51 protein-coding genes, 1 tRNA gene and 4 pseudogenes (2 of these 56 running past the window's edge) are annotated in these 57,671 nt (G+C 39.5%); 33 read left to right on the plus strand and 23 right to left on the minus strand.

Features of this window, described 5'->3' with window-relative positions; all coding sequences use genetic code 11:
- The 4 genes from FVA72_RS00520 to FVA72_RS00535 form a co-directional block, all read left to right on the plus strand.
- Positions 1-97 carry the 3' end of an Hsp70 family protein gene (locus FVA72_RS00520; RefSeq protein ID WP_036958621.1) on the plus strand. The gene continues 1,610 nt to the left of window position 1, outside the view, so the window shows 97 of its 1,707 coding nt (coding positions 1,611-1,707); its start codon lies beyond the left edge, outside the window; its stop codon occupies positions 95-97.
- Positions 97-1,515 (plus strand): J domain-containing protein, encoded by a 1,419-nt coding sequence (locus tag FVA72_RS00525; RefSeq protein WP_110592750.1) that lies wholly within the window; start codon positions 97-99, stop codon positions 1,513-1,515. The genes FVA72_RS00520 and FVA72_RS00525 overlap by 1 nt, the downstream gene beginning before the upstream one ends.
- A 55-nt stretch (positions 1,516-1,570) precedes the next feature.
- The gene (gene yiiM, locus FVA72_RS00530; RefSeq protein ID WP_110592749.1) at positions 1,571-2,248 is read left to right on the plus strand and encodes a 6-hydroxyaminopurine reductase; all 678 of its coding nucleotides are present in this window, start codon (positions 1,571-1,573) and stop codon (positions 2,246-2,248) included.
- Positions 2,249-2,532: 284 nt separating this feature from the next.
- Positions 2,533-3,438, plus strand: a complete 906-nt coding sequence (locus FVA72_RS00535; RefSeq protein WP_110592748.1) for a LysR substrate-binding domain-containing protein — start codon at positions 2,533-2,535, stop codon at positions 3,436-3,438.
- A 44-nt stretch (positions 3,439-3,482) separates the two neighbouring features.
- Here FVA72_RS00535 and FVA72_RS00540 read toward each other — a convergent pair whose 3' ends face one another.
- Positions 3,483-4,358, minus strand: coding sequence for a pirin family protein (locus FVA72_RS00540; protein WP_004263218.1), 876 nt, complete (start codon positions 4,356-4,358; stop codon positions 3,483-3,485).
- 266 nt (positions 4,359-4,624) lie between these two features.
- Between FVA72_RS00540 and FVA72_RS00545 the strand changes: the two genes are divergently transcribed.
- Entirely contained in the window at positions 4,625-5,302 is a 678-nt protein-coding gene (locus tag FVA72_RS00545) for a hydrolase (RefSeq protein ID WP_004906617.1), read from the plus strand.
- 95 nt (positions 5,303-5,397) lie between these two features.
- On the opposite strand, the gene trpS is transcribed toward FVA72_RS00545, so the two are convergent.
- From trpS to FVA72_RS00600, 11 genes are all read right to left on the minus strand, one after another.
- Complete coding sequence (trpS, locus tag FVA72_RS00550) at positions 5,398-6,438, minus strand: tryptophan--tRNA ligase (protein WP_110592747.1); 1,041 nt, start codon at positions 6,436-6,438, stop codon at positions 5,398-5,400.
- 16 nt (positions 6,439-6,454) lie between these two features.
- Positions 6,455-7,147, minus strand: a complete 693-nt coding sequence (locus tag FVA72_RS00555; RefSeq protein WP_094962889.1) for a phosphoglycolate phosphatase — start codon at positions 7,145-7,147, stop codon at positions 6,455-6,457.
- Entirely contained in the window at positions 7,144-7,818 is a 675-nt protein-coding gene (gene rpe, locus FVA72_RS00560; protein ID WP_004263207.1) for a ribulose-phosphate 3-epimerase, read from the minus strand. Before rpe ends, FVA72_RS00555 begins: the two co-directional genes overlap by 4 nt.
- A 15-nt stretch (positions 7,819-7,833) precedes the next feature.
- On the minus strand, positions 7,834-8,736 hold the full coding sequence (gene dam, locus FVA72_RS00565) for an adenine-specific DNA-methyltransferase (protein ID WP_004263205.1): 903 nt from the start codon (positions 8,734-8,736) through the stop codon (positions 7,834-7,836).
- An 82-nt stretch (positions 8,737-8,818) separates the two neighbouring features.
- The gene (locus tag FVA72_RS00570; RefSeq protein ID WP_096863477.1) at positions 8,819-9,724 is read right to left on the minus strand and encodes an SPOR domain-containing protein; all 906 of its coding nucleotides are present in this window, start codon (positions 9,722-9,724) and stop codon (positions 8,819-8,821) included.
- Between the two features lie 261 nt (positions 9,725-9,985).
- Positions 9,986-11,074, minus strand: coding sequence for a 3-dehydroquinate synthase (gene aroB, locus FVA72_RS00575; RefSeq protein WP_004263201.1), 1,089 nt, complete (start codon positions 11,072-11,074; stop codon positions 9,986-9,988).
- 45 nt (positions 11,075-11,119) lie between these two features.
- Positions 11,120-11,641, minus strand: a complete 522-nt coding sequence (aroK, locus tag FVA72_RS00580; RefSeq protein ID WP_004263200.1) for a shikimate kinase AroK — start codon at positions 11,639-11,641, stop codon at positions 11,120-11,122.
- A 507-nt stretch (positions 11,642-12,148) separates the two neighbouring features.
- Entirely contained in the window at positions 12,149-13,213 is a 1,065-nt protein-coding gene (locus FVA72_RS00585; protein ID WP_405029951.1) for a transporter, read from the minus strand.
- On the minus strand, positions 13,206-13,754 hold the full coding sequence (locus tag FVA72_RS00590) for a hypothetical protein (RefSeq protein WP_110592746.1): 549 nt from the start codon (positions 13,752-13,754) through the stop codon (positions 13,206-13,208). The genes FVA72_RS00585 and FVA72_RS00590 overlap by 8 nt, the downstream gene beginning before the upstream one ends.
- The gene (locus FVA72_RS21905; RefSeq protein WP_164564190.1) at positions 13,747-14,247 is read right to left on the minus strand and encodes a PilN domain-containing protein; all 501 of its coding nucleotides are present in this window, start codon (positions 14,245-14,247) and stop codon (positions 13,747-13,749) included. Before FVA72_RS21905 ends, FVA72_RS00590 begins: the two co-directional genes overlap by 8 nt.
- Before the next feature lie 48 nt (positions 14,248-14,295).
- The gene (locus FVA72_RS00600) at positions 14,296-15,126 is read right to left on the minus strand and encodes a hypothetical protein (protein ID WP_036958620.1); all 831 of its coding nucleotides are present in this window, start codon (positions 15,124-15,126) and stop codon (positions 14,296-14,298) included.
- A gap of 116 nt (positions 15,127-15,242) precedes the next feature.
- Between FVA72_RS00600 and mrcA the strand changes: the two genes are divergently transcribed.
- Positions 15,243-17,759 carry a peptidoglycan glycosyltransferase/peptidoglycan DD-transpeptidase MrcA gene (mrcA, locus tag FVA72_RS00605; RefSeq protein WP_110592744.1) on the plus strand — a complete coding sequence of 839 codons (2,517 nt, stop codon included), beginning with the start codon at positions 15,243-15,245 and terminating at the stop codon, positions 17,757-17,759.
- Positions 17,760-17,915: 156 nt separating this feature from the next.
- Here mrcA and nudE read toward each other — a convergent pair whose 3' ends face one another.
- Positions 17,916-18,467: an ADP compounds hydrolase NudE gene (nudE, locus tag FVA72_RS00610; RefSeq protein WP_094962884.1), complete on the minus strand. Its 552-nt coding sequence runs from the start codon at positions 18,465-18,467 to the stop codon at positions 17,916-17,918.
- Between the two features lie 325 nt (positions 18,468-18,792).
- Between nudE and FVA72_RS00615 the strand changes: the two genes are divergently transcribed.
- The 4 genes from FVA72_RS00615 to pckA all read left to right on the plus strand — a co-directional run bounded on the left by FVA72_RS00615 (position 18,793) and on the right by pckA (position 24,096).
- A complete protein-coding gene (locus FVA72_RS00615) occupies positions 18,793-20,886 on the plus strand; it encodes an IgaA/UmoB family intracellular growth attenuator (RefSeq protein ID WP_110592743.1) in 2,094 nt (697 codons plus the stop codon).
- 64 nt (positions 20,887-20,950) lie between these two features.
- Positions 20,951-21,361, plus strand: a complete 411-nt coding sequence (hslR, locus tag FVA72_RS00620) for a ribosome-associated heat shock protein Hsp15 (protein WP_004263168.1) — start codon at positions 20,951-20,953, stop codon at positions 21,359-21,361.
- Between the two features lie 39 nt (positions 21,362-21,400).
- Positions 21,401-22,273, plus strand: a complete 873-nt coding sequence (gene hslO / locus FVA72_RS00625; RefSeq protein WP_004263166.1) for an Hsp33 family molecular chaperone HslO — start codon at positions 21,401-21,403, stop codon at positions 22,271-22,273.
- A gap of 203 nt (positions 22,274-22,476) precedes the next feature.
- Positions 22,477-24,096, plus strand: a complete 1,620-nt coding sequence (gene pckA, locus FVA72_RS00630) for a phosphoenolpyruvate carboxykinase (ATP) (RefSeq protein WP_004263163.1) — start codon at positions 22,477-22,479, stop codon at positions 24,094-24,096.
- 67 nt (positions 24,097-24,163) lie between these two features.
- On the opposite strand, the gene FVA72_RS00635 is transcribed toward pckA, so the two are convergent.
- Positions 24,164-24,862, minus strand: coding sequence for a pirin family protein (locus FVA72_RS00635; RefSeq protein WP_094962883.1), 699 nt, complete (start codon positions 24,860-24,862; stop codon positions 24,164-24,166).
- Positions 24,863-25,340: 478 nt separating this feature from the next.
- A complete protein-coding gene (locus FVA72_RS00640; protein WP_110592742.1) occupies positions 25,341-26,549 on the minus strand; it encodes an NAD(P)/FAD-dependent oxidoreductase in 1,209 nt (402 codons plus the stop codon).
- 375 nt (positions 26,550-26,924) lie between these two features.
- On the opposite strand from FVA72_RS00640, the gene pitA reads away from it, so the two are divergent.
- Positions 26,925-28,415 carry an inorganic phosphate transporter PitA gene (pitA, locus tag FVA72_RS00645; protein WP_004263157.1) on the plus strand — a complete coding sequence of 497 codons (1,491 nt, stop codon included), beginning with the start codon at positions 26,925-26,927 and terminating at the stop codon, positions 28,413-28,415.
- A 132-nt stretch (positions 28,416-28,547) separates the two neighbouring features.
- Here the strand turns inward: pitA and uspB are convergent, their stop codons facing one another.
- Entirely contained in the window at positions 28,548-28,883 is a 336-nt protein-coding gene (gene uspB, locus FVA72_RS00650) for a universal stress protein UspB (RefSeq protein ID WP_004263154.1), read from the minus strand.
- Between the two features lie 450 nt (positions 28,884-29,333).
- Between uspB and uspA the strand changes: the two genes are divergently transcribed.
- A complete protein-coding gene (uspA, locus tag FVA72_RS00655; RefSeq protein WP_004263149.1) occupies positions 29,334-29,768 on the plus strand; it encodes a universal stress protein UspA in 435 nt (144 codons plus the stop codon).
- Positions 29,769-30,034: 266 nt separating this feature from the next.
- Entirely contained in the window at positions 30,035-31,369 is a 1,335-nt protein-coding gene (gdhA, locus tag FVA72_RS00660) for an NADP-specific glutamate dehydrogenase (RefSeq protein WP_004263145.1), read from the plus strand.
- Positions 31,370-31,452: 83 nt separating this feature from the next.
- Here the strand turns inward: gdhA and rsmJ are convergent, their stop codons facing one another.
- Positions 31,453-32,223, minus strand: a complete 771-nt coding sequence (gene rsmJ / locus FVA72_RS00665; RefSeq protein WP_094962881.1) for a 16S rRNA (guanine(1516)-N(2))-methyltransferase RsmJ — start codon at positions 32,221-32,223, stop codon at positions 31,453-31,455.
- The gene (gene prlC / locus FVA72_RS00670; RefSeq protein WP_110592741.1) at positions 32,216-34,258 is read right to left on the minus strand and encodes an oligopeptidase A; all 2,043 of its coding nucleotides are present in this window, start codon (positions 34,256-34,258) and stop codon (positions 32,216-32,218) included. The genes rsmJ and prlC overlap by 8 nt, the downstream gene beginning before the upstream one ends.
- 309 nt (positions 34,259-34,567) lie before the next feature.
- On the opposite strand from prlC, the gene FVA72_RS00675 reads away from it, so the two are divergent.
- Together FVA72_RS00675 and rhuM (FVA72_RS00680) are read left to right on the plus strand one after the other, a co-directional pair.
- A tRNA-Sec gene (locus tag FVA72_RS00675) sits at positions 34,568-34,662 on the plus strand.
- A gap of 176 nt (positions 34,663-34,838) precedes the next feature.
- A pseudogene (gene rhuM, locus FVA72_RS00680) lies at positions 34,839-35,102 on the plus strand (RhuM family protein); the annotation flags it as partial.
- 68 nt (positions 35,103-35,170) lie between these two features.
- On the opposite strand, the gene FVA72_RS00685 reads toward rhuM (FVA72_RS00680), so the two are convergent.
- Positions 35,171-36,067 (minus strand): LysR family transcriptional regulator, encoded by an 897-nt coding sequence (locus tag FVA72_RS00685; protein WP_096863483.1) that lies wholly within the window; start codon positions 36,065-36,067, stop codon positions 35,171-35,173.
- A gap of 111 nt (positions 36,068-36,178) precedes the next feature.
- Between FVA72_RS00685 and FVA72_RS00690 the strand changes: the two genes are divergently transcribed.
- From FVA72_RS00690 to rhuM (FVA72_RS00700), 3 genes and pseudogenes are all read left to right on the plus strand, one after another.
- On the plus strand, positions 36,179-37,381 hold the full coding sequence (locus tag FVA72_RS00690) for an MFS transporter (protein ID WP_110592740.1): 1,203 nt from the start codon (positions 36,179-36,181) through the stop codon (positions 37,379-37,381).
- A gap of 67 nt (positions 37,382-37,448) precedes the next feature.
- On the plus strand, positions 37,449-38,564 hold the full coding sequence (locus FVA72_RS00695; protein ID WP_110592739.1) for an alpha/beta hydrolase: 1,116 nt from the start codon (positions 37,449-37,451) through the stop codon (positions 38,562-38,564).
- Between the two features lie 32 nt (positions 38,565-38,596).
- Positions 38,597-38,713 (plus strand): annotated as a pseudogene (rhuM, locus tag FVA72_RS00700) (RhuM family protein); the annotation flags it as partial.
- A 95-nt stretch (positions 38,714-38,808) separates the two neighbouring features.
- Here the strand turns inward: rhuM (FVA72_RS00700) and FVA72_RS00705 are convergent.
- Positions 38,809-39,171 carry a YibL family ribosome-associated protein gene (locus FVA72_RS00705; RefSeq protein ID WP_036958636.1) on the minus strand — a complete coding sequence of 121 codons (363 nt, stop codon included), beginning with the start codon at positions 39,169-39,171 and terminating at the stop codon, positions 38,809-38,811.
- 338 nt (positions 39,172-39,509) lie between these two features.
- Between FVA72_RS00705 and FVA72_RS00710 the strand changes: the two genes are divergently transcribed.
- The 10 genes from FVA72_RS00710 (at position 39,510) to FVA72_RS00755 (ending at position 49,063) form a co-directional block, all read left to right on the plus strand.
- Positions 39,510-40,067, plus strand: a complete 558-nt coding sequence (locus FVA72_RS00710) for a tyrosine-type DNA invertase (RefSeq protein ID WP_004263124.1) — start codon at positions 39,510-39,512, stop codon at positions 40,065-40,067.
- Between the two features lie 941 nt (positions 40,068-41,008).
- A complete protein-coding gene (locus FVA72_RS00715; protein ID WP_004263121.1) occupies positions 41,009-41,398 on the plus strand; it encodes a helix-turn-helix domain-containing protein in 390 nt (129 codons plus the stop codon).
- Between the two features lie 82 nt (positions 41,399-41,480).
- Entirely contained in the window at positions 41,481-42,044 is a 564-nt protein-coding gene (locus tag FVA72_RS00720; protein WP_004263117.1) for a fimbrial protein, read from the plus strand.
- 66 nt (positions 42,045-42,110) lie between these two features.
- Positions 42,111-42,656, plus strand: coding sequence for a fimbrial protein (locus FVA72_RS00725; RefSeq protein ID WP_232062925.1), 546 nt, complete (start codon positions 42,111-42,113; stop codon positions 42,654-42,656).
- A 29-nt stretch (positions 42,657-42,685) separates the two neighbouring features.
- Positions 42,686-45,217 carry an outer membrane usher protein gene (locus FVA72_RS00730; protein ID WP_110592738.1) on the plus strand — a complete coding sequence of 844 codons (2,532 nt, stop codon included), beginning with the start codon at positions 42,686-42,688 and terminating at the stop codon, positions 45,215-45,217.
- Positions 45,218-45,230: 13 nt separating this feature from the next.
- A complete protein-coding gene (locus FVA72_RS00735) occupies positions 45,231-45,980 on the plus strand; it encodes a fimbria/pilus periplasmic chaperone (protein ID WP_110592737.1) in 750 nt (249 codons plus the stop codon).
- Positions 45,981-45,988: 8 nt separating this feature from the next.
- Positions 45,989-46,606: a fimbrial protein gene (locus FVA72_RS00740; protein WP_110592736.1), complete on the plus strand. Its 618-nt coding sequence runs from the start codon at positions 45,989-45,991 to the stop codon at positions 46,604-46,606.
- A gap of 39 nt (positions 46,607-46,645) precedes the next feature.
- Positions 46,646-47,212 carry a fimbrial protein gene (locus FVA72_RS00745; RefSeq protein WP_094960885.1) on the plus strand — a complete coding sequence of 189 codons (567 nt, stop codon included), beginning with the start codon at positions 46,646-46,648 and terminating at the stop codon, positions 47,210-47,212.
- 13 nt (positions 47,213-47,225) lie between these two features.
- Complete coding sequence (locus FVA72_RS00750; RefSeq protein ID WP_228677335.1) at positions 47,226-48,227, plus strand: fimbrial protein; 1,002 nt, start codon at positions 47,226-47,228, stop codon at positions 48,225-48,227.
- Positions 48,228-48,523: 296 nt separating this feature from the next.
- Complete coding sequence (locus FVA72_RS00755; RefSeq protein ID WP_096863489.1) at positions 48,524-49,063, plus strand: DUF2058 domain-containing protein; 540 nt, start codon at positions 48,524-48,526, stop codon at positions 49,061-49,063.
- Between the two features lie 32 nt (positions 49,064-49,095).
- Here the strand turns inward: FVA72_RS00755 and FVA72_RS00760 are convergent, their stop codons facing one another.
- Positions 49,096-49,794 (minus strand): RluA family pseudouridine synthase, encoded by a 699-nt coding sequence (locus FVA72_RS00760; RefSeq protein ID WP_110592735.1) that lies wholly within the window; start codon positions 49,792-49,794, stop codon positions 49,096-49,098.
- A gap of 182 nt (positions 49,795-49,976) precedes the next feature.
- Between FVA72_RS00760 and FVA72_RS00765 the strand changes: the two genes are divergently transcribed.
- The 4 genes from FVA72_RS00765 to FVA72_RS00780 all read left to right on the plus strand — a co-directional run bounded on the left by FVA72_RS00765 (position 49,977) and on the right by FVA72_RS00780 (position 54,445).
- Entirely contained in the window at positions 49,977-50,459 is a 483-nt protein-coding gene (locus tag FVA72_RS00765) for a cold-shock protein (RefSeq protein WP_004263097.1), read from the plus strand.
- 110 nt (positions 50,460-50,569) lie between these two features.
- Positions 50,570-51,310 (plus strand): MurR/RpiR family transcriptional regulator, encoded by a 741-nt coding sequence (locus FVA72_RS00770; RefSeq protein WP_094960882.1) that lies wholly within the window; start codon positions 50,570-50,572, stop codon positions 51,308-51,310.
- A 193-nt stretch (positions 51,311-51,503) separates the two neighbouring features.
- On the plus strand, positions 51,504-53,060 hold the full coding sequence (locus FVA72_RS00775) for a PTS transporter subunit EIIC (RefSeq protein ID WP_110592734.1): 1,557 nt from the start codon (positions 51,504-51,506) through the stop codon (positions 53,058-53,060).
- Between the two features lie 14 nt (positions 53,061-53,074).
- Positions 53,075-54,445, plus strand: coding sequence for a class-II fumarase/aspartase family protein (locus FVA72_RS00780; RefSeq protein ID WP_110592733.1), 1,371 nt, complete (start codon positions 53,075-53,077; stop codon positions 54,443-54,445).
- Between the two features lie 70 nt (positions 54,446-54,515).
- On the opposite strand, the pseudogene ytfE reads toward FVA72_RS00780, so the two are convergent.
- Positions 54,516-55,180 (minus strand): annotated as a pseudogene (gene ytfE, locus FVA72_RS00785) (iron-sulfur cluster repair protein YtfE).
- A gap of 62 nt (positions 55,181-55,242) precedes the next feature.
- Positions 55,243-56,436, minus strand: a pseudogene (norV, locus tag FVA72_RS00790) (anaerobic nitric oxide reductase flavorubredoxin); the annotation flags it as partial.
- A gap of 181 nt (positions 56,437-56,617) precedes the next feature.
- Here norV and norR point away from each other — a divergent pair.
- On the plus strand, positions 56,618-57,671 hold the 5' portion of the coding sequence (norR, locus tag FVA72_RS00795) for a nitric oxide reductase transcriptional regulator NorR (RefSeq protein WP_110592731.1). Its footprint extends 461 nt past the window's final position; the window shows 1,054 of its 1,515 coding nt (coding positions 1-1,054); its start codon is at positions 56,618-56,620; its stop codon lies beyond the right edge, outside the window.

Below are 57,671 nucleotides of genomic sequence, written 5' to 3' on the forward strand. Positions count from 1 at the left end.
TGAGATAGCGTTAAATAGCCAAGATTTACGCTTGATCGCAACATTTCGCCAGCAAGTTGTTCAATTTTTGAAACGATATGAAAGGGATTTGCATTAATGGATATGTGGCAAATATTGGGAATTCCGTTCACTCATGATGAAAAAGAAATCCGTAGGGCTTATGCAAAGCAACTCAAAAAATATCGACCCGATACTCATCCAAAAGAGTATCAGCAGCTAAGAGAAGCATTTGAAAATGCAAAAAACGTATCCTCTTATCAAGTGAGTTCTCAGCCTGAAGTTGCTTCTGAAGACGAAAGTTATGGTGAAGCCGTATTATTAAATGACCACACCGGGTATCAAGATATTTATTTTTCTGATTGGTTATCAAATACATTTGTAGCAGATGAGCCTTTACCTGCTATAGCAGTGGCTGAAACTGTTTATACTCAAGATGAAATTGATACTGTCGCGAGCCTGATTGTGGAAAATGAAAGCAAAGGGAAGGCCGCGCTATCTTTTCTTTGGGCTCATGTGATGGAAAAAGGCAATTTACACATTTTTGCTCAGTTTCATAAGGATTTTGCCAAAGCATTATCACAACAGCAGGGCTTAATGGAATCGACCGTAGATTGTGCTTCTGAATTATTGAATTGGCAGTTAAATGATTATAATTCAGACAGTGTGGTTCCAATGTTTATTCAAGAAGGTATTCAAAATCAATTACGTAAAACTGCTGTTGAACGTGCATGGCAAGATTGCGAAATTGAAGCATCACATAAGTACTCGATCTCAGCATTTACAATGCAATTTTTAATTGGAAAGCAGGCAGAAGTGACTGGGTGGATGCGGTTAGTACCTGGGGTGCTGGATTTGTTGATGAAGCAATATCAGCAGTTGATACAAAATTACCCAGAGCTTGCAGATCGAGTTAATCCAGCAGTGGCCGCTTTTTTCAGTCAACCTAGAGTATGTTTTTCTCTTTCTCATTTATTTCTTCTTATGTTTTGGGGAAGTATATTTTGTATTGCGGCACCGTCTCCGGATATCGATAATCGGGTTATTATCGCAGTTGCGATGATTTTTATTTTCTATTTATATCTTAGTGATGCGTTATTATTTTTCTTTTTAAATAAAAATAAAGACACTTCTGGTGCTATATTTTTATTATTGGATTTCCTATTTTCGATAATGGTGCTGACAGGGATATATGTATTCATTATGTCTGTCATTGCTGACGTAGTGAATATTACAATTAAAGGTGGTGATAATCAGGTGGGAACTATCATGTTTAGCGGTATGTTCTTGTTAATGATCATCTGGCAAATAGTACCAAAGACAAAAGGGATACCAAAATTGAGGTTACCAGGGATAACCGTATCGCGTATTCTTGGGTTTCCATGGATATTTTTAAAGTGGTTTAATTCTTGGTGGATTACGCTCACTTGGGGGCTATTGATATATATTATTTTAGAGCTGACATTGATAGGAGCCCTGCTAAAAATTAGTGAGGTTATTAACCATGGGTTATGGTAACTTGAACACAGTAACAGTTATTTCATCCTATGTGAGTATTAAGGTGTGATCTTACATGAAAGTATCTCCCCAAGTTTTTATCGGTAAAGTCCAAGCAACCCAGTTTTGTGGGCACAGCGCTATTCATAAGCAAGCTGCCGATGGGTTATTGATGTTAGGGCAATTGGGACTTGATGGCGATGAACAAGCTGAAAAACGCTTCCATGGCGGGCCTGATAGAGCACTTTGCCATTATCCTCGTGAACATTATGATTTCTGGGTAAATGCCTATCCTGATTTAGCCGATTTATTTGTTGCCTCTGCATTTGGGGAAAATATATCAACATTGGGTATGAGTGAAGAAAACGTATTTATTGGGGATATTTTTGCATGGGGTGATGCGCGTATTCAGGTCACTCAGCCTCGGTCCCCTTGTTATAAGCTCAATGGGTTAACGGGAATTGAAAATTTTGCACAAATGATGCAAGACAATGGGCGCTGTGGTTGGCTGTACCGTGTCATTAAAACAGGCAATGTTAGTGAAAATACGCCATTAACATTATTGAGCCGTAATAGTGATATTTCAGTACAAGAAGCGATTATGATTGCATTTCACGCCCCTTATGATGAAGAGCTGTATCAGCGGCTTTTAAGTGCTGCAGGGCTATCCGCAAGTTGGAGCTTAACCATGCAGAACCGTTTAGATAACCACCGAATTGAAGAGTTTAAGCACCGGTTGTTTGGTAAGCGTTAATATAAAGCAATGTGCTTATGGTAAAGAGAGTATTTGGCCATAAGCACTTGCTAGCAATATAACGCCTAAGTCTTAGGCATTTGTTGTATAAACTGTTGGTACCACGGGATATTCGCCATTAATTCGAGATGTGTTCCCTGAGCAATAATTTTTCCTTTCTCCATATACACAACATGGTCTTGTTTTGTTTGCAGGCCTTAAGTGGCAGTATTCATTTTTAAAGCGCTTTTTTAGGGTTTTTAGTAAGACGGTGATATTGCGATTGGGAATGTTGGGAGGATGAGATGCAATATGATTTAAATGATCTCTACTATTTTGTGAAAGTTGTCGAATATGGTGGGTTTTCACAAGCGGGTTTGGCTCTAGGGATCCCTAAATCTAAATTAAGTCGTCGCATTGCAGATTTAGAAAAAAAACTTAATGTTTCATTGATTTACCGTTCTACCCGCCAGTTTCATGTCACGGAAGTGGGACAAGTTTTTTATCAGCAGTGTAAAAATGTAGTTGATGAAGCTGAAGTTGCTCACGAATTGATTTGTTCCGTTCAGTCACACCCGAAAGGAACGATCAAACTATCGTGTCCAGTTGCACTATTACAAGTATATCTCAATGAATTACTTGTAGATTTTATGATGAAATATCCTGATATCGATATCCAAATCTTAGCGGTTAACCGCCCTGTTGATGTCATTAGTGAAGGGTTAGATTTAGCTATTCGTGTACGTTCATTGCCCTTAGATGATTCAGGCTTAATGATGAAAGTGCTAGGGTATTCACGGCGTATATTAGTGGCTAGCCCACAATTATTCGCAGAGCAGGATGAACTTATAGAACCAGAAAAGCTGGTGGATTACCCGATGTTAGCGAATACAGAGCATTCACAAAATTACACATTAACCCTCAAAAACAGTGACGACCTTAGCTTTACGCAGCATTTTACCCCTAAGTTAGCGACAACAGATATCTTAACGTTATACCGCGCGGCACTAAAAGGTGTCGGGATCGCAAGGCTACCTTATGGTGTGGTAGAAAAAGACATTGAATCAGGGAATTTGATAGAGGTATTACCGCAATGGCAGTTTCCTGAAGATATCATTCATGCAGTATATCCATCACGTAAAGGGTTGTTGCCGTCAATCCAATTACTGTTAAATTATTTAGCAGATAATATTTCGCCGTCAGTGAAATAAATTTCCCCGATAGCGCATTAGGCTATCAGGGAAATATTCGTCATTTATTGTGTTTCAGGAATGCGGCCAAATTTCCCACTGTTGAAATCATTTATGGCTTCATTGATTTCTTGAACAGTATTCATCACAAAGGGGCCGTAGCCAACAACTGGCTCATTAATGGGATCACCACTGAGTAACAGCACTAAGGCATCTTCTGTGGCTTCTAACAGAATATTGCTGTCTGTATCGTCGAGGATCATCAGTTCCCCTTCGTTTAAAGCAGAACGGCCATCAACAAATATTGAACCACGTAGCATGACTAAACCGACATGGCGTCCCGCTTTAGTTGGGATACCCACAGTTTTACCTTTGTTAAGCTGCAAATCCCATACATCCAATGGACTAAAGGTTTGTGCTGCACCCTTATTGCCCAAATAGTCACCGGCAATCACTCGCAATGTACCTGCATCATTGGGTAATGCGACTTTTGGCATGCTTTGGCTTTCTAACAGCTGGTAGCCGGGGGCCGCTGATTTGTCTTTTGCTGGCAAATTGACCCACAGTTGCACCATATCAAGTGTGCCACCTTTTTTCATAAAGGCATCAGACTGATACTCTTGATGCAAAATACCCGATGCTGCAGTCATCCACTGAACATCACCTGGGCCTATCACACCACCTTCACCCGTAGAGTCATGGTGGGCGACTTCGCCATCATACACAATCGTGACTGTTTCAAACCCACGGTGTGGGTGCTCTCCAACGCCTCTGTTTGCTGAATTTGAGCTTGGGAAATCAAAAGGCCCCGCTCTGTCGAGCAAAAGGAATGGGTTGAGGTATTTCCCATGATCGTTATAGCTAAACATTGAACGGACAGGGAAGCCGTCTCCTACCCAATGGCTACGAGGAGATTGATAGATACCAATAATTTTTTTCATGGTTTTGCTCCTAAAATTGTTTTGATGACTGAATAATAAAGGAGCAAATCATTTGGCAGTAGTGGCAAAAATAGGTTTCATTGTTGCAGTGATAGAACAATAAAATAAAGTCTAATTATTCTATTTATAGAACAGTGTTTATCAAAAACTGGACTACTCAGCTTTAAATCGATGAATTAATCTAAATAACACGAAAACGGAGCGGATATCGTTCTATTTTTAAATCAAAAATAGGTTTCATATTTTATCGATTGAGAGGTTTCATCATGAGTAGCCCTGCTAATTTTAATGGTCAACGTCCTGCTATCAACCCAGAAGATGCGGTGATGTTATTAATCGATCACCAGAGTGGTTTATTTCAAACTGTAGGTGATATGCCAATGACGGAATTACGTGCTCGCGCCGCTGTTCTGGCTAAAATGGCTTCCCTAGCTAAAATTCCAGTAATAACAACTGCTTCTGTACCTCAAGGCCCAAATGGCCCGTTGATACCAGAAATTCATCAAAATGCACCACATGCACAATATATTGCACGCCGTGGCGAAATTAATGCATGGGATAACCCAGAGTTTGTGGCGGCCGTGAAAGCAACAGGTAAAAAGCAACTGATTATTGCCGGAACTATTACCAGTGTTTGTATGGCGTTCCCTGCGATTAGTGCGGTGATGGATGGTTATCAAGTATTTGTGGTCATTGATGCATCAGGCACCTACAGCAAAATGGCGCAAGAAATTACCTTAGCGCGAGTGGTGCAAGCGGGTGTCGTTCCAATGGATACTGCGGCTGTTGCTTCAGAATTACAAGGGACTTGGAACCGTGAAGATGCGGCGGAGTGGGCAATGGCTTACACGCAAATTTTCCCTGCCTATCAATTATTAATTGAAAGCTACAGCAAGGCGCAAGATGTTCTGAAAAATAATGAACAATTAGATTCAGAGCGTTAAGGTGAAATAAACAGCATCAATGAATTAATTGGTGAAAATTGATTAGAGTAAAAATGGGGAAGAACCCCATTTTTACTGAGTTAATACAATGATTGTTACTGAGGGCGTTTAACAAAACCAATAGCTTCGTAAACTTTATCTAACGTTTCTTGTGCGCGAGCAGCGGCTTTGGTTGCGCCTTCATCCATAATTTGGTTTAGCAGCGCTTCATCATTACGGAATTCATGATAACGAGTTTGAAGTGTGGTTAACATACCGGAAACGGCTTCTGCCACGGCCCCTTTAAGATGACCGTACATTTGCCCTTCAAATTCGGCTTCAAGTTCAGCAATTTTCTTACCTGTCACACCCGACATGATATCTAATAAGTTAGAAACCCCTGGTTTGTTTTCTAAATCATAACGAATACGAGGTGGCTCTTCGGAGTCAGTCATTGCGCGTTTGATTTTTTTCACGACAGATTTCGGGTCTTCTAATAAGGCGATAACGTTGTTACGGTTATCATCGGACTTAGACATTTTCTTGGTTGGATCTTGCAGAGCCATAACACGGGCACCACCACCAGTCGGAATGAATGGATCGGGTACAGTGAAAATATCACCATAAATGGCATTGAAGCGTTGAGCAATATCACGGCTCAATTCAAGGTGTTGTTTCTGGTCAATACCAACAGGTACTTGATTCGTTTGATAAATCAAAATATCTGCTGCCATTAGTACTGGGTAATCAAAGAGTCCCGCATTGATATTTTCTGCGTGACGGGCAGATTTATCTTTAAACTGAGTCATACGGCTCAACTCACCGAAATAGGTGTAGCAGTTAAGCGCCCAGCTCAGTTGAGCGTGTTGTGGTACGTGTGACTGCACAAAAATGGTGCTTTTTTTCGGGTCAATACCACATGCTAAATAGAGCGCAAGTGTATCGAGGGTTCTTTTACGCAGTTCAACAGGGTCTTGGCGAACGGTGATGGCGTGCTGGTCAACGATACAGTAAATGCAGTCGTAGTCATCTTGCATTTGTACCCACTGACGTAATGCACCCATGTAGTTACCGATGGTTAATTCACCGGAAGGCTGTGCGCCGCTGAATACGATTGGTTTTTGGGGTTGCTTTAAATTTTCAGTGGGAGTGCTCATTTAGTTATGTCCTTGCTTATTTTATTTCAGATAACCCGATTGCAGGTAATAAATCAGAAAAATGTGTTAATACACAGTTCGGTTCACTCAGTGCAATAGATTCACCATAGTTATAACCGTAGGTCAGACCGACACACGGGCATTCAGCGCTTTTCGCTGCAATAATATCATTACGAGAATCGCCGACAAAAAGCAATTCTTCTTTACGTAAACCGAATGTTCCCATCGTTAGGTAGAGGGGAGCAGGATGCGGTTTTAAAGCTTTGACGTCATCGCTACCCAAGACTAGAGAAAAGTAGTGTTCAATACCTAATTTCTTTAATAATGGCGCAATAAATGGAGTCGCTTTATTAGTAACAATCCCCATAGGTAAGCCATGTTTTGCTAATTGCTCTAAAGTGTCTTTTACTTCAGGAAACAGTTGGCTGCCTGTTGTGACGGACGTTGCATAGAATTTATCAAAACTGGCTCGAGCTTTTTTTTGTCGCTCAGGTGTGATTTCGGCACCCGCCCATGAAAGTGCGCGTTCAACTAACACATCAACACCATTACCTACCCAAATAGAAACGCGTTCTTTACCTGCAGGGGCAAAATTAAATTCTTTGAGCATGTTGTCGATGGCTTCAGCTAAGCCAGCTGCACTATCTACGAGTGTGCCGTCTAAATCGAAAGCGATCGCTTTGATATTCTCTAATACTACTTCAGTCATTGAGATACCTTTTGTAATTCGTTACGCATCGCGTCGATGACGGTTTTATAGTCCGGTTGGTCGAAAATAGCAGAACCCGCAACGAAGGTATCGGCACCTGCCGCTGCAATCTCTGCGATATTATTCACTTTGACACCGCCGTCGACTTCCAAACGAATATCATAGCCACTTTCATCAATTAATTTACGGACTTGGCGCAATTTATTGAGTGTTTGTGGGATAAAGGACTGGCCTCCAAAACCTGGGTTCACAGACATGAGTAGGATCATATCAACTTTATCCATGACGTAATCAAGGTAGCTAAGTGGTGTTGCTGGGTTAAATACTAACCCCGCGGTACAGCCATGTTCGCGAATTAACTGTAGTGAGCGGTCAACATGTTCGCTGGCTTCAGGATGGAAACTAATATGAGTTGCACCGGCCTTAGCAAAATCTGGGATAATACGGTCAACTGGCTTCACCATTAAATGAACATCGATAGGTGCAGTAATTCCGTAGTCTCGCAGTGCTTTACATATAGGTGCGCCAAACGTTAAGTTGGGTACGTAGTGGTTGTCCATAACGTCAAAATGCACAATATCGGCACCAGCTGCAAGAACATTGGCGGTATCTTCGCCTAAACGTGCAAAGTCAGCAGATAAAATAGATGGGGCAATGAGAAAGTTTTTCATTATTGTCTCCGATTATTAATCGTTATCTGAGAGCCATTCATCGCTAGGTACAAGGCGCTGCGTTTTTTTCTTATCCGTTTTTCTAGGAGAAAGGCTATTAGGTATACCCGGATATAATGCCAGTAACTCATTGACTTTTGTCCGGTTTAATATATTTCTACTAATGGTGCGACGTACTTTTACAATATGCAATTGAGCTTGATAATACCACTCTCTCGTCATCGGGGTATCATGATTTGAGATCAAGACAGGAATTTTACTTTCTGTTGATAACTTTTGAGCCAAAATAGCTAAGTTTTGTTGTTCGAGCGAATTAAATGCATTCGTGTGATACGCCGTGAAGTTAGCTGTATCTGATAAAGGTGCATATGGTGGGTCACAGTAGACAACAGATCCCTCTTTTGCGTTGAGCAAAGTTTCACCATAATGCTGAGTCATAAACGTGGCATTTTGTGATTTTTCAGCAAACCACAGTAATTCTTCTTTAGGAAAATAGGGTTTTTTATAGCGGCCAAAAGGAACGTTAAATTCACCTCGAGAATTATAGCGGCATAACCCATTATAGCAGTGGCGGTTTAAGTATAAAAAAAGGACACTGCGTTTCTCAGTATCGGTCGATTGGTTAAAGGCTTCACGCATTAAATAATATTGTTCGGAAGTATTATATTCAGGTGTGAAGATTTGCTGGGCTTCTTCAATAAAAGCATCAGCGCGGTCTTTAACCGTATTGTAGAGGTTGATGAGGTCACTGTTGATATCTGCCAGTATGTATGAATCATAACTGGTGTTTAAAAACACTGACCCAGCACCAACAAAAGGCTCAATTAAGCAATCACCTTGTGGAAGGTGTTTTTTGATTTCTTCCACAAGGGGGTATTTACCCCCAGCCCATTTTAAAAAAGCGCGTTTTTTTTTCATGCCGTCTTATTATTACAATCGTTTAGAGTAACTGCATTTATACTCTGTCAGGACAACATAATGCGCCCGGGGAAAAACGTTGTTATTTTTGATCCTGTTTGACTTGTTTCATATTTCTAACCCACGGTTTTTTCGCTTGTACTGCAGCAGGTAAGGTCCCTATTGCATTTTTTGCGTCGGTCACTGAACTATAATTTCCGTGAATAAGAACATACCAAGTTTGCCCATTACGTATGGTTTTATAAACTTTGTAATTGGCCAATTTGTTTTCTTTTGCGAAAGCTTCCAGTGTATCAGAGCGGCTTGCACTGCTGAGTTGCAATGTGTAGCTACCTGCTGGTGCAGACATGATATTGCTACCTTGGCTGCTTGCCGTTGATTTTGCTGGCTGTTTAGTTTGCACAGGGTGTTTTGGCTCAACGGGTTTTACAGGTGTTTTTTCTGGCGTTACTGGTTTGACTACGGGTTGTTGTTCCACAGGTTTAACGGTTGGTGGCGTTAACGGTGTCGTATTTTGTGGCTGGCTAGTGCCTGGCACAGAAACTTGGCCTTGGTTTAAGGCATCAACTACATCGCCAGGTATTTCGATTCGCTCACCCAGACCATTTGGTTGAGTTTGAGGTTCGCCTTGGGTTGGCGTTGGCGTAATTTGTGAACCAGTGATTTCTTGCGGTTGCCCTGATAGCGTTTGACCTTGTGAATTTGTCAACGATGAGGAACCCGATAAATCGATATTCTGTGAATTATTGGCACCCGTTGTTTGTTGCTTTTCATGCTCTGTAGGGGCTTTCAGCGCTGAGCTGATAGCAATAATGAGCAGCAATAAGACCAGTACACCCACACCAATCATAATATGTTGACGTGAAAGTGCAATTTTAGGTTTTGCAGCAGATGATGATTGGCGTGAGCGCCCTGTCGGTCTATCTGATGTATCAGGCCTAAGATCATTTTGACCTTGAGACTGGTTATCTGGTTTAAATTCGTCCATTTTCCTCTCCCGAATAAAATTTGCCTATAGTAGAGATAAAATGTCTCTTATCAGTACAACCTCTAACGACCAAGCAGGACATCGCTGCTTATTTAAAGCATATATCCTTTCGTAATACCACGCTAGCCAAAGTGGTATTGATAATACGCTTTTTCAGAGTTTCGTATATAGGCGTAGGCACACCGTATAATTTAACGACTTTAGTGAACATCTACCAGTAACATTTTAAAACGCCAGTAAAAATTCAGCTTTTTCTTCGTTTTATGACATACAGGATGATATTGCCGCAATGACAGTCTGCGTATCAACATCTGAACGCATTTCCGAATGGCCGATAGTGGTAGGCAAAATTAAATGCAGTTTTCCACCCATCACTTTTTTATCTCGCATCATATGTGGGAGATAATCATCGGGCTTCATTTGTGAAGGGCCTTTGACGGGAAGTGATGCACGCTCTAAAAGTGTGACCACCCGCTGAGTTTGTTCAGGAGTAAATTGACCAAGTAATTCTGCTGTTTTTGCTGCCATAACCATGCCAGCCGCGACAGCTTCACCATGTAACCAGACGCCATAGCCCATATGCGCTTCGATAGCATGACCAAAGGTATGACCTAAGTTCAATAATGCGCGTAACCCACTGGTTTCTTTTTCATCCGCAGCAACCACTTGTGCTTTTAGTTCACAACAACGGCGAATACAGTAAGCCATCGCTTGGTCATCAAGAGAGACGAGGGCATCAATATTCTCTTCTAGCCAGCTAAAAAATTCACTATCGAGGATAATGCCATATTTAATGACTTCTGCTAAGCCGGAGGCAAGTTCTCTTGGTGGGAGAGTTTTTAAGCAGTTGAGATCAACCACAACAGAAGCGGGCTGATAAAATGCGCCGATCATATTTTTCCCTAGTGGGTGATTGACGGCGGTTTTACCACCGACAGAAGAGTCCACTTGAGATAATAAGGTCGTAGGTACTTGAATAAAACGTACTCCACGCTGATAGCTTGCTGCTGCGAAACCTGTTAGGTCACCAATGACGCCCCCACCAAGAGCGATGAGGGTGGTGTCACGGTTATGGTGTTTTTCAAGTAATGCGGTAAATACATCATTCATGATGAATAATGATTTGTATTGTTCACCATCCGGTAGAATGATGGTATCAACTTTTACGCCTGAAGTTTCAAGGGCATTCTTTATCTTATCGAGATAAATAGGGGCAAGAGTTTCATTTGTCACGATCATTGCTCGTTGACCCGCAGTTAATGGCTCAAATGCCCCGGTTTGTTGATATAAGCCGGGTGCAATATTGATTGGATAGCTACGTTCGCCTAGAGTGACGGTGACTTTTTCCATCTTGCTTTACCTTGAGTTCATTTTTGAAAATAACACCATGAACAATTAGTTTTTTTCTAATAGTTCAATGATTTGGTTGGCAACAACTTTTGCACTTTGCTCATCAGTATGAATGGTAATATCAGCAATTTCTTCATACATAGGATTACGTTCGTCAGCCAGTTTCTCAAGAACCTCACGTGCGGGTTCGTCAACTTGTAGCAGTGGACGTTTTTTGTCACGTTGTGTACGAGATAATTGTTTCTCAATGGTGGTCTCAAGATAAACAACGACACCGCGAGCGGATAGGCGATTACGGGTCTCTTTAGACTTAACAGAGCCACCACCTGTTGCTAATACAATGCCTTGTTTCTCTGTAAGCTCATTGATGATTTTTTCTTCGCGATCGCGAAAGCCTTCTTCACCTTCAAGGTCGAATACCCAGCCTACATCTGCGCCAGTGCGTTTTTCTATCTCGTGATCAGAGTCGAAAAACTCCATATTAAGCTGTTGAGCCAACTGACGGCCAATAGTACTTTTGCCAGCACCCATTGGTCCAACCAGAAAGATATTGCGTTTCTCTGCCATGTTTTTTGGTATTACTACGATTATTCGTTAATGATTACCCGCCCCGCCAATCAGATTAGCGGCGGGACCTAAACTGAAACCTCATAAGTGATGATGTGAGATCAGATAAGAAAATTATCTCAATACATCAACCTGAATTGCAACTATATAAATATGGCACTAAGCAAGCAAAGTGCCATATTTAAAATTACAGGTTTCGATACTTGAGCCGTCTATGTTGTCTAATGCCTTGTTTATCATGCTTTTTAACAGTTTCTAGCTATTGGTATCAGCAAGTTATTTCTGTTAAGAATAGAGCAACATTAATTGTGGCTGTTTTATAAGCGACTGACAGCTTGTTCTTTAATCTACGGATAGTTAGAACACTCAATGGATAACCTTGTATGCTAAAACGACGCCAGCGTCAAATTTATCCGGTAGGTTTATGCCATAAAAAATATTTTTTTTTGTCATCTTTGACTTATTGTGTATTCAACTATTTGAAGTATATGCGTTATTTTTTCCATGTTAAATATTGATAAGTTTTGGTGTTATAAAAACAATAAGGACACGCTTATCTGTATGCTCTGCCGTATTTGTGAATAATGTACCTAGAAAAGGGATATGAGATAAAAAGGGTAAGCCCATCTCTGTTTTTTCTTGTTTTTGCTGAAAAATTCCCCCAAGGATAAGGGTTTCATTATTTTTGATGGTTACGTTAGTTGCGATTTCTTGTTTATTGATGGCTAAGTGATGATGTTGGCTGCTAGTGAGTGCAGTATCGGGTGAGTTATGACTAATTTTAAGGTTTAACTCAATTTTTTCATCACGCACAATCGAGGGGGTAACATCCATACCCAGAACAGCATCTTTAAATTGTACGTGTGTTTTCTTGTCATTACTGGTGACATAGGGGATCTCTGTACCTTGCTGAATACTTGCGGGTTGTTGATGCGAAGCAACTAAACGAGGACTCGCAATAATAGAAAGCAGATTTTCTTTTTCTAATGCTTTCAGTTTCATTTCAAGTAAACCATCACCAAGACTAAGAACATTGAAGGCAAATTGTCCTGATATTGAAGAGTAACGATTGTAGCGATATAAGTGATTAGCGTTTAGATTTCCACCTGTCATCATTCCCCATTCTAAGCCCAACTCCTGTAATGCAGTTCGGCTGCTACTAATGATATGTGCAGTGATCTGTACTTGTTTATTTGGCTTATCTTGATGTTTTATCCATTCATCAATCAGTGCTAATCGATCTGGATCCTCTTTAATAATGAGGCTGTTTGTCGTGATATCGTGATGGATAGAGGCATTTTTTGATAATAACGAAGTATCTGGATGTTCTAATAGATGACGAACCTCTTGGACATTGGTTGAGATTAATTTAAATATCTTTTGGGTTAATGATGTTTTACTTGGCGTTACCTGCGCTACTGCTGTTTCCGGGGTAGGCTGGTTTTCTGTTACTAAGGGAGGTATCAGTGGTGCAAAGGGATCTCTAACCTCTTCGGCAGAGATTAAAAATGAAGATAAAAAGAAGAGTCCCCCAGCAATCAGCATGAGGATGTTAGTTCGTGAGCTATTCATTGCGGTTTTCATCCTTGATAGCGAGAGTGTCGTTGAACAATGAAAATGAGATGGAGGTGATGATAATTCCTTGTTTTAAATATATTTTTATGTCATGAAAATGCCATCTCTGGGTTTGAGGAAGGGTAAGAAGCTGTTCTATAACGTGATAAATAGGAATGAAGTGGCCTTGAAACTCCATAAAATAGGTATTGGTATCTGTTGGTTGCAATTGATTAAGTGTCACAGATGAATGTGAGAGCAAGGTATTTAACTGTGTCAGTAATTCAAGAGGCGCTTCTTTAATATCAACGGATTGCTTTAGTGATTGAGCTTGTTTTTCAAGTTGTTGTAACGAAGGTGAGTGATAGAGAGCTTTCTTTTCTCTTGTAATTGCTTCAATTAAATTCAGGTTCTCAATGGTTAATTCCATGATCTGATTTTGATTTTTTTTCCAGTATAAAAAATACCCCGCAGTGATACAAAGCACAATTAAGAACCAAACAGGTAGGGTTTGTTGCCAAAATGGGCGATACCAAAAAGAATGTATGGACTCATTCATCGAGCACTCCTTGATATTTGGCTGTGAGGTGTAAACGGTTTAATTGATTCACTCGGCTGATTTTTTTCAATTGAATATCACTCAAACCTGGGTGATTTTTAAGTTGTAAGCCAAGCGAATTGATATCTTGAAAATCATAACTGTTAGCTTTGATCTCTATTTTGTTATTCATTAACTGTAGATTTGTTAGCCAACTTTTGGGTGGAGTTAGAGTTGGAAGGTTTTGTAGTAACTTAAGTAAAAATTGGTTATTTACTATGATGCTATCTATCTTTCTTTTTTTGCTCATTAAGCTATTAATCTGTGTTTGTTGAGTCGCGATTTGCAATACTAATTGTTGTATCTGTTCATATTGTAGTTGGTTATTGTGCTTTCTATTTTTTAGGTCTTTCATTTCAATTTGTTGAAAAATAAATAAAAAAACACACGCTATAATCACTGAGCAGCAAACCACAGAACAAAAGAGTAAAAACTCTCGTATCTTCTTTTTCATTTGCTGTTGGCGCCAAGGGAGAAAGTTAACTTGGTATATTTCCATCAATTAAATATCTCCATGACGTAAAGCAAGACCGGCAGCAATCACAAAATCCCCCAGTAACTGTGGTAATTTAATATTATGCTGTTGAAAAGCTTGGCGTAATTCCCAGTGGTGAGCTACCTCATCAGTACGAGAAATCTGTTCATGATCTGTAATGAGGTAAATAGGTGAGGCTTTTTCTTGATCAATAAAGGGCAGCAAGTGGGAAAGTGTCGGTATATCGGTATCTTGCAAATGGTTATAATTAGCTGGTTGGCTAATTGGCCCTGACCAAAGCCATTCACCTTGTCGATAATGAATAACCCAGCATTCATCGGGTAAACCCGCGTTTCTTGCCACATAACGTAAAGCTATGGGGGCGACATCAATAGCAAGCAGATTGAACCCGCTTTCTGTAAATAGATTTTGCCAAAAAGTAATATCTGACTGGCGGGCCCCATTAAAGTAAACCTGTTGTTTGATGACGCGATAGTCGATAACCAGCTCTTGGGCGTGCATAGAAAAACGTTTTTCAGCTTGAGATTGTAAATACCACCCTAATTCTGGTTGTGGCAATTTGATTTCACTGGGTAATGATATTTGTTGTTTTATTGTACGGACAGCGGGTAATGCGAAGGATACGGAACACTTTTTAGGTAATTTCTGACGCCATTGTAATAAAATATTCAGTAAAATTTGATATTGTTCATGGCTAGAATTATCAGTTAGCTCGAATGGTAATTGTTGTTGCCAACATTCACATAAATGCCAGTATTGTCTGCGCCGCTTTGCAGCGACTAGCTGTATTCTATCTCGATAGAGGTCGATCCCAATGTTCCATTTTGATGTATACATAGTTAATTTCCTTATCATTAACAAATAAATTACGATTTCTATTGTGCTGTATAAGCTTTATACTGTGTGTTAGTGATATCTAAACCCTCTTGTTAGCCGAGCATGGGAATTTTCCGGTGAAGTTCGTAAAATATTTTTTTATTCTTGTTTTCTGTTGCATTTTTTTGGGAACCGCCTCGATTTATGGCATGTATAAATATGTGGAAGGTGAGTTACCTGATGTAGCAACAATGAAAGACATTCGTCTGCAAATTCCAATGCAGGTATACAGTGCGGATAACGAATTGATTGCCCAATATGGGGAAAAGCGTCGTATTCCTTTACCTCTGGCAGAAATTCCTCCTTTAATGATCAAAGCGTTTATCGCCACTGAAGATAGCCGTTTTTATGAGCACCATGGGATTGACCCTATTGGTATTTTCCGTGCGGTTACCGTAATGGCGTCTTCTGGCCATGCATCTCAAGGGGCCAGTACAATCACTCAGCAGCTCGCGAGAAATTTTTATTTAAGCCCTGAAAAAACCCTGATGCGTAAAGCTAAAGAGGCATTTTTGGCTATTCGCATTGAGCAGCTTTTTACTAAAGATGAAATTATGGAGTTGTACCTGAATAAAATTTATTTAGGTAACCGTGCTTATGGCGTCGGAGCAGCTGCGTACGTTTATTTTGGTAAGACAGTGGATGAGTTGACGCTTAGTGAAATTGCGATGATTGCAGGTTTACCAAAAGCACCTTCTACATTTAACCCTCTGTACTCTTATGACCGTGCGGTAAGTCGTCGTAATGTGGTTCTTTCTCGCATGTTTGAGGAGAAATACATTACTCAAGACCAGTATGAACAAGCAAAAAATGAAAAAATAGTTGCTTCGTATCATGCGCCGAAAATTGATTTTTCTGCGCCGTATTTAGCCGAAATGGCGCGTCAAACCTTGTTTGATAAATATGGTGAAGATGCGTATACCGATGGGTATAAAGTCTACACTACGGTGATCCGTAAAGATCAGGAAGCTGCAACAACCGCAGTCCGTAATAATTTGATCGACTACGATACTCGCCACGGTTATCGCGGTCCTGCCGAGGTTTTATGGAAACAGAATGAAACGGCTTGGACAGCAGAGCAGATAGTCGAAAAATTGAAAAAAATGCCGGTTTATGGGCCTTTAATGCCTGCAGTTGTGACATCTGCAACAGCTTCAGAAGCGCAAGTGATGTTAGCTGATGGTTCGCAAATTCCTATTACAATGACCGGTGTGCGTTGGGCGCGTAAATTTATTTCAGATACTCAACAAGGTGCCGCGCCAAGAGCTGTAAATGCAGTCATGCAAGTGGGTGAGCAAATTTGGATTCGAAAAGTTAAAGATAACTGGTGGTTAGGGCAAGTACCTGATGCGAATGCGGCATTTGTTGCTTTAAATCCAAATGATGGGGCGATTATTGCGCTAGTAGGTGGGTTTGACTTCAATATGAGTGAGTTTAACCGAGTCACCCAATCATTACGCCAAGTTGGTTCGAATATTAAACCTTTCCTATATACAGCGGCAATGGATAAAGGCCTGACATTATCATCATTACTTAATGATGTACCAATTAGCCGTTGGGATGCAGGTGCAGGTTCTGATTGGCGCCCTAAGAATTCACCTCCTCGCTATGATGGGCCTATTCGTTTACGTCAAGGTTTAGGCCAATCAAAAAACGTTGTGATGGTTCGTGCGATGAGAGCCATGGGGGTGGATTATGCGGCTGATTATCTGACTCGCTTTGGTTTTCCAGCGGAAAATATTAACCGCACTGAGGCGTTAGCGCTAGGTGCGCCATCATTCACACCAATGCAAATGGTTCGTGGATATGCTGTCATGTCCAATGGTGGGTATTTGATTGACCCATACTACATTTCGAAGATCGAAAATCATAATGATGAGGTTATTTTCGAAGCCAACCCTAAAATAGCATGCCCTGATTGCACGAATATTCCGGTAATTTATGGTGATACGGAACGCACTATTGTGAGCAACGGTATTGATGATGAGTCTACCGAAGAAGTGACACAATCAGGCGATAATACCGTCATAAAAGAGCCAACAATGGAATTAACGACGGCAGCTAACTTAGACGGGAACTCTGGTGACCAATATGCACCTCATGTAATTAATACCCCACTTGCATTCTTAATTAGGGATGCGATGATGACCAATATTTATGGCGAGCCTGGTTGGTCAGGTACAGGTTGGCGTGCAGCGAGAGACTTAGGTGGTCGCCGTGATATTGGTGGGAAAACAGGGACAACTAACAGCTCTAAGGATGCTTGGTTCTCTGGCTATGGCCCAGATGTTGTTGCTTCTGCATGGATTGGTTTCGATGATAATAGGCGAACATTAGGTCGTGGTGAAGCCGGGGCTAAAAGTGCACAACCCATGTGGAACGACTTTATGAAGTCTATTTTGGCAGGGGTACCAGTGAAAACAATGAAACCGCCTAAAGGTGTTATTTCGGTCTCCATTGATAGCAGAACAGGTAAATTAGGTTCCTCCCGTCGTGAGTATTTTATTGAAGGAACTGAACCGAAAGAACATGCGGTACAAGAGGTAGGTACGACAATTTCTACGGAAGGCGGGGCCAGCCAAGAGCTATTTTAAAATTATTGTTGGTTAAATACCCATAATTAGCACCCCATTGTTGGTTTAAAACATGGGGTGTTTTCTATAGAGACGTTTAATATATCAGTAGGTTATATACCTATATTAATGATTAGTTATAGAAATAACATACAGCAGATGTAATGTTAAGTGTTATTACCTAACACTTTTTAGGTAACGTTCTAGATAGAAAAGTGCGCTAATATTCCGAGCTTCGTTGAAATCAGGGTGTTCCAGTAATTCCATCATTCGAGATATTGGCCATAGCTCTTGTTGTAGAGGTTCAGGCTCATCTCCTTTGAGTTTTTCCCTGTATAAGTCTTGAGCGATAAGAATATTCATTTTACTTGAAAAGTATGATGGCGACATCGTTAGTTTGGCGAGCTGAACCATGTGATTAGCGCCATAACCAATTTCTTCTTTGAGTTCACGCTGGGCTGCTTCAATGGCAATTTCACCGGGGTCGATAGCACCTTTGGGAAAGCCTAATTCATAGCTTTCAATCCCGACAGCGTATTCGCGAATGAGGATGAGGTTATCACCCATGATAGGAACAATAAGAACCGCTTCGCGTTTTGCGGGCCGCATTCTTTCATAGACTCGTTTTTCACCATTACTAAATTCGAGGTCAACTGATTGAATGCTGAATAATTTTGATTGAGCAACATCTTGAATATTCAAGATTTTAGGTTTTTTTAACTCTGTCATAACGATTTCCGAACAGGATGAGTGAAATCTATTGCTAAAAGCATATTTCATTGATTTACGAGACGCGTTTTACCTAGCACTGCCCGTATTTCGAAATCATCATACAACTATGACCTATATCAAAATAAAATGATAGATATTATCGAGTAGATAAAATGCTGTTAGTATAATTGGCTAAAACAAATAATACGGGTAAATAAATAAAACATTTTTTACAAGGTATTGTAATTTAAAATAAAAACTACAAATAGAATAGGAATCGGCTTATTTTTAGGAAGTGTGAGGGCTGATATGCTTTTCTTATTCATTTTTCATTGGGGAAACAATGCTGAACCATGTCATTATAACGGCTATAATTGTTATTAGCCTGACTATAATGGCTTCCTTCCTATATTTTAGGCGGGGGCGGCATTCTGGCGTCTATCAAATACCTTCTGTAGCGTCACCATCATTTAGGAAAATGATTGATTCAGATTACCAAACCATCTCCCAGTATTTAAATTATTGCGCTGCTATATCAACAAATACATCTCAGCATCCATGGCAAATCAAAAAAAACTCAATCATAGCGACAGTTTGCCATTCATTGACACGTTTTAACTTACGCCAAGAGCAAGGAAATAGTTGGCGCTATTTTATTGATACAATTGAGGTTCAGCTCCCTTCACAGCTTGAGCCTTTTTTGCAACGCCAAAATGTTATGGAAATAGTGGAAACAGACCACTTGCCGTTAATTATTTCAATGAATAGCCATTCTCTGAAAGATTTCAGTAGTGAATGGCAAACGGGTATGCCTATCGATTCAACATGGCCTGATGCGGCAATTCAAGAACGTGGCCAGCATAGTATTGAGCGATTGAAAGTTCGTAAAGAGACGAATGAAGAACATCGGTTACACCATTCTACAGGTTGGCTTGGTGCTGCGATTATCTGCCTGAGTTTTTTATTTGGTTATTTAACCCTTGTTTCGATTCCTTTATTACAGGAATCGGGATTAGTGATCACAACGATTACGTTTATTATTGGGTTACTTATTCTCTTTCGCTCTAGGATGTTCCCCCGACAATATCAAGATATTCAATGTATTCATGGCCAACCAAAGCGCTGGGAACTCTATGGCGAACTGGATAAAAAATATTCCACCAATACGTCTATTGCTGGTATTGACTTGCACTACCCTAATCATTGGACGAATTATTTAAAATACGAAGAAAACCAAGCTGTTAATATTGATTTTTATACGACGGGTGAGGTGGTCAGGCACGGTAAGTATCTTTCTTTGCATGAAGAAGAGCGTTATTACCCTTACAAACGGTTCAAAAAGAATGTATTGATGTTAGTTGGGGCTTTATTAACGATGACCCTGATATTTGCATATCAACCGATAGATTTGCCAATAAAACTGGGTTTTGCGTGGCTCGGTGGCACAGAGAAAATCAAGGCTGAGAGCCCTAATGAGCTCGCTTCCCGTCAGCTCAAAGTTGGGGATACATTAGTTGCCCAAGGAAAAGGGATGTGTTACCGCTCACCGAATTTGAATAAAGAAAACCAAGCTCAATTTGTGCCGTTTGATTGCTCTGGTATTTATTGGAATGATGTTAGTTTACAGACTGAACCTCAATCAGAGGTTGTTGAACACTCAATATCATTGCTTGATACCGTCAAAAGCCAATTGCATCCAGATAAAAACTCGACAGGAGTTAACCCAAGATTACAGCGGGATATTATGAAATCAGGGATGAATATTATCTTTGATTTTTCGGCTATCATCATGGGGACAGAACAACTGTGCCATAATTCTGATAACTGCCTAAAATTAAAAAATGCACTGACTAACCTAGGGAGTACAGATGATTGGCCTTCTTTAGTAAAGAAAGCGTCTACGGGAAAACTAAAAGGGGCTCATGTTTTATTGCGTGCTGGTAGCGCTGAGGCCTTGGAAAACATCGTGGAAGACACCATATATGATTTTATCAGGACAGAAATAGATAGAGAAGTGCGCAAAATTAATAGTCCGCCTCCTGGTGGTGTTTTATTAATTAGTGATGAAAACAAGCCTTTAGTTGATTCGATACAGGGAGCTTCTTTTAATGAGCTATCGCCATTACAGCGTTGGCAAGAGTTGCAAAGGTTATCAAATCTTCTGATCAATACACCGTTCAATATTGAAGGTGTAATTACGGATTTATCAGTAGATGCCAATGGGACATTGCAAATTGTGTTGCATGAAGAACCCAATGAAAAAGTGGTATCTCAGTATATATGTAGTGCGCTTTTTATCCTATTTTTGTTGGTGTGTGCGTTGTTAAATGGTTCGTTGATTGTGCTACGTGTTTTGAATAATAAGAAGCGTTTGCGTAATATCACAGAATATTATGATAAATGCTTTGAGGCTAATCCCCCTTCCTATCGTCGATAGCATCATCCCGGAAGTAGAGGGAGCCTCTTCTTAGTTTGATTCAGACTTATGTTGAGGAGGCCCCATGAATCAATCCATTATAGAACCTGTTCGCCTTGATAAGTGGCTGTGGGCTGCGCGATTTTATAAAACACGTGCGGTCGCCCGTGAAATGATTGAAGGCGGCAAAGTCCATTACAATGGGCAAAGAACTAAGCCAGGGAAAATTGTTGAGCTGCATGGAATCGTTAAGCTTCGGCAAGGTAATGATGAACGAACGGTTGAAATCATGCAAATCAGTAGCCAGCGCAAAGGTGCACCGGAAGCTCAGTTGCTGTACTGTGAAACGATAGAAAGTATTAATCAACGCGAGAAAATGGCACAAGCGCGTAAGATGAATGCACTGACGATGCCACATCCAGAGCGACGCCCGGATAAGAAAGAACGGCGTACCCTGTTAAAGTTTAAACAAACAAATTCTCATGAGTCGTCTTAATGACGGCCTGAGCAACAGCCCGAGCAATAGAGAGATATTATGGCAAACCAAGACTTACTCCACCGTTTTTTATTTGAACAACATTCCGTTCGTGGAGAAATGATCAGTGTTGATGAAACCTTTGAACATATTTTAGAAAACCATGACTACCCAACAGCGGTAAAAGGGTTGTTGGGTGAGTTACTTGTTGCTACCAGTTTATTGACGGCAACGTTGAAGTTCGATGGCGATATTACTGTGCAAATTCAAGGTGATGGGCCTGTTAATTTGGCGGTTATCAACGGTAATAATTTACAACAGATGCGTGGTGTTGCACGTGTCGATGGCCCAGTTGTGGCGGGTAGCACTCTCAAGCAAATGATTGGTAACGGTTTTATGGTTATTACCATCACACCGAACCAAGGTGAACGTTATCAAGGAATTGTGGCTATTGAAGGGGATTCTATCGAAGAAAGCATTGATGCCTATTTCCGCCAATCAGAGCAATTACCAACCCGTTTATTTATCCGTGTGGGTGAAGTAGATGGGAAACCAAGTGCAGGTGGTATGTTATTGCAAGTTTTGCCAGCAGCAAATGAAACAAGCCATGACTTTTTTGACCACTTAGTGCAACTGACTGCCACGATTAAAGGCCAAGAGCTGAGCACATTGGATGTGAAAGAGGTTTTACATCGTCTTTATCATGAAGAAGATGTCACTTTATATGACCCTCAATCTGTCGAGTTTCGTTGTACTTGTTCAAGGGAGCGTTGCGAAAGTACGTTAGCCACCTTACCTAAGGAAGATGTTATCGATATTTTGCACAAAGATGGGAAAATTGATATGGAATGTGAATTTTGTGGCTCACATTATGTATTTATTGAATCCGATCTTCAGGGGTTAAATAATGAGCTAAATCAGCAACTTCACTGATACGATTTAGCAACCTAATTATGTGACAAGGGTGCAATTCTGCACCTTTTTCTTATAATTTTAAAGCATTATTACGTGCTCTAAGTCTCATTATGAATTAAAAAAAATCATACATTTTCAATTCTTTGATAGCAATCGCTGTTAATTAGTCGTAAAGAATTATGATCATCCGCAGATTAGTTATGTTTACCAGGAGCAATATAATGAGCGCTAAAAGCATTACCCTGAAGGAACTTGAAAAGTACGGTATTCATGATGTAACTGAAGTGGTTTATAACCCAAGTTACGAGCTATTATTCACGGAAGAAACTAAGCCTGGACTTGAAGGTTATGAGCGTGGAACAGTAACCACTTTAGGAGCTGTTGCGGTTGATACAGGTATCTTTACTGGTCGTTCACCAAAAGATAAATATATTGTACGTGATGACGTGACTCGCGATACAGTTTGGTGGGCAGACCAAGGTAAAGGTAAAAATGACAACAAACCTATGTCACAAGAAGTTTGGGCGGATCTCAAACATTTAGTGACTGAACAACTGTCAGGTAAACGTTTGTTTATCATTGATGCATTCTGTGGTGCGAATGCTGACACTCGTCTAAAAGTACGTTTTATCACCGAAGTTGCATGGCAGGCGCATTTCGTTAAAAACATGTTCATTCGCCCATCTGATGAAGAATTAGTGGGTTTCGAACCTGATTTCATCGTCATGAATGGTGCAAAATGTACTAACCCGAATTGGAAAGCACAAGGTTTGAATTCAGAAAACTTTGTTGCGTTCAACTTAACCGAACGCATGCAACTGATCGGTGGCTCTTGGTATGGCGGCGAAATGAAGAAAGGTATGTTCTCTATGATGAACTACCTGCTGCCATTAAAAGGCATTGCATCTATGCACTGTTCTGCTAACGTCGGCGAAAAAGGTGATGTAGCCATTTTCTTTGGTTTATCTGGAACAGGTAAAACCACACTCTCTACCGATCCAAAACGTAAGTTAATTGGTGACGATGAACACGGTTGGGATGATGACGGCGTATTCAACTTTGAAGGTGGTTGCTACGCAAAAACTATCAACTTATCTAAAGAAGCTGAGCCAGACATCTATGGCGCTATCAAACGTGATGCGTTATTGGAAAACGTGATGGTGTTGGCAGATGGTTCAGTTGATTTCAATGATGGTTCAAAAACAGAAAACACCCGTGTTTCTTACCCAATCTACCACATTGAAAATATTGTAAAACCTGTTTCTAAAGCGGGTCATGCAACAAAAGTTATCTTCTTAACCGCAGATGCATTTGGTGTGTTACCTCCTGTTTCTCGTTTAACGCCTGAGCAAACGCAGTACCACTTCCTATCAGGCTTTACCGCGAAATTAGCAGGTACAGAGCGTGGTGTCACGGAACCAACTCCAACCTTCTCCGCTTGCTTTGGTGCGGCATTCTTATCACTGCACCCAACACAATACGCTGAAGTATTAGTTAAACGTATGGAAGCAGCGGGCGCGAAAGCTTACTTAGTGAATACAGGCTGGAACGGTACAGGTAAACGTATTTCCATCAAAGATACACGTGCCATCATTGACGCTATTTTAAGTGGTGACATCGAAAAAGCAGACATGATTAAACTGCCAGTGTTCGATTTAGAAATCCCAACAGCATTACCGGGTGTGGATACCAATATCCTTGACCCACGTAATACTTATGCAGACAAAGCACAGTGGGATGAAAAAGCGCAAGACTTAGCGGAACGTTTCGTGAACAACTTTGATAAGTACACGGACACCCCAGCAGGCGCTGCACTGGTGAAAGCAGGGCCAAAACTGTAATTGGTTTTGTGAATCAATAAATAATAAAGGCTCTACCAAAGTAGAGCCTTTTTTGTTGTGAAAATGATTATTCTGCTGATGGTAAGTCAAACAACAGGATTTCACTATCTTCACTTGCTTTGATGGTGAGCGCTGTTTCTTGCCAAATGGCTAAACCATCGCTGGTGGTTGCTTTTTGGCCATTCACTTCAACATTCCCTTTAACGATCTGGATCCACACGACACGTTTATCAGCGATAGCATGGGTGTGTGTTTCATTAGCAGGTAATGCCCAGCGCCACAGTTCCATATCTTGATAAATTTTTAAGGAGCCATCACGTGCATCCGGTGATAGCACCAATTGCTTACCGTCTTTGGAGTCGAACCGTTTTTGCTCATAACGTGGCTCAATGCCTGTTCTTTCAGGAATGATCCAAATTTGGTACAGATGTAGCTCTTCTTCATTGCTTGGGTTGTACTCAGAGTGACGAATACCCGTACCCGCACTCATTATTTGAAATTCACCCGCAGGGATTTGCTCCATATTGCCCATGCTGTCTTTATGTTCCACAGTACCATTGAGCACGTAGGTTAATATTTCCATATCTTTATGGGGATGTGTTCCAAACCCTTGGCCAGCAGCAATAAAGTCTTCGTTAATCACTCTCAGCGCAGAAAAGCCCATAAATTGCTCATCATAGTAGCTAGAGAATGAAAAAGTATGCCAACTGTCGAGCCACCCATGATTTGCATGACCACGTTCGTTCGCTTTGCGTAAATAGATCATCGTGTTCTCTCCTGTACGGATTTCAACCTTGGTTGAACTCGCTCTAAATGTATTGATGACAGTTTAACCAATTTATACACAGAGAAAAGTAGCTCCCATTAACCATAGGATCCAAAAAATTTGAATAAGATATAAGGTGATTGCAGAGAATGTGGTGTGAATAAAAAAATAGCCAGCGCAAGGCTGGCTAAAGTAAACACTGGAAGCAATGTGAGCAATGTCGTACTCCCTGCAAAGGGTGACTAAGTAACCCTGTTGAGGAAGTGATGATAATGATAATAGTTATCACTATCGTTTGTAAAGCATTATTTTTAACCAAAATAATATATCTTATAATTAAAACTGCAATTATATGATTTATATGAAATTAAATATTAACCATTATTTTTCAATGGATTAAGATTATTTGGCCATAAATAAAGGCCGATAACTTTAACAGAGCAATCCTGTTAAGAGTCTGGTTAAGGCCGAGTGTTTTTTAGTCGTTTTTTGCAAAAGGGAGAGGTAAGCTTTCCGCGCATGCAGCCGCGGAGCTCCATGCCCATTGGAAATTGTAACCTCCGAGCCAGCCGGTCACATCCATCACTTCACCAATAAAATACAGGTCTGGTACTTTAAGTGATTGCATGGTTTTAGATGATATTTCGTGAGTATCAACGCCACCCAATGTCACTTCGGCGGTACGGTAACCTTCCGTTCCATTAGGTTGCACCTGCCATTGGTGTAAGGTGGTGTGTAACGCTTCAATTTGAGGATGATTAAGCTGTTTTAGAGCAAACTCAGGGATTTGTCCTTGGGCTTGTAATACCTCAATTAGCCGTTTTGGTAATAATTTAGCTAAGGTATTTTTCAATGATTGATTTGGGTGCTGTTGTCTCTCTGAAACGATAAAATCATTGACGGAGATATCTGGAAGTAAGTTAATACTCACGTACTCGCCAGGGTTCCAGTAGCTGGATATTTGTAAAATAGCTGGACCAGAAAGCCCTCGATGGGTAAATAAAATATTTTCTTTAAATACGGTGCCGCTTGCCGCTGTTACCGTTGCAGGGACAGAGATACCTGAAAGTACCTGTAAGGTTTCTAAAAGGGGTTTATGTAAGGTGAAGGGCACCAGTGCTGCTCGTGTTGGAATAATAGTATGCCCAAACTGTTCCGCAAGACGATAGCCAAAAGGGGTCGCACCTAAACCTGGCATAGATAGGCCGCCTGTTGCAACGACAAGTGAGTGGGTACTTACTTGAGAGCCGTTGATCGTGACTAAAAAACCATTATCTGCTTTGTCAACGGCAGTCACCTCACTGCGTAACTTGATAGTGATATTAGGTAGATTACACTCACTTTGCAGCATATTGACGATATCTTGTGCACTATTATCACAAAAAAGCTGCCCTAAGGTTTTTTCATGATAGGGAATATTATATTTGGCCACTAAGGCAATAAAATCCCACTGTGTATAGCGAGCAAGTGCTGACTTACAAAAGTGTGGGTTTGTTGAAATGTAATTGCTGTGTTCTGCATACATATTAGTGAAATTGCAGCGCCCGCCACCGGACATCAATATTTTTCTGCCTAATTTTTTCCCGTTATCAACCACTAGCGTCTTCAAACCGCGTTTGCCAGAGTGTGAGGCACAGAATAAACCCGCTGCACCAGCACCTAAAATAATAACGTCGAAATTTTTCACAATAAGTGTCTCTATATATGTTTGATTTTAAGCGTAATTACATTGATAACTGGGATATTTTACGTCATCTCATCGGGATTGTAATGTAAAGCTTTGAGGAAGAACTGATGAAAACTATACAGGACGTATTATAATTAGAAAAATTCGTCTAAAAAAAGCAAACAACGATTATTTTCTGGAAATATCGTTAAAAAGTTTCAAAAATTCAGAATAAGTTTGATTGCTTTAACGTATTGAAAAATATGGAGTAATTGCTATGAGGTGCTTTTTTGATGGGTAGTTAAATCAAAAAAAGGTTAGATTTTGCTTCCACCGCCAGCGTTTGTCACTGATAATGCGCCGCGTTCATGTCCAACATATAATGGCTTAACGTCTATGCTACATCTTTTTACAGGTTTAGAATTTCATACAGGTCTATTATTAGTTCTGGCACTGTTATTTGTGCTGATCTATGAGGCTATAAATGGCTTCCATGACACCGCTAACGCGGTAGCAACGGTTATTTATACCAGAGCAATGCGGGCTCAGTTCGCAGTTGTCATGGCAGGGGTTTTTAACTTTTTTGGTGTCTTGCTGGGAGGGTTGAGCGTTGCATATGCCATTGTCCATCTCTTACCAACAGACCTCTTGCTTAATGTGAGCTCAGCTCACGGCCTTGCAATGGTTTTTTCATTGCTCTTGGCTGCAATTATTTGGAACCTTGGAACTTGGTACTTCGGTATCCCAGCTTCCAGTTCACACACACTGATCGGGGCAATAATCGGGGTGGGTTTAACCAACGCGATTGTGACTGATTCGTCTGTTGTTGATGCCTTGAATATACCGAAAATGATCAGTATTTTCATGTCATTAATTTTGTCTCCCGCTATCGGTTTCGTGATTGCCGGTTTGATGATTTTCTTTTTGCGCCGTTATTGGAGTGGCACAAAGAAACGTCGTCGTATTCACTTAACACCAGCGGAACGTGAGAAAAAAGATGGTAAGCGTAAGCCACCATTCTGGACCCGTACTGCATTGATTTTGTCAGCAGTTGGGGTCAGTTTCTCCCATGGTGCGAACGATGGCCAGAAAGGCATCGGTCTTATCATGCTGGTGTTAATTGGTGTTGCTCCAGCAGGTTTCGTTATGAATATGAATTCTAACGGTTATGACATCGCAAAAACACATGATGCGGTTGTCCACCTGCAACAATACTATGAAACACATAAACCAGCGTTAAACCATGCAATAGAAAATGCCCCGGCCGTTGCAGAAAGTAGTGATGAGCCTGGCGGTGAATTCCATTGTGATAGCACGCGTACTAGCGCTATTTTAAATCAAGCGCAAAAGATGCTTGATGGCATTCAAAGCTATGAAGAGCTGACGCCAGACCAACGTAACCACGCACGCCGTTTGCTGATGTGTATCTCTGATACTGCGAATGCGGTTGCGAAATTGCCAGAAACCAGTTCGAAAGATGCCAGCTTACTGAAAAAACTCAGTAATGATTTGCTGTATACCGTTGAATATGCGCCACTGTGGATCATTATTGCGGTTGCTTTAGCATTATCATTAGGCACCATGTTTGGTTGGCAGCGTGTTGCTGTGACCATTGGTGAGAAAATTGGTAAGAAAGGCATGACTTATGCGCAAGGTGTATCTGCCCAGGTGACTGCAGCAGTTTCTATCGGCGTGGCAAGTTATACTGGTATGCCAGTTTCAACAACGCAGGTTTTATCTTCTGCGGTTGCGGGGACGATGGTTGTCGATGGTGGTGGTGTACAAACAAAAACCATTAAAAGCATTGCATTAGCATGGTTATTGACTTTACCAGTGTCCATTGTGTTATCGGGCGGTTTGTACTGGCTATCGCTGTTGTTTATCTAGTCGCACTAATTTTGGCTTCATACATGAGTATGGAGCCTTTAACAGTTACATGAACACAGTAATCTACATATATAAAATAGTGATGATCGGAAGGTCATCACTATTTTCTCGCTAGCAAGTTACTAATCACAATTAACCTGTTATCAATAAATAGGCTAAGCTCACGACAACAAGAATACTGAGTCTGCTTATCATCATGAATTGCTTACGGATCCGCTCACAACGCAAAATAACTTCTGGGTCGTAATGTTCCAGATATTGTTTATTATTTATGTATCGAACTAACCGCAGTTGTTTGTTCAGTTGGCCGTGTGTAGTAAAAAAACCATTACCATCAACGGATTGATAAAGCAGGGGATCTGAATCCCTTAGAATAGACAATAAAACACGAACGGAAGAAAAGTACCGCATCATATTTAAGATGCACAAAATGCATAATGCCCAAAATAATGCAATCATACTGAACATAATCCTCTCCTTAGAACCTAGCTCAAGCTCACAGCAATTGTCGCAAAGGAAATACAGCAGAAAAATTGTACTTATACTCAGTTATTTTATTGTAGGATAAATTACTGTTTAAAAAAAGTGCAGTTAGCGCAAATTTGTGATGACCTCTTGTTTCTATTGAAGAAAATAAATCTGAGTTACTGAACTTTATTATCACAGTTTGCTGTGCAACTTTGTTGCATTTCTAAACTAAAGAGTCGCCATAACTCGAATTTTTTAGGGCAATATATTAATATTGAATGAATGATGTTATTGTTTTATAAAATGTTATATGAAGTGATGATTTTAAGGTTAATCTGCTTAGATGTGATCAAAGCAACACTTAATAATCACAATTAGCAGGTATAGTATTCATAAAGATGTGGTGAAGGCATAACCACCAGATAATCAGCATTCGGAAGGAGTTTACTTATGGCTTACAAACATATTCTCGTTGCGGTAGATTTATCACCTGAAAGTAAAGTATTACTGGATAAGGCTGTCTCTATGGCAAAACCTTACGGGGCCAAAGTATCTATGATCCATGTTGATGTTAACTATTCAGACCTCTATACCGGTCTTATTGATGTCAATCTTGGTGACATGCAGCAACGTATTACTGATGAAACACGTAATGCTCTGAAGGATTTGTCTGCGGGCGCAGGTTATGAAATCCAAGAAACACTCAGTGGTAGTGGCGACCTAGGCCAAGTACTTGTGGACGCGATTAAGAAATACAATATGGATTTAGTGGTCTGTGGGCATCACCAAGATTTCTGGAGCAAGCTGATGTCATCTGCTCGCCAGTTAATCAATACTGTTCATGTGGATATGTTGATTGTGCCACTAAATGATGATGAAGAATAATCCATATCACTCAATTTGAAATATTATTCACTGAAAACGCTTGCTTATGCAGGCGTTTTTTTTGTTTCAAAATATGTATTTTGAGGGAGTTATTGGCAGGTCAAGCAATTTATTTTGCTATAGAGTGAAAAAAAACCTTGAATTTAGAATACAAACTAATGATATATTCAATAGGCAAACACAAATCAACCTCACATTTCCTAAAAATAATGATAAGAAAGAGTGAGGCACATCACAACAACTACATGTTAAAAAGGAAGACATAGATGACACAATCACTATCTTCGTTCTTGGAGTCTGTCCAAAAAAGAGACCCTTCTCAACCTGAATTTCTACAAGCCGTGCGTGAAGTATTCACTTCCCTTTGGCCGTTCTTAGAGCAAAATGCTAAGTATCGTGACCAAGCATTACTTGAACGTTTTGTTGAACCTGAGCGTGTAATTCAATTTCGAGTATGTTGGGTAGACGACCAAGGTAAAGTTCAAGTTAACCGTGCATGGCGTGTGCAATTTAGCTCTGCAATCGGCCCATTCAAAGGTGGTATGCGTTTTCACCCATCTGTGAATTTATCTATCCTGAAATTCTTAGGCTTTGAACAAACACTGAAAAATGCTTTGACCACATTGCCTATGGGTGGTGGTAAAGGTGGCTCTGACTTTGATCCTAAAGGTAAAAGTCATGGTGAAGTGATGCGTTTCTGCCAAGCATTGATGACAGAACTCTATCGCCATATTGGTTCAAATACTGACGTCCCAGCAGGGGATATTGGTGTTGGTGGCCGTGAAGTGGGCTTTATGACAGGTATGATGAAAAAGCTGTCTAATGACACTTCTTGTGTATTTACCGGTAAAGGATTGTCTTTTGGTGGTAGTTTAATTCGCCCTGAAGCAACCGGTTACGGTTTGGTTTACTTCACAAATGCGATGCTAAAACGTCATGGCCTAGGTTTCGAAGGGATGCGTGTCGCGGTTTCTGGTTCTGGTAACGTTGCGCAGTACACCATTGAAAAATGCATGGAGCTAGGTGCCAAAGTGGTTACAGCTTCCGATTCAAGCGGTACTGTAGTTGATGAAGACGGCTTTACAACAGAAAAACTCGCACGTTTGGAAGAAATCAAAAACAACTATGGTCGTATTGAAGAATATGCAAAAGAGTTTGGCTTAACTTACTTAGCGGGTCAGCAACCATGGAATGTTCCTGTCGATATCGCTCTGCCATGTGCAACACAAAATGAGCTGGATGTTGATGCAGCAAAAGTGTTAATCAAAAATGGCGTTAAAGCGGTCGCTGAAGGGGCTAATATGCCAACGACTATTCCTGCAACTGAGCTGTTCCTTGAAGCAGGAGTGCTGTTTGCGCCAGGTAAAGCGGCTAACGCAGGTGGTGTGGCAACCTCAGGTCTTGAGATGGCTCAAAATGCGGCTCGTCTAGGTTGGAAAGCAGAGAAAGTTGACGCCCGTCTGCATCACATCATGTTGGATATTCACCAGCACTGTGTGGAGTTCGGTGGTGAAGAGAAACAAACTAACTATGTTCAAGGCGCTAACATCGCGGGCTTCGTAAAAGTCGCAGATGCAATGCTTGGGCAGGGTGTGTTGTAATCCTCTGACCTCAAAACGTACGCGAAAGGGCGGCTGTATCATACTGATAAATTCACCTGTACATACGCCCTTCGCCGTTACGTTTATTCGCTATTTTTAATGCATGGATAGATATCAAATCGATGGTTTTTAGTGGTAACCGCTGATGGCGCTTTTTGTCCCGCAAGGGGCTCCGCGTAGTCAGGGCGCTTAACAACCACTCTACGTTTAGCCAAAGCAATCGCAGGGGCTAATAATGAATCTGCATCATCATCTGCTCCCACCAATGACTGAAATACTCGCATTTCTTTCTTCACTAAAGCACTTTTTTGCCGATGAGGGTACATCGGATCAAGATAGATAACATCAGGGGCATGGGTTATCTCACTCAGTGCTGTAATACTGGATGCATGAATCAATGACATTCGCTCTTGTAACCATGGGCCAATTTCTGCATCTTGGTAGCCTCGTTGTAAACCATCATCCAATAGAGCAGCAACCACAGGGTGGCGCTCCAACATACGGACATGGCAACCGAGAGCGGCTAGAACAAAGGCATCACGCCCTAGGCCAGCAGTGGCATCAATGACATCGGGAAGATAATCTTTTTTGATCCCGACGGCTTTGGCAACAGCTTCACCGCGACCTCCACCAAATTTGCGACGATGGGCCATCGCCCCAGAGACGAAATCAACAAAAATCCCACCTAATTTAGGCTCATCTAGTTTGCGCAGTTGTAAGTTTTCAGGCGTAAGTACAACCGCCATAATGGCATCAGGGGTATGAGAAAGTTGCCATTTTTCAGAAAGTTGAGAAAGAGTGCCGGGATCGGCACCCTCTTCGCAGATCAATTGGATCTCAATACGATTAGCCATGAATACCATAGCTCTTCAACATGGCATCTAATTCTGGTTTGCGACCACGGAAGCGTTCAAACAGCGCCATTGGCTCTTCTGAGCCACCACGACTTAAGATATTGTCGAGGAAAGACTGACCTGTTTGACGGTTAAAGATGCCTTCTTCACTGAAACGTGAGTATGCATCTGCCGCAAGCACATCTGCCCATAAGTAGCTGTAATAACCTGCGGCGTATCCCCCCGCAAAGATATGGCTAAAAGCATGTGGGAAACGTGACCATTCAGGAGAGGGTACGACAGCGACTTTGTCTTTAATTGCATATAACGTTGGCATGACTTGCGCACCTTTTGCTGGGTCATACTCAGCATGTAAGGTGAAATCAAACAGGCCAAACTCTAACTGGCGCAGAACAAACATGGCTGATTGGTAGTTCTTTGCTGCTAACATGCTATTAAGCATTTCTGTTGGTAATGGTTCGCCTGTCTCATAATGGCCGGAAATAAATTCGAGGGCTTCAGGCTCCCAGCACCAGTTTTCCATAAACTGACTTGGTAACTCGACAGCATCCCATGGTACACCGTTAATCCCTGCGACATCTGCAACATCAATTTGCGTTAACATATGATGTAAGCCGTGACCAAATTCGTGGAATAAGGTAGTGACTTCATTATGAGTAAACAGTGCGGGCTTATCGCCAAGTGGTTTATTGAAGTTACAGGTTAAATAGGCTACAGGATTTTGTAATGAGCCGTCTTTATGCACCATACGGCCAACACAATCGTCCATCCAAGCTCCACCGCGTTTATGTTCGCGAGCATAGAGGTCTAGGTAGAAGCTGCCGCGTAAGGTATTGGTTTCATCATAGAGTTCAAAGAAACGCACATCTTTATGCCATGTTTCTACATCATTGCGTTCTTTGGCAGTTAAACCATAAATGCGATGAACAACTTCGAACAAGCCATTCAGGACGCGTTGTTCAGGGAAATATGGGCGCAATTGTTCATCATTTAATGAGAATTTATGCTGTTTTTGTTTTTCGCTGTAATAGGCTAAATCCCAAGATTCAAGCGTATCGACACCATAATGTTCTTTAGCAAAAGCCGTCAGTTCAGCCAGTTCATTTTCCCCTTGCTGATGAGCACGGTCAGCTAAATCATTGAGGAAATTCAGCACTTGTTCTGGTGATTCGGCCATTTTGGTCGCTAGGGATTTTTCTGCGTAGTTTTTAAAACCTAATAATTGCGCTAGCTCGTGGCGTAAAGCCATCAGTTCATCAATTAATTCGCTGTTATCCCATTTACCCGCATTTGGGCCTTGGTCAGACGCACGGGTGCTATATGCATGGCTCATTTCACGACGTAATTCTGCGTTATCAGCATAGGTCATAACAGGTAAATAGCTTGGCATATCGAGAGTGAGTAAGTAGCCTTCTTCACCTTTTGATTCAGCCATGGCTTTTGCTGCAGCAATAGCGCTTTCTGGCATACCCGCTAATTCTTTTTCGTCTTTAATGAGCTTACTCCACCCCATGGTCGCATCAAGGACGTTATTGCTAAACTTAGACGCTATCTCCGACAAACGTGCCACAATTTCACCATAACGTTGCTGTTTTTCAGCAGGTAAGCCAATACCGGATAACTCAAAATCGCGTAAGGTATTTTCGATAGACTTACGTTGAGCTTGGCTAAGGGAATTAAATTCAGCCCCTTCTTTTAATGATTTATATGCTTGATATAAAGGCTCATGCTGCCCCATCCAGGTACTGAATTCAGACAGTAATGGTAAACATTTTTCATACTCTTCGCGCAGTTCCGGGCTGTTTTTCACGGAATGTAAATGACTCACTGGCGACCAAACACGAGACAGCTTATCACTGGCTTCTTCTAAAGGTTGGCACAGGTTGTCCCAAGTGTATTGATCTGTTGCACTCAACAGGTTTTCTACTGTTTGGCGATATTCATTGAGTACGTGTTGGACCGCGGGAAAAATATCCGCAGGCTCTATAGTAGAAAAACGGGGTAGTGCGGAATCGGCTAATAATGAATTTGTCATAAAACATCCTGTGATTGCAGGCTTGTGCTCGTAGGCCAAGGCTTACTGTGTTGACAATAAAAGTTAAATGGCGAACTTATACCCAAATAGGATAAATGTTATGGGTGATAGAACCAGCACGCCATTGCGAATATAAGAAAGTATATGGGGGCAGATGTACAAACCTCAATATCAATCTAACGTTTTTTCTTATTAACGCTTATCAATAAATGGGGTTTTTGTTGGTTTTTATCAATAAAGGCAATAGTTGTAGTTTCAATGCTTTGGAAAATAATGAATTCAGTCTATAATCACTTTCCAATCTATAGAGGAAGATCGTCGTCTCCGGTGAGGCGGCTGGATTTCAAATCCAGTTGGGGCTGCCAGCAGTCCCGGGCAGGTTCGACTCCTGTGATCTTCCGCCAAACGCAGTTTCTGAATTTCTCTCAAAGTCTATATTTTCCTTTTAAATCAACAAGATTAATCACTTCGAAGTCTGTCTGATTCTCCCCTTGTTTACTGGTTTATACCCTTGTTTGGGGGCAAAATTGGGGGCATAATTTTTCCCTATTTTTTGGATGCCCCCACAATGAAGCTCAAAGCCAGTCAGCTGGATATGGGCTTAACCAGCTATAAATTTGATGAGGTGTATAAAACCGATGTCACGATCGCGAAGAACTATCTTCGAGAAAATGAACTGAAAGAATTAAACCGTATCGTCAATATGTGGTTAGATTTTGCAGAAGACCAAGCACTGCGTCGTAAGCAAGTTTTCTTACAGGATTGGGATACCAAGCTGGATCAGTTTTTAAGTTTCAACGGCCGTGAAGTTTTGCAATGTGCTGGTGGGATTAGCAAAAAAGCCTACCACTAAAAAATCAATCTGGGGGCATTAATGGGGGCACTGCTATTTATCCAACTCACCAAATGCGACTACTTTGTTCGATACCGTATCGCTTCTACAAAAGCCATAAAAGCGGGTGAGGACTGTCGACGGTTTGGGTAATACAGGTGAAAACCTTCAAAGTAAGGGCTATAATCGATTAATACAGCCTGTAACTTCCCCTTGGCAATATAAGGCTCGGCTAAATGTTCTGGAATATAGGCTATTCCCATTCCGTCCAGCGCTGCATTTAACTGGTGCAGTGTACTATTGAAAACGAGTTGCCCATCCACCTTTATACTTGTTGTATGATCATTTTGTTTAAATTCCCACGCATAAATAGCCCCCGCAGCACGATGGCGAATATTGATGCATTGATGTTCAGATAAGTCGTTAGGAAATAAAGGTTTAGGGTGCTGTTTAAAATAGTCCGGTGAAGCGACTGCAATTAAGCGCCAATCTGGCCCAATGCGAACTGCTATCATGTCTTTATTGATATCATCGCCAATTCGAATTCCTGCATCGAAACGTTCTTCAACAATGTTTGTAAAACCATAGTCCACATATATTTCTATTGTGATATCAGGGTATTTTTGTAAAAAATTATTCAATATTGGTCGAATATAAATTTCGATTTGGTCATCGGTACAACTTAAGCGAATAGTCCCTCTAGGGCTGTCTCTTAACTCACTTAATGCATTAAGTTCAATATCAATCTGTTCAAATAATGGTCGGATGGCATTCATTAGCTGTGCGCCAGCCTCTGTTACTGAAACATTTCGGGTTGTTCTTGCTAGAAGTCGAATCCCTAAGCGTTCTTCCAAAAGTCGTATTGTATGGCTTAATGCCGAAGGCGTCACACCAAGTCTTGCAGCCGCTTTTGTAAAACTTTGCTCTTGAGCAACGATAAGAAAAGCGTGCAAGTCATTCATTTTACCTTTCATCATTAATGAATTTTTCTCACAAGTTCATGAAGATTATACCCACTAATTAAATTATTACCTGTATGCCATGATGATGTCCATTAAATATCGTAGGTACATAGGCGAATATAATCGATGGATAATGCCATTTTTCAAGAGCGAAATTTTCCTGAAAGAGCGAACTGGAGTGCAGTTTTTGCCATGACGCTATGTGTTTTTGTATTGATAGCTTCAGAATTTATGCCTGTGAGTTTGTTAACGCCGTTAGCGCTTGATTTTCAGGTAACTGAAGGAATGGCGGGACAAGGTATTACTATCTCAGGAATATTTGCTGTCATAACGAGCTTATTTATTTCTGCACTTACTCGTAATTTAAATCGTAAAGCCTTATTGCTGGGGCTTACGTTCTTAATGGGGGCGTCAGGCGCGATGATTGCTTTAGCCACCAATTATTATACTTATATGGTTGGTCGTGCGCTAATCGGTATTGTTGTAGGCGGTTTTTGGTCTATGTCTGCTGCGATAGCAATGCGCCTTGTGCCGATAGATCAAGTTCCTAAGGCACTGGCTATTTTCAATAGCGGCAATGCGCTAGCAACGGTTATTGCTGCACCTTTAGGAGCTTATCTGGGCTCAACTATTGGATGGAGAGGGGCATTTTTAGGCTTGGTACCTATCGCGATTGCAACTATTTTGTGGTTGTGGGTGAGTTTACCCTCAATGCCAACTGATCCGAACAGTCATCAAAACACGCCTCAGATTTTCAGTATTTTTAGCTTCTTTAAATATCGCGTTATCACACTGGGTATGCTTGCTATCGGGTTATTTTTTATGGGGCAGTTTACCTTATTTACCTATGTGCGTCCTTTCCTTGAGACCGTCGTAAAAGTCGATATCTCGATGGTGACATTTAGTTTGTTACTTATTGGTATTACGGGATTTATCGGAACTCTACTGATTAATCGTGTATTAAAAATAGGGTTCTATCAAACATTAATCGCCATTCCACTATTGATGGCCAGTATTGCGGTATCACTTATTTTCTTTGGCTATTCCAGTCTTACTTCCATCGTATTATTGAGTATTTGGGGTTTTATCGCGACTGCGGCGCCTGTTGGTTGGTGGAGTTGGATACCTCGAATATTTTCAAATAGTGCAGAAGCAGGAGGGGGATTGATGGTTGCTGTGATCCAACTTTCCATTGCCTGCGGCGCTTCGGTGGGAGGCATAATATTTGATTTGATGGGCTATGAAAGTACCTTTGCAGTCAGTGCGTTATTTCTTGTAGTCGCAGCAATACTTGTTCAATGCACAGCAAAGGCTGAAAAGGAAACATAACCCATGGGCTGGAATATCACCAAAACAAGCAGTGATAGAGCTTTTCCAAAGAAATGACTAAAAGAGGATGTACATTATGGATCATGAACGTAGAGATTTATTGAAATTAACGGGGGCAAGTATTGCTGTTGCGAGTATGGCATCAATAATGACATCACCAGTATTAGCGCAACCAAATACAAATTTCAGTGAGCTATGGGATAAAACCTTTGTAAAAAGTGATAAGGTTGAACATAGAAAAGTCACATTCAAAAATCGCTATGGTTTAGCCTTAGTCGGAGATTTATATCAACCTAAACATACTAGTGGGTTATTTGCTGCGATTGTATTGAGTGGCCCATTTGGCGCAGTAAAAGAGCAGTCTTCGGGGTTGTATGCGCAAACATTAGCAGAGCGTGGTTTTATTACTCTAGCATTTGATCCCTCTTTTACTGGAGAAAGTGAGGGTGAGCCTCGAAATGTTGCTTCTGCGGATATCAATACGGAAGACTTTAGTGCTGCTGTCGATTTTTTAGGGCTACAGCCAAATGTGGATCGCGAGCGTATTGGTGCGTTAGCTATCTGCGGATTAAGTGGTATGGCTTTAACTGCAGCGAGTAGCGATTCACGTATTAAAGCCGTAGCAACAGCATCAATGTACGATATGTCTCGCAGTATTAGCCGCGGATACCAAGATAGTTACACCATTGAAGAACGACATAAAGTGATTGATTATCTTAGCCAGCAGCGCTGGAAAGATGCAAAAAACGGACACTATGCTTTAGGTTACCATGAGGTGCCATTCGATGAAGATGGCAATATTATCGAGGGACAACGTGTTTTACCGGAGACTCTGCCAGAGAATGCACCGCCTGTATTAGCCGCATTTTTTGATTATTACCGTACTCCTCGAGGTTTTCATCCCCGTTCAATTAATTCAACAACCGCGTGGACAGCAACAACGCCTATATCTTTTTTTAATTTTCCTATGCATACCAATATTGAAATGATATCACCAAGACCAATTTTGCTGATTGCAGGGGAAAATGCACATTCTCGTTATTATTCTGAAGATGTGTACAAAGTAGCTTCAGATCCTAAAGAACTCTTGATTATTCCAAATGCTGATCATGTTGATTTATATGATAATCTAAGCAAGATCCCTTTCGATAAACTCACTGTTTTCTTTCAACAGAATTTATAAATATAGTAGCACATTATTTTTAGTAAAATAATGTGCTTGCTGTCAGTTACTGCGTTACATCTGTTGGTGGCACTCAATTTCGCCAGTAGGCAACGCAAACGCTAGAACGGTATCTGATCAAAGGGTTTGTGATGGATGATGAGCGGCTGAATTACTTACTAGCGGTTCATAACTATAAAAAGTGTATTAAGAACCTCCCAGTATTCGTTGGGCATTACAGATTTTAGTTGGGTTGACTTTCTAACTAGAAATCAGCCTTAGAAAAACCGGTCATAACATCCAGTTCCATTTCGCGGCCTAATGCCGTCATTGGATGGACAATGGTCAAGCCCCGCACGGATTTTTTCAGCTTGCCAAGGTCGGCTTGTTCTTTCTTAGTGATGGGACGCTTGAACGGCATATCTACGAGTTTTTGCGCTTCTTTGCTTAGTTTTTTGTTACGCACCGCCTTCAGACGAGCGATTTCAATTTCCAGTGTCGCTTTTTCTTTCTCTAGTTCTGCGTGTTTTTCTACTTCACTCGTCAGTTGCATACTTGCCATCTGGCGACGAATAAGATCTAAACGGTCGCTAAGAAGCTTAATTTGTGCTTTTTCGATTTCTTTCATTATATTAATTAACCGTGAATAAATTTCTTGCCGGCAAGTATACACTATTCTAGATAAGGGGGGAAAAGGGATACAGGCTAATACCCATGTGAGGCTACCTTTATTGTTCATCATTCATGGAATGAAAACAACATAACTACCTTATAAATCAATTTCCATTCAACTATTCATCATATTTCGTCTTTTGTATCCTAGTAACATCATGATTAAGTTGTTGCATTTCGGTATCATCACTGACCTTTCTGACATATTATATTTAATTTTCTGAAAAATTATTATTTTTAGTTGATTTATCGTTGGTATATAGCGAAATATAATGAGGTATAGATGAGATCATAATGACTAAACGTAAATTTATTACACGTACAGAAGTTAATTCTTTATTGGATGCTACAAAGCAAGGTCGCTATCCTAATCGAGACTATTGCTTGTTATTAATGAGCTTTTTGCATGGATTAAGAGTTAGTGAGCTCACTCATATCACAATGTCTGATATTGATTTGGTGCAGAAAGTGATATTTATTAGGAGACTAAAAGGAGGGCTGTCTACCGTACAGCCTATAATTCCCGAAGAGTTTAATGCGATTGAAAAATGGTTAGTTGAAAGAGATTCTTGGAAAACAGCAGGGTCAGATTGTTTATTTATTTCACAAAAGGGAAGCCAAATTTCTCGTTATCAAATTTATCGCTTATTTGAGCAGTATGGCAAAATAGCAGGGCTTCCTGTAAAGCTTCATCCTCATATGCTAAGGCATGCATGCGGTTATGCTTTAGCTGATTTGGGTAGGGACACTCGATTAATCCAAGACTATTTAGGCCATCGAAATATCGCCCATACTGTAATTTATACTGCTAGTAATGAAAAAAGATTTAGTGGTATTTGGTCGAATCAATAAGTAATTTAATGAGTTGTGTCAATATAAAGCTAGCACTAAACATAATAATATGAACTAAACACCAAGAATACCTCAGTTATTTAGGTAATTGATTTTATAAAACTGAGGTATTCTTATGCATATTAAGGGTAGTAATTATTTTTAAAGCCATAAACAACATACTCAAGTAATTTATTTTCCAGCCTTTAAAAATAAGATTAGTTTATAATTTTATTTATTCTTTTTTTTTGAATCATCATAATTTAATTACTCTAATTGCGAGTATAGATGGTTCGCTTTTTCAGTTAACTAATTATTATCATATTTCAATCATTTTTTTTACAGTAATAGTCTATTTTTGACTATCAAATAAAGTTATTCTGTGAAAGGTCACCATATAAGTGAAATCATTTAGATGATAAATTCATATTTTTGGTTTTTGTGAGTTAAAAACATCTTATTGATGATTTAAAACACATTAATTTAATATACAATAAAAAAATTAATTAATTATCAATAATAATCAATCGGATAAAATAAAATATCTATAAAAATCAATTCGTAACGCAACATAATAAATCAAAATGTTCAAATTACCTAATAAGTATAATTATCAGACTAACTAAAATCAAATAGCATAAAACTCTGTTGCGGCAATGCATTTTAGAGGTAATTATCAATTAATGTAAAAATTTGTCATTAACAACAAAAAGTTATCTTTCATGATTTTTTTTGTAATAAAACTCGCCAGTTAAATCATCTGACTTTTCTAGTTTAAGGTATAAATTAAAGATTTTAATTCTGACGATTCTTATATATAAAACAATTTACCTAAAACTCATTTAACGCAACATTTTGATTTATTTTGTTGCGTTTTTTTTGCATTTCAAAAAATAAATTGTTCACTTTATGAGTGGTTCTGATTGTTTTGCCTCATTACACAAGGCTTTAATTGGTGAGATATGAAAAGTAATAAATTAAAGACCAGTATAGATAGCTTTCAGAAAATACTAACTGAACAAATTGGCATGGAATTATCGCATCTTAGAAAAGAGAAAGGACTTAGTGGTAGTGATCTAGCTAAAAAATTAAAGATATCACAACAACAAATATCTCGTTATGAAAGAGGAATATGTAGCATTAACTGTGGAATGCTATTTTCAATTTTATTTTATCTAGAAATTAGCCCGAGTGCATTTTTTGAAAGTGTATCATTGAAAATAAATGAAAAAAATCCTAGTGCTAATTCATTTATTCATAATAGTGAATGTTTATCCGATGAAAAGGATAACTACCATTATATTTTTAATCGACAAACAGAAATTATTTTAAATTCTTTATACAGCAAATAGTTATTTTAAAAATAATAAATTCTAACTATGCCCTACATCATGTTGGGTAATCATCACGTTGTTATATATAAATGAGGTTCAAATGAAAAAAGTATTTTTAGCCGCACTAGTTTCTGCCGCTATTGCATCTCCAGCACTTGCTGATCAAGGGCATGGTAAAGTCACATTTAAAGGTGAAATCATCGATGCACCTTGCTCAATTAGTTCAGATTCTATTGACCAAACAGTATGGTTAGGCCAAATCGCTAACTCTGTTTTAGCGAATGGCGGTACTTCTAGCGCGAAGCAATTCAATATTGAATTGGAAGACTGTGTATTCCCGAAAGATACAAATGATAAAGTGTACAACGATAAAGTGAGTATCACATTCTCTGGTTCTAGCGCTGCTTTCAATTCTAAATTACTCGGTGTAACAGGCTTAGATGCAACAGACCCAACTATTGCTGGCAACGTGGGTATTCAATTAACGGATACTAATGGCGCAGCGTTAGATATGGGAGTTGCAACAGCTCAAGAACATCAATTACAAGCGGGTGATAATACATTACGTTATAGCGCTTATGTACAAGGTGCAAACGTTGCGGTTGATAAAATTCCATTAGGTAAATTCGAAGGCGTAACTAACTTTACCTTAACTTATAACTAATTGATTAGTTTAAGAGGAATACCTTTGTGTTCCTCTATTAATCACCAAATTAAGTCAGAGGTTAAAGTGAAAGGATTTATCTATTTGCGAAGCAAAGTATCTTCCCTATTTCTTCTAACATTATTTCTTTCGCCACAAATGGCTGCATCATCTCATGGGTGGGGTAAAGTCACGATGAATGGCGAAATAGTCGATACTGCCTGCGCAATAGATATTGGGTCTAGGGATCAGACCATTAATATGGGGGTACTTCCAACAAGCTATATTCGTGAAGTTGGGAAAGGCCCCATAAAAGAATTCAATATTAAGCTCATTGATTGTCGTTGGGAAAAATATTCGAAAGATAATAACGAATGGAATTCACTCGAAGTCACTTTTGATGGTCCATCAGAAGGTGATTTTTTCACACTCTCGGGTGAAGCAAAAGGAGTGCAATTGGCATTGCATGATATATCGGGATATTCCATTACACCAGGAAAGCCATTACCTGCATTAGGAATTACGCCAGGGACAATGATCCTTAAATATCAAATGCAATTAGTCACCAATTATCATCCTGTTAAAGCGGGTAATTACCAAACCTTATTAAGGTTCAAGGTCGATTATTATTAATTCTAAGAAATTATATTGGTGTTTTAGGGATGTTTTTTATGTTTTTTAAACAACACAAAATAAATATAATAACGACAACGATAATGATTACATTTGGGTCATTATCCGCTCAGTTATATGCTGCCGATACCATACAATTTAATACGGCATTATTTGATTTAGAAGACAAAAAAAACATTGATGTTAAGCAATTCTCACGTGCAGGCTATATTATGCCTGGTATTTATCCCCTCAAAGTACAAGTAAATAAAGAAACTTTACCCGAGCAACGGTTTTCATTCTATGCGCCAGAAAACGACCCTGAAGATAGCCTCGTTTGTATCACACCAGAACAAGTCCAGCAGCTAGGACTAACAGCCAGTTCGTTGAAGCAAATTACGTGGTGGCATAATAATGAGTGTCTTGATTTACGCAGTTTGCCCGGCTTTCAAGCACGGGGGGATTTATCTGACTCAACGTTGTATCTGAGTATACCTCAAGCCTACCTTGAATATAGAACAGCTAACTGGGATCCGCCTTCTCTGTGGGATGAAGGAATTTCAGGGGTTATTTTAGACTACAATATAAACGCAAGAGCGAATAAGCCTCATGATAATAATAGCAACTATAATGTGACAGCAAATGGTGTCGCAGGTGTGAACCTTGGTGCATGGCGCTTTAGGGGAGATTGGCAGGGGCGTGCTCAACGAGAAACTGGCTCGGATAGTAAAAATGAGCATGACTTTCAATGGAGCCGACTATACGCCTATAAAGCGTTAACCAGCATTAAAGCGAAATTGACCTTGGGCGAGGACTATTTTAACACTGATTTATTCGATAGTTTTCGATTTACAGGTGTTGGCTTACGCTCTGATATCTTAATGTTACCACCTAATTTACGTGGGTATGCACCTGAAATAACGGGTGTTGCGACGACAAATGCGACGGTGATTGTTAGCCAACAAGGGCGGATTATTTATCAAGAACAAGTCGCTGCGGGTCCTTTCCGTATCCAAAATTTAAGTGATGCGACGACGGGAAAACTGGATGTTCGAATCGAAGAGCAGGATGGTTCAGTTCAAGAATATCAGGTTGAAACAGCCAATATCCCTTATTTAACTCGACCAGGTAGTATTCGATATAAATTAGCGATGGGTCGCCCAACGGATATGGATCATCATGTTAATGGAGATACATTTGCGAGTGGTGAAATGTCGTGGGGTGTCACTAATGGTTGGTCATTGCTTGCAGGCTCATTAAATAGTCAAGACTATAATGCATTCAACGTGGGTGTCGGTCGTGACTTATTGGCATTTGGTGCCTTATCTTTCGATATTACGCATTCTATTGCAAATATTCCTAATGATAAAAAACTCACAGGTAATTCTTATCGAATAAACTATTCAAAACGTTTTGATGACTATGATAGCCAAGTACAGTTCGCAGGTTATCGATTCTCAGAACGCAGTTTTATGACTGTAACCGATTTTTTAACGGCTAAAGACTCAGGTGAGCGTCAAGGTAGTAATAAAGAAATGTATGTGATTTCTTTAAATAAAAACTTTAGGGAATCGAGAATTACAGCTTATTTAAACTACTCGCACCAAACCTATTGGGATAAGCCAGAAAGTAATCGCTACAATTTAATGGTGACAAAAACCTTAGATTGGGGAAGCCTGAAGAATATTAATATTTCGTTATCGGCCTATCGCAATAAATATAACGAAACAAATGATGATGGCCTGTATATTTCAGCTTCAATGCCTTGGGGAAATGGTGCAAATATTGGCTATTCATTGCAAGCAACACGGGATGATACCGTTAATCGAGCAACCTATTATGACAAATTGTCAGATAGAACCAATTATCAAGTCAGTGCAGGTTCGACCAACAAAGGTGGAACCGCAAGTACCTATATTACCCATTATGGTGATAATACTAAGTTAACTGCGAATGCCAGCTATATTCATAATAATTACACATCATTTGGGGTAGGGGCACAAGGCGGATTTACCATGACTTTAAATGGTGCGGATGCTCACCGAGTTTCAAATATTGGCGGAACTCGTTTGCTGATCGACACTGATGGTGTGGCTAAAATTCCCGTATCAGACCGAGGGATCCCTATTGCATCAAATGCATTTGGTAAAGTGATTGTCCCTGACTTAAATAGCTACTACCGTAGTAAAGTTAAAGTCGATTTAAATGCATTACCGAATAATGCCGAAGTAACGGATTCTATTGTTCAAGCGACATTAACAGAAGGCGCGATTGGCTATCGCAAATTTAATGTACTGTCTGGTGAAAAGATGATGCTTTCAATGCGTATGTCTGACGGTTCTGCACCGCCATTTGGTGCCCAGATCACGAATCTGAAAGGAAAAGAAACGGGAATAGTTACTGATAATGGATATGCCTATGTTAGTGGTATCAACCCAAATGAAGTCATGATTATTCATTGGGGTGGGGAAGCACAATGTGAAATTAATTTTCCTGAAAACTTAGAAACAATTAACCAAGGATTATTCACTCCTTGTAAACCATTATCAAATAAACGTAATGAAGCAGATAATAATCTGTAAATGAGTGATTGCTATGAAAAAATTAACTAATTTATATATCAGTACTATTTTATTAAGCAGTTTAGTTAGCGGAAGCGCATTCTCGGCAATTGCTTTAGATAGAACCCGAGTTATTTTTAATGGTGATCAAAAAAGCGTTTCAATTACTATTACTAATAAAAATAACCAGCTACCTTATTTGGCCCAAGGGTGGGTTGAAAATATTCAAGGGGTAAAAATTACTTCACCGTTTGCTGTATTACCTCCGGTGCAGAGAGTTGAACCCGAAAAATCAAGCCAAGTCCGTATTGAGGCGCTTCCTGAAATTAGTCAGTTACCTCAGGATAGAGAAAGTGTTTATTACTTTAATTTAAGGGAGATCCCGCCAAAAAGTGATAAACCGAATGTTTTGCAATTAGCGTTACAAAGCAAAATTAAATTATTTTATCGCCCTAAAAGTATCATGCTAAGCGAAACAGAAATGCTGAATAATCCTTGGCAAGAAAAAACACAGCTTATTAAGCAAGGCGACCAATATATCATTAAAAACCCAACCCCCTTTTATATCACGATTATTGGTGCTGCTGAGCGAAAAGATTCACCAGTAAATCAGAGTTTTAAGGCGGTTATGGTTGCACCATTTAGTGAAGAAAAATTAGGGGTTTCAAGTTCTACTGTGGGGGCAAACCCGGTATTGACCTATATAAATGACTATGGCGGTAGGCCGAAACTTCAATTTAAATGTCACGCAAATACATGTCAGGTTGTTCCTGAAAATAAATAGAGAGGAAAATGATGATTAATCAAAAAAGCTTTTCCTTACTCTTTGGATTGTCTCTCATATTTAATTCAGCTGTGATATATGCGGAATCAAATAATGCCTTTTATAACACAACAGGTAATTGGGATGTTGAAGGTGCAAATGGTAAAATTTTCGTTTATGGCTCATTAACGGAGAGTGCATGCCATTTATCGATGGATTCTGCATTTCAATCCGTTGATTTAGGAAATATTGAAACTGCATCATTAAAAACAATTGGCGCCCAAGGCCACAAGATACCGATCAACATCGAGTTATTGGATTGTATCGAAACTCCAACAGTTCTGAGAAACAATAAATCAGGTAATGCTACATGGAGTATTTCTCAGCCAGGTATGAAAATTAGGTTTATCACGCCAGTTGTCCCTTTTAGGCCGAACATAGCGAGAGTTGAAGGTGTGAATGGGCTTGGATTGCAGATAACTAATCCTAAAGGAAAAGAAATTGCTTTTGGTGAGTATAGTGAACCTGAGCTTATTTCTACGGGGCAAAATATTTTAACTTATTATGTAGCTCCCGTAAGAATTGCAGAGAAGTTACAGGCTGGAGCTTATCGAAGTGTTATTTCTTTTCAAATAACGTATGAATAATCTTAATAGATTGTCTGATATAGCATTGAAGGTATTTATATGAATAACTTAAATTTCAATTTTTATAAATTTAAAAAAATAATACTCTCCATGCTATTAAGTTTGTTATTTTTTTCGTTACAGAGTCATGCAAAAAATGGTCAAATTGGTGAAATTAAGATACGAGGCCAGCTTGTCGCTGAAGCTTGTACAGTAAGGCCCGGTGATGAAAATATCATTGTGGACTTTGGTACTATCGTTAATAAGTACCTCTATATTAATCAAAAAACGCCAATTGAAAATTTTAATATTCATTTAGATGACTGTGATAATAGTATCTTTAGAACGGTGACCGTTAAGTTTACAGGAAACGAAAATATCAATTTACCAGGCCTTCTTGCATTAGATTCTGGCAGCATGGCTTCGGGCATCGGAATTGAAATCTTAGAATATAGCGGTAAAAAAATTCCCATTAATAGTACGACGCCTGCATACAATTTAGAGAATGGTACAAATATTTTAAGTTTTAATGCGAATGTGCAAGGGGAACCCGATGCAATAAAAAATAAAAGTATTGCGTTTGGCCATTTTACTGCAACCGCTATTTTTAGTTTAATTTATGATTAAGGTATCAGTAACAATGAAGATATTAATATTACTTCTCGCAACCTTATTATTTTCCCCAACTATTTTTGCGTTCCAGTGTAAAACTAATGGAGGGCAGGAAGTTGGCGGGGGAACACAAAGTATTTATGATGTTCCTCTCGATAATGATATTTTTGCTGTACCAAATCGTATAAATGAATTTGCGGATGTGAGTGATTTTATGACCTGCCGTAATGAAGCCCCCAGTGCTTATGTTGATTATTTAAATGTGACTGGTGCTGACCTTGGTCCAACATTTAAGAATAACCCAGAATTAAAAGCGGGTGTGGTCGTACGTGGCGCTTATTATTTAGCACCATTTAGTGGTAAAGAAATTCAAGTATTTCGTTTAACTACAGCTAGTGAACCTTTACAAATTAAATTATATTTGCAGGTAAATGTTAAACCAACGCCATCAGTCTTGGTAAGAAAAGGCGATTTGCTGATGACATTAGATCTCCATAAATATGCGACATTTGTAAATAGTAATCAGCATATTGACCATGCTTATTTTAAATGGAATTTCTATGCAGGTAATGACGTAGTTGTTGGAACGGGTACGTGTGATATCAATGATAACCAAATCATCATTGTTGATTTTGAAACAGTAAATGCATCGGGTATTTCAACGGTGGGAAGTGCAAGCCGTTTTCAACGTAACGCAGAAATCACTTATAGTTGTGAAGATAATAACCTGACGGCGCCAATAAAGATGATTATTAGCGGAGAAACTTCGACTTTCTCATCTGATGCTTTACTTGTTAGAACAGGAGATATTGGTAGTCAAGGTTCTATTATGTCTGGATTAGGTGTTGAGGTTTATCATCAAGGGCAAAGAGTTTCCCCTATGAATGGGCATTTCGATTCAAAAATAGAAAATGGGCATGGTAGAGATACATTAATGTTCACGCTAGTTAAAAAACCTAATTTATCGCCAAATGAATTGATAGAAGGCCAGTTTAGTTCAGCCGCTACCATTATTATGTCCACTCCGTAGCTATTGAAATAGAGAGGTTTTTATATGGATGAAAGCCTCCATTTTTTCTCGTCAGCTCTCTATGGTTACTGAGCAAATCGTGTTTATAACAAAATCACAATATATCGATGATTTTTTTATAAACATATTTTGGATTAGACAAAATAAGTTAAACACACCAAATTTTGAATTATCATCGCTAGCATCTTTTCTTAAATAACATCACATAATTTCTCTATCAATAAAGCTCAAAACCTATCAGGTCTCAGTCGCTACAGGTATAATCACATAATTATCCGATAGATTTAGAGGCGAAGATGGCGAAACTCACCTTACAAGAGCAAATGCTAAAAGCAGGATTAGTTACTAGTAAGAAAATGGCAAAAGTGCAAAGAACGGCTAAAAAATCACGTGTTCAGGCGCGTGAAGCAAGGGAAGCCGTAGAAGAAAATAAAAAAGCACAGCTTGAGCGTGACAAACAATTGAGTGAGCAGCATAAACAAATGGTGCAATCCAAAGAGTTTAAAGCGCAAGTTAAACAACTTATTGAAATGAATAAAGTTGATATTTCAAAGGGAGATATTAGTTTTAATTTCACAGATAACAACGTTATCAAGCAAGTTGTTGTAGACAAAATAACACAAACGCAACTGATCAGTGGGCGTCTGGCGATTGCACGTTTAACGATTGATAACAGTGATGTTAACGAGTATGTGATTATTCCAGCAAGCGTAGCGGATAAAATAACGCAAAGAGATGCGGATAGTATCGTACTCAACAATGCACTTAGCCAAGAAGAACAGGATGAAGATGACCCGTATGCGGACTTTAAGATCCCTGACGACCTGATGTGGTAATACTCGTCAAATTTTAAGTTGTAGCTTTGGCGTTAAAACGGGCTGGCGCTAAACATTTTAAAGTTCTTCTGACTCGCAGGGTGAACAAAATGCAATTCGCTAGCGTGCAAAAGTAAACGTGGAGTCTGCTCAGTCCCTTGTAATAATCGCCCACCATATAGGTCGCAGCCTAATATAGGGTAACCTAATTTTTGGCAATGGATGCGTAGCTGGTGGGTACGCCCTGTTTCAGGTATTAATTGGACTCGGGTTACTGGGAGCAATGTGCCATTATCTAATGGGTGATACAGACGCTCAATCACTTGGTAGTGGGAGCGGGCTGGTTTGCCATTCACCTCGCAAAGCGACATGCGGGGAAACTGTGCAGGGTCTTTTGCTATTGCCGCATCAATGACCCCCTCATCATTAGCTAAGTGGCCACAAAGTAGAGCTTGGTATATTTTAATGACGGAGCGTTGGCTAAATTGCTGGCTTAGAGCTGCATTGATGGCTTTATTGCGAGCAACCACTATCAACCCAGATGTGCCAAAATCGAGACGGTGAACAAGAGTACAGTCTGGGAATATTTTTACTAATCGGTGATGGACGGAGTCTAAGTTTTGTGGGTTTTTTCCAGAAAGGCTGAGTAGGCCACTTGGCTTATTAATAAGAACCAGATGCTCATCCTGATAGATAATTTCTATCTCATCGTGACAGGGCGGAGCAATAAAGGTGTCGATGATTTCAGTCATTAGCCTTTCCAGCAAAAAATGGTGGTTGATAATAACCAATTTTTAGTAGGTAAGCGAACGCTGTCACTTGCATCACGTAAATTTATCACTCAGACTAAAAGCAAAGCCGTAGTCTGCACACGCATTGTGCTCTATACTGCGTGTTGTAAAAACTGAGTCAATAAAAGATTAATTAGGCGGTAATGGCAATGAATGGAACGATCACAACATGGTTCGAAGATAAAGGTTTTGGATTTATCAAAGATGAGAATGGCGATAATCGTTATTTTCATGTGGTTAAGGTTGCCAACCCAGATTTGATTAAAAAAAATGCCGCAGTTACTTTCGAACCGACGACAAATAATAAAGGGTTATCTGCTTTTGCGGTCAAAGTCATACCTGAAAGTAAATATATTTATATCGCAGGAGAACGGATTAAGATTACATCAATTAAATCCTATCGTGTTTATTCAGTAGAAGTACCTGCAGATACGCGTATCGATAAAGAAAATACCGTGTTATCAATTGGCGCATTAATGAATAGTATCAAACCAAAATCAGATAAACCTGGTCAAATGCGTTCATTGAAAAAATTAGAAATTAGTACGTTACATGGGACATCATTAACATTTTCGGAAGATGAAATTGATATCGATGAGGCTGTGAAACAACTTAAGTTTAAGTGATTTCTTGTCCAGTAAACAGCGCCACTCTTGAGTGCTGTTTACTTGTTTATTACTTTATTCTTATACAATAGAGTCACTTGAAAGCTAGCTAGGCTCATCGGGGAGGGGATATGTTAGATTTCTTAAAAAATTACGATAATTTAACCATTAGCGAAAAAAAAGTCTTAAAATACCTGACTGATAATATTACAGATATCCCTTACTTAAATATTAATGAACTAGTTGCTAAAACCTTTGTTTCTAAAACAGTTATTATTAATTTGTCGCAAAAATTAGGGTTTAGTGGATTTAAAGAACTTAAGTTTCAGATTAATAATTATATTTTAACAAAAAATAAAACTGAAAAAATCACACCTTCGTCTTATAAAAAACAACTCGAAAAAAATATTAATAAAAGTTTTACATTAATTAACGAAGAGCAAATTAGCGATTGCGCTAAAATACTACATAAATCGAGAAATATTTTTATTGTTGCCAGAGGGACAAGTAAAGCTGTTGGCTATTATCTTGAACACTTACTATTTGCGTTAGGTTTACACTGTTTTTTTATTAATGACTACAATTTATCTGACTCTTTCACTCGATTAGTTAGCAAAGATGACACCGTCATTTTTATCTCACTATCAGGGGGAACCAAAAAAATTATTGAAACAGCAAAAATTGTGCAATTAAAAGGGGCAAATATCATTAGTATGACCGCTTTTAATACTAATGAACTAACCACTTATACTGATAACACTTTGTTTTGTTTTGCCGATAATTTTGATACTAAAAGAGATGACACAAAATCCAGAATTGGCTTTTTTATTTTAGTTGATTTACTTATCAATGAATTAGAAAATCTACTTTAAATTTTCTTTTTTATTTTCTAAGAAAACTTCACTCGTCTTTCATTCTTGTCTTTGGTAGATAGTTTTTATTAATATGACCTAGGTCATTAGTTATGACCTAAGATAACTTTTAAAACCGTGACATCATTTCTTTTATAATCCCTCCAAGCTAGTATGCCTTTAATTCTAATAATAGAAGTCATAAGGAAACAGTATGGCCAGAAAAAAGTTTGGTGAATCTATTCAACGCTTTGGGAGAACATTACTCCTTCCGATAGGTGTTTTAGCACCTATTGGTATGATATTGGGTATCAGTGGTGCATTAGTGCAAACTTATATGATTGCACGTTTTCCTTTTCTCGGAAATGAAACTGTTAATGCATTACTTGTCAGCATTCGTTCAATCGCGGGTGTTATTTTTGATAATATTCCCCTACTGTTTGCTATGGGGGTGGCCTATGGTATGAGCCATCGAGATAAGGGGATCGCCGTCTTTGCATCGGTTGTCGGCTACTTATCGCTGATCATCACCATGAATATTTGGCTAGTGCTTACTGGTAAGCTTGCAGACCCTGCAATGATGGGGCAAGTAGGGCAAATTAAAGTTCTTGGTATACAAACTTTAAATATCAGTGCCGCAGGAGGGATTATTACTGGTTTGATTGCCGCTTGGGCGACTGATAAGTTCTATAACCTTGAATTGCCAACCGCATTTGCTTTCTTTTCTGGTAAAAAATCCGTTTCTATTATTATGATCGGTTTAATGATTGGAGTGGGTGCGTTATTACCGTTTATTTGGGAAGTATTAGTCCAAGGTTTGATGAAACTCTCGGCGGTATTTTTAAGTCCTGTAGGGCCATTTTTTACCGCGGGTGGTGAACGTTTATTTATTCCATTTGGTTTACACCATGTATGGAACGTTTTATTTAGATTTACTGAGGCGGGTGGTACTTATGTTATTGACGGAAAAACCTTTGTTGGTGTTGTTCCCGCATTAACTGAGGTGCTATTTAACCAAGGCCCAGATAGTGAATATTGGTCGATGATGCCAAGTTTGACTCGCTTTATGGCGCAGCAACAAATGCTAGTCACACTATTCCTATTCCCTGCAATTGCTCTTGCTATTTACAAAACATCGAAGAAAGAAAACCGCGCAGAAGTGAAATCCATGCTGGTTACTATGGTATTAACAGCCATGCTTGGTAACGTCACGGAGCCACTCGAATTTACCTTCGTATTTATTGCACCATTATTGTACTTAATTTACGCCATTATTGTCGGTATCGGTGCGGTGTTGCTTTCATTGGCTGAGGTCGGTATCGGTTATATTCGTGGAACCGTCTTTGATTTTACTATTTTTGGTCTACTGTACGAACACACTAACTGGATCTTCTTGGTTATTATCGGTAGCTGTTTAGCCGTCGTCACTTACTTTATTTTCTACTGGGCAATTATTAAATTTGATATTAAAACTCCTGGTCGTGAAGAATCGAGTAATCTGAAAAATACCTTAATTAAAGAAAAACGATATGGCGAAATCGCAGAAATTTTAATCCAAGCATTAGGTGGAAAACAAAATATTCGTAACGTAGATAACTGTATTACTCGTATGCGTATTGATGTTGGAGAAGTGAACCAAATAGATAAAGATTTAATGTTGGAATCAGGATGTACCGCATTCTTCTTTCCATCGGCAAACCACGTCCATGTCGTGTATGGACCAAAGGTTGAGTTTGTTCGCAATGCTGTTGATGAAGCAATGAAGAAATAAAGAAAGGATACGAAATGAGAGCATTATACGATTCTAAAAGTAAAACTATTGATGACCGTGGAATTAAAGACTTATTGTCTGATGAAGCAAAATATTCTACTTGGTTAATGTTTGAATCCATGCTGGCCCAAGCTCAAGCGGAACTGGGATTTATTCCACAATCAGCGGCAGATGAAATTAAAGAAAAGGCTGTTATCGAAAATATCGATTTTGAAGAAATGAGCCGTATTTACCAAAAAATAGGCCATGGCTTTGTACCTTTCTTGAAAGTTTTAGTGAATGCTTGCTCTGAGGAAAGTGGTAAATATATCCATTATGGAATTACCACGCAAAATATTCAGCAAAGTTCACAGCTCTATATGATGAAAACCGTACATTATAAATTTATGTTGTTACTCGGTGAAATCATCGAAAACTTAGCCGATTTGGCCGAAAGAACCAAACATATGGTGATGCCGGGAAGAACTCATGGGCGTCATGCGATCCCTATCACCTATGGCTATAAAGTTTCGGTGTGGATCAGCGATTTTATTGATTGCTACCAACGTATGAAAGAGTGTGAAAAACGGGTTTTCACTATCATGATGGGTGGTGCTGTTGGTGCATTTAACTCAATGCCTGATGTTGGTATAGCGGTACAAAAACGTGTCGCTGAGCTGGTGGGTATGGAAGCCATGGAAGTACCATCCAGAAACTTAAGTACGCATAAGCTTGAATATATGGCAAATTTAGCGTTAATGGCCAATATTTGTCATAAAATCGGTGAAGAAGTTTATAGCACAACGTTAGAAGAAATTGCAGAGGTTTCAGAAGGCTTTACTAAAGGAACAGTGGGCAGTAGTACTATGCCGCATAAAATAAACCCAAAACTTGCTAAGGGAATTATTGCTAACTCACAGAAATTATATTCTTTACCGAGTGTTGGTATGTATTCTGCGGTAAGGCCTTATGAAGGTGATAGTAGCTCTTATATGTTATTTGATGGGTTAATTGAAGAAGCTTTGGAATTAACCACGGAAATTTTACTAAGAACTGAAGAGCTTTCTAGGACGATTGTGCCACATGAAGAGAGAATGCTTCATAATGTTTTGAGAAACAAAGGGCTGGATAATACTGAGTATGTCATGATGAAGATGGCGGAAAAATTAGGCAAAGATAAAGCTCACTCCCTTCTGTATGAAGAAGCAATTAAAACTGCGGCGGATGGGGAAGATTTTTATACTAATTTGACCAAAAATAGTGTGATATCAGCAGCATTCAGTAATGAAGAAATTAAAGCAATGCTTGACCCGAGATCTTATATCGGGTTATCTGTTGAAATTGCAGAAAAAGAAGCAAAACGTGGATTAGTCGTTTCGCAAGAAATTAAGCAACAGTACAAATAGGTATTTTTAGTATCTACTAAAAATGTTTAAAACAAGGGGCCGTCTATTATATCGATAGCCCCTTACTTATTTATTCGCCAGCGAGTGCTCTTGGGAATAATAAGTTATTTTCTAGGTTAATGTGATTCATTAAATCATCAATCAGTTCATTGATACCATTATACAACACACGCCAGGTAGTACAGGCTTCTGGTGGCGGTGTGACATTATTGGTAATACCTTTAATTGCTTCTAAGATATCACCAGCATCATCATGTTCTTGTTCCATGACACTAATTGGACCTGCTGCGCGTTTCTGCCCATTCCGTTTTTTATCATAGGGAATAAAACGCGTTCTTCTTTCATCATATGGCTAGCTAGTTCTTCCAGTAATGCTTCTAAGTATTTTGATAAACCTTTTGGCACGCTTGGCTTATTTATATGAACGCGTTCAACTTTTTGTGCCTGTAGTATTAGTTCAGGTAATTGTTCTCTGTGCCTATCATGATAGCGAACAATGATAAAATCGATAATCTCACTGAGTGGGGCTTTGCGCCAATCCTGTTCTAACGTTTCTGTGGCTAATTTAGCTAATTGGCTTTCTAATAGCTCAATATCTAACTTTAATTTTTCTGCGCTGCGACTCAGCGTCTGTTTGCCACCACAACAGTAATCCATATTATATTGGCGAAATAAAGAAGAAGCTCTAGGAATGGATAATGCGAGCTGTCCGAGTGTTTTATCTCTAAATTGCATATGAGGTATCCTTTAAAAAATCATAAAATTCTGATGCTACTTTGTTATTTAATTTATGCAGGTAATGCCCATTGGCGAGCAATATTACGCCCATATTCACGGCAGTCATCTAATGTTTTTGTGTCTGGTTTCCATTTTGCTTTTAAAGATAATGCGGTATCAAAACCGGCATCCATCAAACGTGTTTGAACACGGTCAACGGCGCCGCCATTCCAACCAAAACTACCGAAAGCAGCGGCTTTTTTATTTAAAAAACGTAAGCCTGTAATTTCTTCAAGCATACCTGCTATTTTAGGCATCATGACATTATTCATGGTTGAGGTACCGACCAGTGCCGCTTTGGAGCGAAAAACATGAGTAATAATGTCGTTTTTATCACTGCGTGCAACGTTAAATATTTTAACCGCGACATTAGGGTCGGCTTCATTGATGCCTTGAGCGATTGCATCCGCCATTAAACGAGTATTATTTGACATGGTATCGTAGAAAATAGTGATACGATCTTCTTGATAATCTGCTGCCCATTTCAAATACAATTCAATGATTTGATTTGGATTATCACGCCATACTACTCCGTGAGATGTCGCTATCATATCGACAGGTAGATTAAAGCCTAAAATTTCATTTATTTTTGGCGTCACTAAGCGGCTAAATGGGGTAAGAATATTGGCGTAGTAACGCTGGCACTGTTCGAATAATTCATTTTGGTCGACTTCGTCATTAAATAATCGCTCATCACAATAGTGCTGCCCGAAAGCATCATTACTAAAAAGTACGGCATCTTCAGTAAAATAAGTCATCATGCTGTCAGGCCAATGTAGCATTGGAGTCTCAATGAAAATCAATTGTTTATTGTTACCTATATTGAGCGTGTCACCTGTTTTAACGATTTTGAAATTCCATTCAGGATGATGGTGATGACCATTTATTGAATCAATGGCATTGGCTGTGCAATAGATCGGGGTATTAGGAATAAAGCTCATTAATTCGGTTAATGCACCTGCGTGATCTTCTTCTGCATGGTTAATGACGATGTAGTCAATATCATTTAAATCAATTTGCGAGCGCAAATTTTGAACAAACTCACGGCCAAATTTATGATCGACAGTATCAATAAGAACATTTTTTTCTTCGCGGATTAAATAGCTATTATAACTACTTCCCTTTAATGTTTTGTATTCGGTTCCATGAAAATCACGTACTTCCCAATCACGCTGACCTACCCAATGGATGTTATTTTTTACATGAATCGCCATATTAATTTTGTCCTGTAGCTTTTAGAGTATAAGAAGACATAATCAATATTCATGCCAATATTTAACATTTTGATTTTTAACTAAATTAAAATAATTTGTTTTAGTTTATAGTCAAAATGACTATGTTAAGTGTTGTCATTATGACTATAATTGTTGTCAAATTGACAATGGGGAATGAATCATGGGTTTTTCTGTCGAGGCACTGGCAAAGATTGCAATCGAATTACAAAGTGGTATGGAGCATTCAGATCGATTTCAGCGTTTGATTACCACGTTAAGGCAATCATTAAGGTGTGATGCATGTGCGTTATTACGTTATGAATCAGGCCAATTTATTCCTTTAGCAATCGATGGGTTAATGGCTGATGTTTTAGGTCGTCGATTCTTTTTGTCAGGGCACCCTCGGCTAGAAGCAATTGCAAGAGCCGGTGATGTAGTTCGTTTTCCTGCTGATAGCCAGCTCCCTGACCCATATGATGGGTTAATTCCTCATCATCAACACCTAAAAGTTCATGCTTGTGTCGGCTTACCCTTGTATGCGGGGCAAAATCTTATTGGTGCATTAACATTAGATGGTATGGAACCTGATCAATTCGATGCATTTAGCAATGAGTCACTGAGGTTAATTGCCGCGTTAGCTGCGGGAGCACTAAATAATGCATTACTTATTGAACAGCTTGAAAAGCAAAATATATTACCGAATAAACCCATAATATTTAAACCTTCTGGAGAAACCGAGATTATTGGTTTATCTCTTCGTATGCAACAATTAAAAAAGGAAATTGATATTGTTGCCGCGTCTGAATTAAATGTTCTGGTCGGCGGAGAAACGGGAACAGGAAAAGAGCTAGTCGTTAAATCTATCCATGAAAAATCCCTTCGAGCAGATCACCCTCTTATTTATTTAAACTGTGCTGCACTGCCTGAGAGTGTGGCGGAAAGTGAATTATTCGGTCATGTTAAAGGTGCCTTTACTGGGGCAATTAGCCACCGTAGTGGTAAATTCGAAATGGCGGATAATGGTACCTTATTTTTAGATGAAATAGGGGAGCTTTCATTAGCGTTACAGGCTAAATTACTGCGAGTATTGCAATATGGCGATATTCAACGTGTTGGTGATGACCGTAGTTTACGCGTTAATGTTCGTATATTGGCGGCAACTAACCGTGATCTACGCGAAGAAGTGTTAGAAGGTCGGTTTAGGGCCGATTTATTTCATCGTTTAAGTGTATTTC

Origin of the sequence: Providencia sp. PROV061 (assembly GCF_011045655.1) — a bacterium.
GTDB classification, from domain to species: Bacteria; Pseudomonadota; Gammaproteobacteria; order Enterobacterales; family Enterobacteriaceae; genus Providencia; species Providencia hangzhouensis.

What these genes read in the sequence shown, in the direction of transcription:
- aroB (WP_004263201.1), bottom strand. Translation starts at nt 11,074, where the DNA reads ATGGAAAAAGTCACCGTCACTCTAGGCGAACGTAGCTATCCAATCAAT.
- FVA72_RS00555 (WP_094962889.1), bottom strand. Translation starts at nt 7,147, where the DNA reads ATGACTGAAGTAGTATTAGAGAATATCAAAGCGATCGCTTTCGATTTA.
- FVA72_RS00735 (WP_110592737.1), top strand. Translation starts at nt 45,231, where the DNA reads ATGAAAAAATTAACTAATTTATATATCAGTACTATTTTATTAAGCAGT.
- FVA72_RS00635 (WP_094962883.1), bottom strand. Translation starts at nt 24,862, where the DNA reads ATGATCTATTTACGCAAAGCGAACGAACGTGGTCATGCAAATCATGGG.
- yiiM (WP_110592749.1), top strand. Translation starts at nt 1,571, where the DNA reads ATGAAAGTATCTCCCCAAGTTTTTATCGGTAAAGTCCAAGCAACCCAG.
- FVA72_RS00720 (WP_004263117.1), top strand. Translation starts at nt 41,481, where the DNA reads ATGAAAAAAGTATTTTTAGCCGCACTAGTTTCTGCCGCTATTGCATCT.
- FVA72_RS00540 (WP_004263218.1), bottom strand. Translation starts at nt 4,358, where the DNA reads ATGAAAAAAATTATTGGTATCTATCAATCTCCTCGTAGCCATTGGGTA.
- FVA72_RS00745 (WP_094960885.1), top strand. Translation starts at nt 46,646, where the DNA reads ATGAATAACTTAAATTTCAATTTTTATAAATTTAAAAAAATAATACTC.
- pckA (WP_004263163.1), top strand. Translation starts at nt 22,477, where the DNA reads ATGAGCGCTAAAAGCATTACCCTGAAGGAACTTGAAAAGTACGGTATT.
- hslO (WP_004263166.1), top strand. Translation starts at nt 21,401, where the DNA reads ATGGCAAACCAAGACTTACTCCACCGTTTTTTATTTGAACAACATTCC.
- FVA72_RS00730 (WP_110592738.1), top strand. Translation starts at nt 42,686, where the DNA reads ATGTTTTTTATGTTTTTTAAACAACACAAAATAAATATAATAACGACA.
- FVA72_RS00570 (WP_096863477.1), bottom strand. Translation starts at nt 9,724, where the DNA reads ATGGACGAATTTAAACCAGATAACCAGTCTCAAGGTCAAAATGATCTT.
- FVA72_RS00710 (WP_004263124.1), top strand. Translation starts at nt 39,510, where the DNA reads ATGACTAAACGTAAATTTATTACACGTACAGAAGTTAATTCTTTATTG.
- hslR (WP_004263168.1), top strand. Translation starts at nt 20,951, where the DNA reads ATGAATCAATCCATTATAGAACCTGTTCGCCTTGATAAGTGGCTGTGG.
- aroK (WP_004263200.1), bottom strand. Translation starts at nt 11,641, where the DNA reads ATGGCAGAGAAACGCAATATCTTTCTGGTTGGACCAATGGGTGCTGGC.
- FVA72_RS00545 (WP_004906617.1), top strand. Translation starts at nt 4,625, where the DNA reads ATGAGTAGCCCTGCTAATTTTAATGGTCAACGTCCTGCTATCAACCCA.
- rpe (WP_004263207.1), bottom strand. Translation starts at nt 7,818, where the DNA reads ATGAAAAACTTTCTCATTGCCCCATCTATTTTATCTGCTGACTTTGCA.
- FVA72_RS00615 (WP_110592743.1), top strand. Translation starts at nt 18,793, where the DNA reads ATGCTGAACCATGTCATTATAACGGCTATAATTGTTATTAGCCTGACT.
- FVA72_RS00770 (WP_094960882.1), top strand. Translation starts at nt 50,570, where the DNA reads ATGTTAGATTTCTTAAAAAATTACGATAATTTAACCATTAGCGAAAAA.
- FVA72_RS00585 (WP_405029951.1), bottom strand. Translation starts at nt 13,213, where the DNA reads ATGAATAGCTCACGAACTAACATCCTCATGCTGATTGCTGGGGGACTC.
- FVA72_RS00695 (WP_110592739.1), top strand. Translation starts at nt 37,449, where the DNA reads ATGTACATTATGGATCATGAACGTAGAGATTTATTGAAATTAACGGGG.
- FVA72_RS00705 (WP_036958636.1), bottom strand. Translation starts at nt 39,171, where the DNA reads ATGAAAGAAATCGAAAAAGCACAAATTAAGCTTCTTAGCGACCGTTTA.
- FVA72_RS00750 (WP_228677335.1), top strand. Translation starts at nt 47,226, where the DNA reads ATGAAGATATTAATATTACTTCTCGCAACCTTATTATTTTCCCCAACT.
- FVA72_RS00590 (WP_110592746.1), bottom strand. Translation starts at nt 13,754, where the DNA reads ATGAATGAGTCCATACATTCTTTTTGGTATCGCCCATTTTGGCAACAA.
- dam (WP_004263205.1), bottom strand. Translation starts at nt 8,736, where the DNA reads ATGAAAAAAAAACGCGCTTTTTTAAAATGGGCTGGGGGTAAATACCCC.
- FVA72_RS00755 (WP_096863489.1), top strand. Translation starts at nt 48,524, where the DNA reads ATGGCGAAACTCACCTTACAAGAGCAAATGCTAAAAGCAGGATTAGTT.
- FVA72_RS00775 (WP_110592734.1), top strand. Translation starts at nt 51,504, where the DNA reads ATGGCCAGAAAAAAGTTTGGTGAATCTATTCAACGCTTTGGGAGAACA.
- uspB (WP_004263154.1), bottom strand. Translation starts at nt 28,883, where the DNA reads ATGTTCAGTATGATTGCATTATTTTGGGCATTATGCATTTTGTGCATC.
- rsmJ (WP_094962881.1), bottom strand. Translation starts at nt 32,223, where the DNA reads ATGGCTAATCGTATTGAGATCCAATTGATCTGCGAAGAGGGTGCCGAT.
- FVA72_RS21905 (WP_164564190.1), bottom strand. Translation starts at nt 14,247, where the DNA reads ATGAAAAAGAAGATACGAGAGTTTTTACTCTTTTGTTCTGTGGTTTGC.
- FVA72_RS00780 (WP_110592733.1), top strand. Translation starts at nt 53,075, where the DNA reads ATGAGAGCATTATACGATTCTAAAAGTAAAACTATTGATGACCGTGGA.
- gdhA (WP_004263145.1), top strand. Translation starts at nt 30,035, where the DNA reads ATGACACAATCACTATCTTCGTTCTTGGAGTCTGTCCAAAAAAGAGAC.
- FVA72_RS00600 (WP_036958620.1), bottom strand. Translation starts at nt 15,126, where the DNA reads ATGTATACATCAAAATGGAACATTGGGATCGACCTCTATCGAGATAGA.
- trpS (WP_110592747.1), bottom strand. Translation starts at nt 6,438, where the DNA reads ATGAGCACTCCCACTGAAAATTTAAAGCAACCCCAAAAACCAATCGTA.
- FVA72_RS00760 (WP_110592735.1), bottom strand. Translation starts at nt 49,794, where the DNA reads ATGACTGAAATCATCGACACCTTTATTGCTCCGCCCTGTCACGATGAG.
- FVA72_RS00525 (WP_110592750.1), top strand. Translation starts at nt 97, where the DNA reads ATGGATATGTGGCAAATATTGGGAATTCCGTTCACTCATGATGAAAAA.
- FVA72_RS00535 (WP_110592748.1), top strand. Translation starts at nt 2,533, where the DNA reads ATGCAATATGATTTAAATGATCTCTACTATTTTGTGAAAGTTGTCGAA.
- FVA72_RS00685 (WP_096863483.1), bottom strand. Translation starts at nt 36,067, where the DNA reads ATGATGAAAGGTAAAATGAATGACTTGCACGCTTTTCTTATCGTTGCT.
- FVA72_RS00715 (WP_004263121.1), top strand. Translation starts at nt 41,009, where the DNA reads ATGAAAAGTAATAAATTAAAGACCAGTATAGATAGCTTTCAGAAAATA.
- uspA (WP_004263149.1), top strand. Translation starts at nt 29,334, where the DNA reads ATGGCTTACAAACATATTCTCGTTGCGGTAGATTTATCACCTGAAAGT.
- prlC (WP_110592741.1), bottom strand. Translation starts at nt 34,258, where the DNA reads ATGACAAATTCATTATTAGCCGATTCCGCACTACCCCGTTTTTCTACT.
- FVA72_RS00690 (WP_110592740.1), top strand. Translation starts at nt 36,179, where the DNA reads ATGGATAATGCCATTTTTCAAGAGCGAAATTTTCCTGAAAGAGCGAAC.
- FVA72_RS00765 (WP_004263097.1), top strand. Translation starts at nt 49,977, where the DNA reads ATGGCAATGAATGGAACGATCACAACATGGTTCGAAGATAAAGGTTTT.
- nudE (WP_094962884.1), bottom strand. Translation starts at nt 18,467, where the DNA reads ATGACAGAGTTAAAAAAACCTAAAATCTTGAATATTCAAGATGTTGCT.
- pitA (WP_004263157.1), top strand. Translation starts at nt 26,925, where the DNA reads ATGCTACATCTTTTTACAGGTTTAGAATTTCATACAGGTCTATTATTA.
- FVA72_RS00740 (WP_110592736.1), top strand. Translation starts at nt 45,989, where the DNA reads ATGATGATTAATCAAAAAAGCTTTTCCTTACTCTTTGGATTGTCTCTC.